Below are 55,893 nucleotides of genomic sequence, written 5' to 3'. Positions count from 1 at the left end.
ATCCTCGTTGTTGTCCTTGATGGTCTGGAGCTTTGCGACCTGGCCGATCGACTTCAGGGTGGTGCCGCCGATCTTGCGGACGCGCTCGGCAAGCTGGTCGGTGGTGGCGAAGATCTGGTCGGACTGCTCGTCGAGCAGCAGATGGTAGTCGCGGAAGTGCCGCCCGCTGATGTGCCAGTGGAAATTCTTGGTCTTCAGATACAGCGCGAAGGCGTCGGCCAGAAGCACATTGAGCGCCTCCGAGACCTTCTTGACCCCGTCGGGCGACAGATCGGTGGGGGTATCGAGATCGGGCGAGACCTTGTTGTTGGTTTTGCTCACGGGAGACCTTCCTGTTAGGACGCGGACATTGACGGCGCGCCGTCGCACCCCTAACGCAAGGCGGACAGCGCCGGTTCCCGATCAGGAACCGTTTGGCCGGGACCTTCGGATACCATGGACGATTGGATCGATTATTACGACTCCACGCATACGATCTATGTCAGCAAGCTGCATCGCGACTTGCACTTCCAGATCATCGCGCGGGACATCATCGGCTACATCTCCTCGCCCGACGCGGTGGTGCTCGACTATGCCTGCGGCGAGGCGCTGTCGGCGAACCAGGTGGCGGCCGCCTGCGGCCAGCTGATCCTGGCCGAGCCCGCGCCAGGGGTGCGCGGCCGGCTGATTGCGCGCTTCGCTCCCAACACCAGGATCCGCGTCCGCTCGCTCGATGATGTCCGCAACATGCAGGACCAGTCGATCGACCTCGTGGTAATGAACTCGGTCACGCAATACATGGCGCCGGACGAGCTCGATGCCGCGCTGCTCACCATCCGCCGGATCCTGAAGCCCTCCGGCAAGCTGGTGCTGGGGGACATCCTGCAGCCCAATGTCGGCATGTTCAGGGACGTCTTGGCGCTGCTCGGCTTCGGCCTCCGCCACGGCTTCCTGAAGGACGCGCTGATCGGGCTGATCAGCACCGCGCTGTCGGACTACCGCCATCTGCGCACGCGCATCGGGCTGCAGCGCTACAGCGAGGACGAGATCACCGCCAAGCTGAGGGGCGCCGGGTTCGCGGTCCAGCGCGCCCACGGCAATATCGGCCATAACCGCTGGCGCATGACCTTCATCGCCCGGCCGCCCCTGGTTGGTTAAGCTTAACAATTAGCCGTTGTAGCTTGTCGCGCTGCAATCGGCCATGATCGCCGCGGCCCGGTGGCGGAAGCGTCTACGCGAGGGCGGTGCAACGCTCTTCATCCTGGTTCAAATCCAGGCCGGGTCTCCACGCTTCGCCCCTGCGGGGCTACGCGTGGCGCAGCCACGCCGGGGGCCCGCAGGGGCGAAGTGTGTCCGGCGTAGCTGGAGCGGAGCGCAAGCGAAGACGGACCTCCCACCGGACCGCGGCCCAGACCCCCTAACCCGTCAAAATTGCCGGTTGATGGGCATTTTTCGGGGTTTCGCCGCCCCGAAAACTGGTCTAAGACCCACCCGCGCGCGAGGGGAGACCACCGCGCTCTCGGCCACAGGGACGCGCAGCAGCGCGCCCTTTTTTTGTGCCCAAATTCCACTTCGGCGAGAGTTGATGCCCAAACGTACAGACATCACCACCATCCTGATCATCGGCGCCGGCCCCATCGTGATCGGCCAGGCCTGCGAGTTCGACTATTCGGGCACCCAGGCGGTGAAGACGCTGAAGGAAGAGGGCTACCGCATCGTCCTCGTCAATTCCAACCCGGCCACGATCATGACCGACCCGGAATTGGCCGATGCGACCTATATCGAGCCGATCACGCCCGAGATCGTCGCCAAGATCATTGAGAAGGAACGTCATGTCATTCCCGGCGGCTTTGCGCTGCTGCCGACGATGGGAGGACAGACCGCGCTGAACTGCGCGCTGTCGCTGCGCCGCCAGGGCACGCTGGACAAGTTCGACGTCGAGATGATCGGCGCGACCGCCGACGCCATCGACAAGGCGGAAGACCGCCAGCTGTTCCGCGAGGCCATGACCAAGATCGGGCTCGAGACGCCGAAGTCGCGGCTCGCCAACGCCTCGGCCTTGAAGAAGTCGTTCCGCGACAAGTACCTCGCCGAGCGCGAAAAGCTCTCCGGTGCCGCGCTCGAGGAGCATGAGCGGCAGTGGACGCTGGGCGAGAGCGATCGCCGCAAGCGCTACCAGGAATACGCGCTCGGACAGGCGATGATGGCGCTGTCCGAGATCGGCCTGCCCGCGATCATCCGTCCCTCCTTCACGATGGGCGGCACCGGCGGCGGCATCGCCTATAACAAGGAAGAATTCCTCGACATCATCGAGCGCGGCCTCGATGCGTCTCCCACCAACGAAGTGCTGATCGAAGAATCCGTGCTCGGCTGGAAGGAGTACGAGATGGAGGTGGTGCGCGACAAGAAGGACAATTGCATCATCGTCTGCTCGATCGAGAACCTCGATCCGATGGGCGTGCACACCGGCGATTCCATCACGGTGGCGCCGGCGCTGACGCTGACCGACAAGGAATACCAGATCATGCGCGACGCCTCGCTGGCGGTGCTGCGCGAGATCGGCGTCGAGACCGGCGGCTCCAACGTGCAGTTCGGCGTCAATCCGGAAGACGGCCGCATGGTCGTCATCGAGATGAATCCGCGCGTGTCGCGCTCTTCCGCTTTGGCTTCGAAGGCCACCGGCTTCCCGATCGCCAAGGTCGCCGCCAAGCTCGCGGTCGGCTACACGCTCGACGAGATCGCCAACGACATCACCGGCGGCGCCACGCCGGCCTCGTTCGAGCCGACCATCGACTACGTCGTCACCAAGGTCCCGCGCTTCGCCTTCGAGAAATTCCCCGGCGCCTCCACCACGCTGACCACGTCGATGAAATCTGTCGGCGAAGTCATGGCGATCGGCCGCACCTTCCAGGAAAGCCTGCAGAAGGCCTTGCGCGGGCTCGAGACCGGCCTCACCGGTCTCGACGAGATCGAGATCGAGGGCCTCGGCCGCGACGACGACAAGAACGCGATCCGCGCTGCGCTCGGCACGCCGACGCCGAACCGCATTCTTCAGGTCGCCCAGGCCATGCGCCTCGGCTGGTCGAACGAGGACATCTTCAAGTCCTGCAAGATCGATCCCTGGTTCCTCGGCGAGATGCGCGGCATCGTCGACATGGAGGAGAAGGTCAGGAAGCACGGCCTGCCCGGCAACGCCTTCGGCATGCGTACGCTCAAGGCCATGGGCTTCTCCGACGCACGGCTCGCGGTGCTCGCCGAGACGACGGAAGCCGAGGTCACCGCGAAGCGCCATGCACTCGGCGTTCGCCCCGTCTACAAGCGCATCGACACCTGCGCGGCCGAATTCGCCTCGCCCACCGCCTACATGTATTCGACATACGAGGCGCCGTTCGCGGGCGCGCCGGCGGACGAAAGCACCCCGTCCGACAAGAAGAAGGTCATCATTCTCGGTGGCGGGCCGAACCGGATCGGCCAGGGCATCGAGTTCGACTATTGTTGCTGTCACGCCTGCTTCGCGCTGCATGATGCCGGCTATGAATCCATCATGGTCAACTGCAATCCGGAGACCGTATCGACCGACTACGACACTGCCGACCGGCTCTATTTCGAGCCGCTGACCGCCGAGGACGTGCTGGAGATCATCGCCAAGGAGCGCAGCAACGGCACGCTGCACGGCGTGATCGTGCAGTTCGGCGGCCAGACGCCGCTGAAGCTGGCACGCGCGCTGGAAGCCGCCGAAGTGCCGATCCTCGGCACCTCGCCCGATGCCATCGACCTGGCCGAGGACCGTGACCGCTTCAAGCGCGTGCTCGACAAGCTTCGCCTCAAGCAGCCGAAGAACGGCATCGCCTATTCGGTCGAGCAGGCCAGGCTCGTCTCCGCCGATCTCGGCCTGCCGCTGGTGGTGCGGCCGTCTTACGTGCTCGGTGGCCGCGCGATGCAGATCATCCGCGAGGAGAACCAGCTCAACGACTACCTGCTCGGCACCCTGCCGGAGCTGGTGCCGGCCGACGTCAAGGCGCGCTATCCGAACGACAAGACCGGGCAGATCAACACCGTGCTCGGCAAGAACCCGCTGCTGTTCGACCGCTATCTGTCTGATGCCACCGAGATCGACGTCGACTGCCTCTGCGACGGCAAGGACACCTTCATCGTCGGCATCATGGAGCACATCGAGGAAGCCGGCATCCATTCCGGCGATAGCGCCTGCTCGCTGCCGCCGCACTCGCTCGGGCCCGAGATGATCGAGGAGCTGGAGCGTCAGACCCGCGAGCTCGCGCTCGGGCTCGACGTGGTCGGCCTGATGAACGTGCAATACGCGATCAAGGACGGCGAGATCTACGTGCTCGAGGTCAATCCGCGCGCCTCCCGCACCGTCCCCTTCGTCGCCAAGGTGGTCGGCACCCCCGTCGCCAAGATCGCCGCGCGCATCATGGCGGGCGAGAAGCTCGCCGATTTCAAGCTGAAGAAGGCGAAGCTCAAGCACGTCGGCGTCAAGGAATCGGTCTTCCCCTTCGCGCGTTTCCCCGGCGTCGACACGGTGCTCGGCCCCGAGATGCGCTCGACCGGCGAGGTCATGGGCATCGACCGCAATTTCGAGGTCGCCTTCGCCAAGAGCCAGCTCGGCGGCGGCACGCGGGTACCGCGCAAGGGCACCGTGTTCGTCTCGGTGCGCGAGAGCGACAAGACGCGGATCGCCGAGGCGGTGCGCGAGCTGCATTCGCTCGGCTTCAAGGTGCTGGCGACCTCCGGCACGCAGCGCTTCCTGACCGACCAGGGCATCCCGACCGAGAAGGTGAACAAGGTGCTGGAAGGACGGCCGCACATCGTCGACGCCATCACCAACGGCGACGTCCAGCTCGTCTTCAACACCACGGAAGGCCCGCAGGCGCTGGCCGACAGCCGTTCGCTGCGGCGCGCGGCCCTCTTGCATAAAGTGCCGTATTACACCACTCTTTCCGGGGCCGTGGCGGCCGCGCAGGGCATCCGGGCCTATCTGGGCGGGGACCTTGAGGTTCGTACCCTGCAGAGCTACTTTTCGGAAACCTGATTGCTAGCGGCGGTGAAACTGCCGCTAAGTGATTGGCAATGAAGCCACAATGGCCGGAGGAACTGTCCGGCCATGTGGGTTGTTCTGTTCCGGCACCAGACCCACATAGCTCCCAGTGGGCGCGGTTCAGCCCCGGGAATACCGACGAATCAAGGTTGCCGCGCCCCCGTCTTTGTGGGGCGCGCAGCTGAAGGACGAGAGAAGAGATGGAAAAGGTTCCGATGACCCAGGCCGGCTTTGTCGCGCTCGGGGAAGAATTGAAGAAGCGCCAGTCGGAAGATCGTCCGCGCATCATCGAGCATATCGCGGAAGCGCGCTCGCACGGAGACCTGTCGGAGAACGCGGAATATCACGCCGCGAAGGAAGAGCAGTCGCATAATGAAGGCCGCATCGCCGAGCTCGAGGACAAGCTTGCGCGCGCCGACATCATCGACATCTCGAAGCTGTCCGGCGACACCATCAAGTTCGGCGCCACCGTGACCTTGGTCGACGAGGACACCGAGAAGAAAACGGTGTGGCAGATCGTCGGCGAGGTCGAGGCCGACGCCAAGAAGGGCCGCATCTCCATCACCTCGCCGTTGGCGCGCGCGCTGATCGGCAAGAAGAAGGGATCGACCGTCGAGGTCAACGCACCCGGCGGCGCCAAGGCGTATGAGATCACTAAGGTGGAGTGGCGGTAGAGATTTGCCGCTGCGCTACTTTACGAAAAGGCCGCGCAATGCGCGGCCTTTTTTGTTTCGGCGTGCGGCTCGGCCCGCGAGGCGCTCAGCTCTCACTACACGTCATTGCGAGCGCAGCGAAGCAATCCAGAATCTTTGCGCGAAACAGTCTGGATTGCTTCGTCGCAAGAGCTCCTCGCAATGACGGCGTTGGTGCAGCGTCGCCCCTCACTCTCGTGTCCCGGACGCGCTGCAACGCGGAGCGTTGCGGCGCAGAGCCGGGACCCAGAAGGCGGCACGGGAAGTCGCCGCGACAGGGGCCCCGGCTCTGCAGCGCACCGCCAAGGGGGGCGTTGCGCTGCGTCCGGGGCACGAGAACGCGCTCCTATCTCCGCCCCTTCACATCCAGCGGCACCGCCGCCTCATATTTTGAATTGTGCAGCACCAGCGAGGTCCGCACGTTGCGGACGTGCGGCGCCGCCGTCAGATGCGTGACGAAATCCTGGAACGTCGCCATGTCGGGGGCGACGCATTTGAGGATGAAATCGACCTCGCCAGACAGCATCCAGCACTCCCGCACCAGCGGCTCGGCGCGGACGAAGTCCTCGAAGGCACGCAAATCCGCCTCGGCCTGGCTGGACAGGTGCACGGCGGCGAACACGGTCACGTCGAAGCCGAGCTTGCGGGCGTCCAACAGGCCGCGGTAGCCGTGGATATAGCCCTCCTCCTCCAGCGCCCGGACGCGGCGCAGGCAGGGCGGCGGCGAGATGCCGACGCGCTTGGCCAGCTCGACATTCGTGATTCGACCGTCGGCCTGAATCTCGGTGAGAATTTTCAGGTCGATCTCGTCTAGGTTCCGCGACACGTGATTGGAACTCCTGGCCTTTACGGCGGTATTGGGTGGCTTGTCGCAATCCTCATAACCAGTCTGCAGCGCCAGCGCAATTTTATTGCGCGTGCATCGCAATCGAGTTTTGTTCCCTGTTGGAAAAATCCGCCGATAGGGAATGCAATTCTTGCATAGCTCACCAGAAGGCTTAGATTAGCTCTGACATTTCAGCGCCCCGCAACGCCTCCCGGCATGTTCCGCGCCCGCGCTGCAAATCCCCCGTGAAAGGCGTCCATCGAAATGTCCGCTCCCGTTCATGCAAAGGTCGTCATTATCGGCTCCGGCCCCGCCGGCTATACGGCGGCGATCTACGCCGCGCGGGCGATGCTCGAGCCGATCCTGATCCAGGGCATCCAGCCCGGCGGCCAGCTCACCATCACCACCGATGTCGAGAACTATCCGGGCTTCGCCGACGTGATCCAGGGCCCCTGGCTGATGGAGCAGATGGAGAAGCAGGCGGTCCACGTCGGCACCCGGATCGTCACCGACCTGGTCACCAAGCTGGAGACGGCGCAGCGGCCGTTCCGCCTCACCTGCGACTCCGGCGACGTCTACCTCGCCGACGCCGTCATTCTCGCCACCGGCGCGCAAGCCCGCTGGCTCGGGCTGCCGTCCGAAGCCAAGTTCCAGGGCGGCGGCGTGTCGGCCTGCGCCACCTGTGACGGCTTCTTTTACCGCAACAAGGACGTCGTCGTGGTCGGCGGCGGCAATACCGCGGTCGAGGAAGCGCTCTACCTCACCAACCACGCCGCGCAGGTCACCATCGTGCATCGCCGCGATCATTTCCGCGCCGAGCGCATCCTGCAGGAGCGCCTGTTCAAGCATCCGAAGATCAAGGTGATCTGGGACTCCGCCGTGGACGAGATCTGCGGCACCGAGAACCCGAACAAGGTCACCCATGTCCGCCTGAAGAACGTCAAGACCGGCGCGCTGACGGACGTGAAGACCGACGGCGTCTTCATCGCCATCGGCCACGCGCCGGCGACCGAGCTCGTGAAAGACCAGATCAAGCTGAAACCGTCGGGCTATGTCGAGGTCGCCCCGAACTCGACCGCCACTTCGGTGCCCGGCCTGTTCGCCGCCGGCGACGTCGCCGACGAGACCTATCGCCAGGCCGTGACGGCCGCAGGCCTCGGCTGCATGGCAGCGCTCGAGGCCGAACGTTTCTTGGCCCTGCGCGCCAGCGAGCGCGCGGCAGCGGAATAACGATCATGCCTCGAACACGCGACGGATTTACGGATATGGACTGGGACAAGCTGAAGGTGTTTCACGCAGCGGCGGAAGCGGGCAGCTTCACGCATGCGGGCGAGCAGCTCGGCCTGTCGCAATCGGCGGTGTCGCGCCAGGTCTCGGCGCTGGAGCAGGAGCTTTCGGTCTCGCTGTTCCACCGCCACGCCCGCGGCCTGATCCTCACCGAGCAGGGCGACCTGCTGTTCCGCACCGCGCATGACGTGTTCATGCAGCTGCAGGCGGCGCGCGCCAAACTCACCGACAGCCGCGAGCGGCCGAGCGGCGACCTCAAGATCACCACCACGCCCGGCGTCGGCATCAACTGGCTGATCCCGCGGCTCGGCGAGTTCACCGCGCTCTATCCCGAGATTCGCATCTCGCTGATCGTCACCGACGAGGAGCTCGATCTGTCGATGCGCGAGGCGGATGTCGCCATCCGCACCCGCAAGCCGACGCAGCCGGATCTGATCCAGCGCAAGCTGTTCGCGATGGGCTTCCACGCTTATTGCTCGCCGGAATACATCAAGCGCTTCGGCACGCCGCGCACGCTGGAGGAGCTCGACTCCCACCGCATCATCACGCTCGCCGACGGCCACTTCGCGCCGCATCTGCAGAACCGCAACTGGTTGGTCGAAGCCGGGCGCAACGGCTCCGGTCCGCGCGAGGCCTATTTCAGGGTGAACAACATCCTCGGTCTGGTGCGCGCCTGTCAGCAGGGCCTCGGCATCGCCGCGCTGCCCGATTACCTCGTCGAGGAACAGAGCAAACTCGTGCAGCTGTTCGGCGAGTCGGATTCGATCCAGCTCGATACCTATTTCGTCTATCCCGAGGAGCTGAAGACGGTGGCGCGCGTGCAGGTGTTCCGCGACTTCGTGGTCAGCAAGGCGCAGCGCTGGCCGTCCTAATTTCCGCATGACTGACATGCGGCCTCGGCTGTTGCTGGAGGCCGCTCGTCAAGCCCATACTGTTTGCACGCTGAGCCTTCGCGTTGCGCATTTGTCCCCCTCCTCCAGTGGCGCGGGAGTTCAGTAATCCCTCTTGGAAGGTGATTGTGTCGGCCTCACGTGGCCAATACCTAAGCCGGGCCTTCGGGTCCGGCTTTTTTTCGTGCAGATCGGCCTTCGCCCTCCGCGTGTATTGACAGTTCCACGCATACCCCGCATCATTTGCCAATGATCACGAAGTCGTGCGCAATCTCGTTCGAGGCCGTCGCCTCGAAAAAAGGCCCCCATCCCGGGGCCTCGGATTTTTGCGCGCACTAGCAAGCTTCGTCATCGCTGCAAATCTTCGAAAACCCCGCCGCCTGGACGGGGTTTTTTCATGTGCCCTCCGTCTCAGGTCTTTTTCCCGAGAAGGAGATGGAAACATGACTGGACTACAGGAACAATTGCACGGGCTGTGGTTGCCGCTGGTGACGCCGTTCCACAACGGCGCCCTCGACGAGCGGTCGCTGCGGCGGCTGACGCGGCACTACAGCGCGCAAGGCATCGACGGCTTCGTCCTGGGCGCGACCTCCGGCGAAGGCATGACGCTGCGCGAGGCCGAGCTCGAACGTCTCGTCGCGGTCGTGAGCGAGGAGATGGCGGCCGGCCGCCACACCTTGCCGGTCTGCCTTGGCCTGTCGGGCGCCGACACCGCGCGGCTGCAGGACCGTCTCGACGAGACCGCGGACTGGCCGATCGACGGTTATCTGATCGCGAGCCCCTATTACGTGCGGCCCTCACAGCGCGGCCTCTTGGCGCATTTCGAGGCGCTGGCCGATCACGCGGCGTGGCCGCTCGCGCTCTACAACATTCCCTATCGCACCTCGGTGAACATCACCAACCAGACCATGCTGCGGCTCGCCGAGCACAGGAACATCGTGGGCCTGAAGGATTGCGGCGCCAGCCGCGAGCAATCCATCGCGCTGCTGCGCGACCGCCCGAAGCAATTCCGCGTGCTCACCGGCGAGGATGCAAACTATTTCGAGGCGCTCACCGACGGCGCCGACGGCGGCATCGTGCTGTCGGCGCATGTCGAGACCGCGACCTTTGCGGCCGTCTATGCCGAGCACAAGCGCGGCAACCACGAGGCGGCGCAGGCGCGCTGGCAGGAGGTTGCCGAGCTGACGCGCCTGCTGTTCACCGAGCCGAGCCCGGCGCCGGCGAAGTACTGGCTGTGGCGATGCGGCCTGATCGACAGCCCCGAAGTGCGCCTGCCGATGGTGGAAGTCAGCAGCGAGCTCGCCGCCGCGATCGATCGCGAGATCGAGCGGAGGGCGAAGATCGCGGCGTAGCGGCTTCGTTCGCCTCTCCCCGCTTGCGGGGAGAGGCCGGAATTTGCGCACGCAAAATCCCGGGTGAGGGGGAGCCTCCGCGAGTCCAACTCTGACCGTGTTTGCCGAGGCAGCCCCTCCCCCCAACCCTCTTCCCGTAAAAAAATGGGGGAGAGGGAGCGATAGCGCGCCTCCCTTGGTTAACCGCGCCCCAACACCCTTCGCGACTGCCGCATGGCGCATCCACGTCTCGTTTACGCATCCGTCCCTATCGTTGCTCGCCAAGAGCTTCTCAGAGGGGGAATGATCATGGGGCATCGCATCCGGCCGACGGCCGCCCGGCAATTCGCGCCGGCCGATCTTTTGCAGGGAATTCTCGTCGTTTCGTCGTTCGGGTTCTGGGCGGTGATGCTCGGCCTGATGCCGGTGCTGCTGTTTCGGATCTGGCTGGCTTGAAGGCGGCAGCGCGCGCGGATGGTTAAACGGCCGTCACAAATGCGTTCAAAATGCGCAGCAGCCTGCAAGCCGGAATCTTAAAACATCCCGGGTATCGTTCACGCCCATAAGCGAAGAAATCGCGGGGGCGTATTGTGAATAGTCAGAATGAAATGGCGTCGCATTTCGACGCCGGATACGGCAAGCTGTCCACCGAGCAGAGCTTCACCACCGAGGACATTCTCTGGGCCGTCGGCATCTGGTCGGTGATCCTCACGCTGTCGCCGGTCATCGTGTTCTACATGCTGATGGTGGCGTAAGCTTCGGCTTGCAGTTCAGCTCTCATTCCTCGTCGTCATGGCCGGGCCTGTCCCGGCCATCCACGGACTTCGACATGACGGCGAGAACGTGGATGCCCGGGACAAGCCCGGGCATGACGGCCCATCATCCAGAAACGCAAAACGCGCGGACACCGCGCGTTTTTCGTCCGGGGAATGATTTATAAAAAATTAGGCTGCCTGCTTGTGCATTGCGCCGGACGCCGACGCCGTGCCGCGAATGGCCTTCACTGAACGCTCGATCGCCGCCCACAGCCTTGCGATTTCCTGGGCCGCACGGCTCTCGGCCTGATACTCCCGCGCGCCCTCGCCGTGGCTCAGCGCCATCAGCAGATCCGAACGGTTGGTGATCTGGCCGCCCCACACCGGCGCACGGAATTTCGCCAGGGCTTCGCGGGCGATGGTGACGATCGGGCTCTCGGCTTCGTCGCGCTTGGCCGGCGCTCCGTTGAGCACGACGGCATAGGGCTTGCGCGCGGCGCGGCACATCTGGATGGTCTCCTGCACCGCGTTGACGTCGAACACGCCGGGACGGGCGGGAATCACCACCATGGTGGCGTTCTTGATCGCGTCGTCGACCACGGCCGAGAGGTTCGGCGGCGTGTCGATCAACACCCATTCATAACCGTCGCGCTTGGCAGCGGAGACGATGCCGCTGACGGAGTTCACGGCCGCCTTGATCGGCGGTTCGTTGGTGCCGCGCAGCTTGTGCCACAGCGTCAGCGAGCCCTGCGGGTCCGCGTCCACGAGCATGACCTGCTTGCTCGCCTTGATCTGTGCGGCAAGATGTGCGGCGAGGGTACTCTTGCCCGAGCCGCCTTTACGCGATGCAAAAACAATAACGTTCATACCTTCGGCCTCCAGATTGACCCCAGGCCGCGAAAATGAATCACCGCGCTGATTCGTGAAAGATAAATTTATCGAGAGTTGCGCTGCGGTCACGAAATAACAAGGCGTGCTGGCTTTTGAGTCACACTGCGACGTGCGAAGCGCGACACGAGCCGCCATCAGACGCTGCGTTGTGTGCGTTTTTTGAGCATTCCTTCGATATCAAAGCGGAATGCAACCTCGCCGCGCATATCCGTCTCCGACTCTTTTCCGTCGCGCCTTTCTCGTCAATGCCGCAAGCCCGCGCCGCCCTGCGCGAACAAAAGGAGTCCGTTACCTTACGAGGTTTCGAAACAGGAACGCGGCCGCTGCGTTAGCTGTCGCTGGTCTTCTTCTTCTTGGCCGCCGGCTTGGCGCTCTTCTTCGCGGTTTTGGGCGCGATGTTGGTCGGCTTGCCGGCACGCTGCTCGCCGGGCTCGGGTCCGGGACGGAAGAACACCCGGCATTGCGGCGAGAGCTGCGTCTTCTTCCTGATCATGCAGGCGGTGATGGCATCGACGTTCGGAACGAACTCGCCGCACAGCCGCATCGCATCCGGCGTGCAGGCCTGCTGCTCCTCCTGGGTGTAGGCGAAGCCGGCGCCGGGCTGGACCAGCACGGCGAGGCCCATGGCGAGGGTTGCAGCAGCCAAGGATGTCTTGAAGCGAAGCGCCGGCATCGAATCCCCCACATGTCGAGTCGCGCGGATAGTGGGTGAACCGCTGTTCGTTGGCAACGGAGGGAGATGCGAAAGCCGCAAGCTGTGCGGTCTCGGCAACAGGCCACCTCCAGCGCTGTTGTCACCCGCGAAGGGCGGGTGACCCAGTATCCAGAGACTCCGGACGTTCCCCGAGAAGCTGCGGCGTACTGGATCCCCCGCCTTCGCGGAGGATGACTGCTGCGCGCGGGGAAAGACGGCCTCCTCCCACAAAAACTGCGAAAACAACCCCATGCACAGTAGCCAAGTCACGGTAATCGCTCGACATTTTTTAGGATTAAGCGAAGCCTTGTTTGACTTGTCGGGCAAAACAGGGGCATCATGGCAGCATCAAGAAGATGCGCGTGGGGTGGCCGGCTTGTCTCCTGCGCCGGTCGAAAAGCGCACGCGAGGAGAAGGTTGCATGGAAGGGAACGAAGCGGAGCTGCCGCTGTCGGGCGTCACGGTGGTCTCGCTGGAGCAGGCGATCGCGGCGCCGCTGGCGAGCCGTCACCTCGCGGATTGGGGTGCGCGGGTGATCAAGATCGAGCGGCCGGGCAGCGGGGATTTCTGCCGGGATTACGACCACGTGATGAACGGCATGTCGAGCCAGTTCGTCTGGACCAACCGCTCCAAGGAAAGCCTTGCCATCGACATCAAGAGCGAGGACGGCCGCAAGGTGCTCGACGCCCTGCTGCCGCAGGCCGACGTGTTCATCCAGAACCTCGCGCCGGGCGCGGCGGAGCGGCTCGGCCTCGACGCGGCATCGCTGCTCCAAAAGTATCCGCGCATCATCGCCTGCGACGTCTCGGGCTATGGCCCCGGCGGCCCCTACAGCGACAAGAAGGCCTATGACCTCCTGGTCCAGTGCGAGGCCGGCGTGCTCGCCATCAACGGCACCGAGGCGGAGCCGGCCAAGGTCGGGCTTTCCGTGGTCGACATCGCCACCGGCATGTACATCCTCAACGGCGTGCTGATGGCGCTGTACCGCCGCGAGCGGACCGGCAAGGGCACGGCGTTCCAGGCCTCGCTGTTCGATTCTATCACGGACTGGATGAGCTATCCCGCCTTCTACACCCACAGCACCGGCCGGCCGCTGCCGCGCACCGGCGCCCGGCACGCCACGATCGCGCCTTACGGCCCGTTCCGGGTCGGCGACGGCGCGACCGTCTTCTTCGGCATCCAGAACGACCGGGAATGGCGCTCGCTGTGCCGCATCGTGCTCGGCGATGCCGATTTCGCCGACGACCTGCGCTTCCTCACCAATCCGCTGCGGATGCAGAACCGCGACGAGCTGCAGGCGCATATCGAGCAGCACTTTGCCGCGATGACCGGCGAGGCAGTACTGCGGCTGCTCGACGAGGCCGGGGTTGCCAACGCGCATCTGAACTCGGTCGAGGCGTTTCTGGCGCACGAGCAGCTTCATGCGCGCTCGCGCGTGCAAAGCGTGGGATCGCCGTGCGGGCCGGTGATGAGCTTCCTGCCCGCGCTGACCATTCCCGGCCTGAAGCCGCGGATGGATCCGGTGCCGGACGTGGGGCAGCACAACGCGGCCATCATCAGTGAACTCGGCCTGGTGAAGGAGCCGTGACGATGGCGCAGCAGCGGCCCACGCGGGCCTATCTCGCCGTCCCCGCGCATCGCGCCCGTCTCGTCGCCAAGGCTGCGGCCTCGATGGCGGATGCGGTGTTCATGGACCTCGAGGACGCGGTGCCGCCGTCCGAGAAGAGCCTTGCGCTTGGCGAGGCCGTGCAAGCCCTCGCCGCGCTCGACTGGGGCAACAAGCGCGTCACGGTCAGGATCAACGCCGTCGACAGCCCGTTCATCGCGGAGGAAATCCGCGCGCTGGCGGCGCTGCCGCGGCTGGATGCCTTGATCGTGCCGAAGGCGGAGCGCGCGAGCGACATCGTTGCGATTGCCGATCGCTTGCGCGCGGCCGCGCCGGATCGCGCCACGCCTGTTACGCTGGAATTGCTGATCGAGACCGCGCTCGGCCTCGTCAATGTCGATGCGCTCGCCGCCTGCCATGACAGCGTCGCCGCGCTGCATCTCGGCGTCGGCGACTTCGCGGCCTCGATCGGCGCCCGCACCTCCGATATCGGCGTGTCGCCGGACGGCTACCGCCACGTCGGATCGGCGCAAAGCGGCTATGCCACGGCGCCGCTCGACCTGTTCGCCTATCCCATGATGCGCCTGCTGGTCGCCGCTCGCGCACGCAGCCTCCTCGCCATCGACGGCCCCTGCGGCGCGTTCCGCGATGAAAGGCTGACCGAAGGCAGCGCGCAAAAGGCAGCAGTGATGGGGTTCGACGGCAAGCAGGTCATCCATCCCGACCAGATCGAGCCGACGCTGCGCGCCTTCGTGCCGTCGGCCGCGGAGCTGGAACAGGCGCGGCGGATCGTCGAGGCCATGGAGCAGGCGGAGGCAAACGGCCAGGGCGCGGTGACGCTGGACGGCAAGATGATCGACTATGCCAATGTGCGCATGGCGCGCCGGATCATCGCGCTAGGATCTTAAACGCACATGGCCACGCTTCTGATCGTCGCGCCGGTGTTTGCGCTGATCGCCGCCGGCTATGCCGCGGTGCTGTTTCGCTTCGTCTCCGACAGCGCGCACAAGGGCATCAGCGAGTTCGCCTTCAGCATCGCGATCCCCGCCCTGCTCTTCCGCACCATCGTCGTCTCGGAATTCCCCGACGTCAGCCCTTACCGGATGTGGAGCGCCTATTACGGCGCGCTCGCCCTGACCTGGATCGCGGCGCTCGCAATCTCCGCGCTGCTGCGCGCGCGGCGCGGCAGCAGCGAAGACGGCGTCGTGTTCGCGATCGGCTCGGTCTACGGCAACATCGTGATGCTCGGCATCCCGCTGGTGCTCTCCGCGCTCGGCAACGAGGCGGCGGGGCCGATGGCGCTGATCCTGTCGGTGAACACGCCGCTGCTCTGGCTCTGCGGCATCCTGCAGATGGAGCTGGTCAGCCGCAAGCGAACGGGCTCGGCGCTGTCGGTGATCTATCCCGTTCTGGCCGACCTTGCCCGCAATCCGCTGATGCTCGCGATCGGCTTCGGCGTGATCTGGCGCTTCACGGGACTCGGCCTCACCCCCGTCGTCGACCGCACCATCGAGCTCTTGGCACAGGCGGGCTCGCCGACCGCACTGATCGCGCTCGGCATCAATTTGTTCCGCTTCGAGGTGAAGGGCGAGAAGCTGAGCATCCTGGTGATGTGCGCGCTCAAGCTGCTCGCCATGCCGGCCGCGGCGTTCGTGCTGGCCAGACTGCTCGACCTGCCACCGATCGCCGCCGGCGTCGTCGTGCTGTTCGCGGCCATGCCGACCGGCGCCAACGCCTACATCTTCGCGGTGCAGTATCAGCGACTGGTGAACCCGGTGTCGGGCGCGGTGGCGCTGGGCACGCTGCTGGCGGCGGCGACGCTGCCGGTGGTGGTGTGGGTGGTGGCGGGAGGGAAGTAGGCGGCCCGTCGTTTGCCGACACCGCTATGCGACAGCCCGGCCGGCGCGCCAAGCCATCTCCCAGAAGTCTGCCTCCAGGCGGGTGGCTTCCTTGAAGATCGCAATCAGCTCGGCCTCGCGGGCCGGCGTGGCGTAGAGATCTGCGAGATGCTCCATATGCGTCCGCGCTTTGGCCGCGACCTCCTGGTACGGCACGCCGGCATATTCGTTGATCCAGACGCGATAGGCATTCGTCGCGGCGTCAGCTTGCGGCCGCGACGCCAGCCGCGTTGCGATCTCCGCGTACCCGATCACGCAAGGCGCAAGCGCGACCTTGAGCGCCAGCAGATCGCCGCGCATTCCCGCGTCCAACACGTAGCGCGTATAGGCCAGCATCTCGGCCGCCGGAGGAGCTTGTTCAAGGTCGCTCGGGGACAGGCCCCATTCGGCACAGAGCTTCACATGCAGGTTCATCTCGACATCAAGGATGGCCGAAAGGCCGGCCGTGGCTTCACGCATGTCGGCAAGCCTGGGCGACTTGTAGACCGCGAGCGCGTACGCGCGAGCAAACTCGATGAGGAACAAATAGTCCTGAACGAGGTAGTGACGAAACGCCGCTTCGGGAAGCGAGCCGTCCGCCAATCCGTTCGTGAAGGGATGCTCCGTATAGGCTCGCCACTCAGTGGACGCGGCCGTCTTGAGACGCTCGAAAAAACTCACGATCTTTTCCGCCTGCTTGCTTGTCCAACACACGTCGTTGGCTCGCTACCGATAGCGCATTGCGAACGGAGGAGCTACGGTGGCGTCGGACAAGCTGGCTTTGAGTATCCCGGTGATGTGCGCGCTCGAGCTGGCGGCCATGCCGGTGGCCGCCTTCGTGCTGGCCAGACTGCTCGACCTGCCACCGATCGCCGCCGGCGTGATCGTGCTGTTCGCGGCCATGCCGACCGGCGCTAATACCTACATCTTCGCGGTGCAGTATCAGCGGCTGGTGAACCCGGTCGCGGGCGCGGTGGCGCTGCTGGCGGCGGTCACGCTGCCGGTGGCGGTCTGGGTGGGGACGCGGTGAGGCGTCGAAGATTTGGCCGGCGACCCTGCACGGCCTCCCCGCGCCCAATCAACAATCAGCGCAGGCCGAAGAACGAGAGCACCGCAGCAATCACGACGATCAGGCCGATGATATAGATAATTCCGTTCATAGCTCAGCTCCCTCAGCTTTGTCAGTCCTGCCGCAGCTACAAACACCCGGGGTCATGAAAGGTTCGCCGGTGCTCCCGTCGTTTTCTGCCGGAAGCGGGAACGAAAGCGAACGGCCAATGCTTCGGCGCGCTGGAGCTCTTACGATCTCGCGATCATTTTGCCTTTGCACGCAAAGGTCGCTAAGCTGCCCCGATACACATTGCAGGGAGGGGCACATGGCAAACCGCGAAGACATGCTTGCATTGATCAGGGCCGGCTACGCCGCGCGTGACGGCGGCGACACCGACAGCCTCGTGTCGGCCTTTCATCCCGAGGGCGCGTTCACCCTGATGGGCAACAAGAGTGCGCTCGAATTGACAGGAACAATGCAGGGCCACCCGACCCTGCGCGAAGCCTTCACTCAATTCACCGCCGGTTTCGGCTTCGAAGGCCGCGAGATCCTGGCCGAGCTCGTCGACGGCGATCGCGTCGCCGTCCACTCCCGCGTCAATGTGCGATACCACCCGACCGGAACGGCGGTCAGCACCGAGATCTTGGATCTGTTCAGATTTGAGGACGGCAAGATCGCGGAGCTGATCGAGTTTGCGGATACGGCGCAGATCAAGGCGATGATTGCGTGAGGGCGCGACGGTGAAACTCGTGCACGGTCCCCTTGATCAGCAGGAAACCAATCAACCTCAGACGTTGCCCGTTCGCAGCCCAAACAGCCGCTCGTCGTGAGGATAGCGCCCGACTTGCAACACGCGGATGCGCACCGCATCCACGTGTCTCGGATTGATGAGATAGTTTTGCGCGAACGGCACGATGACCGACGGCACCGACACCACGGCGGTGCGCACCTCGTCAAACCATGGCCTCAACACGTCACGCGTCACCCTGGGATCGCCGGCCCACTTCGGCGATACTCTCTCAATATCGCTCAAGCTCACCTTTTCGACAGCCAGGTTATCAGGCACGTCAATACCAAGCAGTTGATAGCTGGTCGGCAAGTCTTCTGCATCGATTTCCAGATGCACCATCACTTCGAGCAGCGCCGAAGCCGGATGATCCGCGGCATAGACCACGTGCCGACCGCGATCGTGCCAGCGGCCTTCGGCCTTCAGGCCGCCAATACCGGAAAGATCGTCGAAATTGGAAATCCGCCAGATCCGCACGGCGAATCCTCAGGCAAGAATGCCATGGTCGATCCGATGCAACATCTCCTCGACCACGCGCGCGCCCGCTTCCGTCGCGAGGAATGCGAGCGGCGTCTCCCCGCCCAGGGCCTTCTTCGGCTTGCGCAGCCAGCGATGGCCCTTTGCGGCATCGCCGAACACGTTCGCGGCGAGCCGGTCGACACGCGCCAGCCGAACTGCCTTGTCGGTCTCCTCGACGGTCAGCGGCTCGCCATCCGATAGCCGCCGTGCCAGCGTACGCTTCGGCACCACGAGGGCGTGGATTTCGTCGTCGCTGTAATTCGAGAGGCGCTTGAGCGCGGCGGGCTCGATGCGAAACAGGCTGTTGCCGTCGATCACGACGTCGAACAGTTCGGCCGAGGCCTGCGGTTGATCCGCGATTCCACCGAGCCCGAGCGACGGCGCATCGGTGATTGTAGAGAGCCCCGTGACCGCATCGAAATGCCCGCGCACGACAACGGCGCCGGGTTGCGGTTGATAGGTCTGGTCCGGCTCGGCGGCGGACAGGCGTTCTCGATCCGCAGGCTTCCGCGATGTCTCGGGAGCAGACTTGCGCATTGGCTTCTTGTGGTCGCGCCGCTCTGTAAGGACCGACGCCGCGATCCCCTTCATTCGCTTGCTGGTCAGCGAACCAGAACCACTTGGCTGGTGCGGAGCGGTTGAGCCCACACGTTTGCTACGACGCGCATCCTTTGCCATCGACCCGTCCCGCTCCGTGCCAGATGCCTCAACAGACTGGCCAATTGGCATCTAAGCACATGGACCGGTGCATTCAAGCACCATCCGGCGGATGGATGAGCTCGCGTGTGGATTAGAGCTGGGCGCATTGCTCATCGAAAGACACTCTCCTCGAGATTCGAGGTGAGCTAGAGGCTGATCAAGTCGGCCAATGGGGCTTTGAGCAGGGTGTTGGAATCATTGGTACAGTTGGGTGGGCTCGAACCACCGACCTCCTGTTCCACAGACAGGCGCTCTAACCAACTGAGCTACAACTGCATCCTGGCGAGCCGCCCTCAAGGGGTGCCTGAAAAGGTCGACCTAGGGGGGCTGGACGGGGCGGAAACTAGGTGCAACGGCACGGTTTGGCAAGGCCGCATTGGGGTGAAAGATCGACTGAAATCACGTTCGGTGCGCCGAAATTGGGCCGGATGGCGAGCATCGGAGTGTTGCGCTTCTCTGCCGCTGATGGCGGCACTCCCCGGGCGAAGAGAACCCTCACCCGTCGCCCGACGATGCTTCGCATCGCCTGGCGCCGACCTCTCCCGCGCGCGGGAGAGGCGAAGAAAAGCCCGGGCTTTTGGCCCGGGCTTCGCTAGTTCAACCGGCCTGACCGCTCAGGCGGCGGGCGGCATGTACTTTGAGGCGGAGGCCTTGATCGGCTCGGCGGTCTCGGCGGCGACGCGCTGGGTCAGCTCGACCAGCTCCTTGGCCTGGGACTGCAGGGTCTCGAACTGCTTGCGGGTGTGGCCGGTCCAGAGCTCCAGCGCTTCCGACGGCGACTTGGCGCCGAACAGCTCCTGGGCGAAGTCGAGCTGGGCGTTGCTGTTGGCCTTCATGAACTCGACCAGCTTGGCGGTGTACTCGCTCGCGCCCTTGGAGGCCGAGGTGAACACGGCCTCGACGGTGCCGTTGTGGGTCTCGGCGGCGTCCTTGAACTTGGCGTAGCTTTCGCGGGCCTGCGACACGCCCTTCTCGGCGAACGCACGCATCTGCTCGGGAACCTCGAACGGGATGATCGAGGCAGAAAACGGATCAGTCGCACCTGTCATGGTTGTCCCTCACGCTAATTGAAAAATGGAGTGAGCCTTCTGGCGCGCCCGCCGGCCCCTCATCGGGCCTTCGCATTCAGCGGGTACGAAGACTGGAAACGCGAAACGAATGAGATGGCTCGCCCAGCGCCCAGTACTATGGCTGCCTATCATGTCAATATTGTGCAGCGCAATGCGTCCGACGGGTGCGATGCGATAATTTAATCTCGGGGAGGATGAGGTTCCGGTAAGGGGGAACCGGGGGTTGAGGTGGGAAGTGGCCGCCGCCGTCATTCCCGGGCCCGAGCGAAAGCGAGGGAGCTATGGTGCGCACTTGCGCACTTGAGGATCCATCGGGCCGCGGAGCCGGAGGATTGATGGATTCCGGGTTCGCGCTGCGCGCGCCCCGGATGACGAGGTGTGGGGAGGCTCGCGGCTCGCATTACAACTGATTGCTCTGGAGGCCCTCTCCGCCGAATCCCTTGGATGAACCCGACTGCGGCTTGCGGGGGTGGCGGGATTAAGGTTATCGCGGCTTTGGGATACCGGCGGAGGGGCGAGCCGTGGACCTGCGCGCGGGCGCGGGCGATACTAACCCTTTCTTAAGGCTGTCATTCCCGGCAGCCGCCAGCGTCCAGCGTGAGACTTAAAGCCGGTCGGATGACGAGTTCGGATTTCCAGTTGCGAGGGGTGGGCGATCCGCGGCTGGCCGTGCATGCGACCTCCCCTCTGCCGGCCTGGCTGTGGTCGATCGACGGCGCACGCGTGCTGTGGGCCAATCCGATCGGCGCACGGCTGTTCGGCGCGGCGCATAGCGCGGCACTGGCGGGCAAGGTGTTCGGCCCGGCGGACCCGCACCGCCGCCAGGTCGCCCGGCTCGCGCGCCAGCTGCCGGCAAACGGCAGCGTGCGGCTCGAAAGGCTGCGCGGCTTCGGCGCAAGGCTCGGCACGCTGATGACCTGCGCGTGCAGCCGGCTCGACTTTGCCGACGGCAGCCATGCCGTGCTCGTCACCGCGATGGATCCGAGCCTGCGCAGCATGCCGCTGATCGAGCGGCTGCATCGCCTGGTCGAAGGCGCGCAAATGCCGATGGCGGCGTTCGCGCCCGACGGCCTGTTCGTCGGCGCCAGCGACGCCGCCCGCGCCCTGCTCGGCTTCCGCGATCTCGGCGAGGCCGGCCTCGAGAAGGCGCGCAGCGATGCGCTGCGCGACGGCCGCGCCGAGACGCCGATCGGGATCGGCCAGATGGTGCTGCAACGGGTCGGCCGAGGCGCCGATGTCGGCCTGGTCGCGCTGATCGAGCCGGCTGCCGCCGCGCAGGCCGGGCCTGCCGCGCATATGCCGGCCGAGCCTGTGCCCGAGAGCCCCGCGGATGTGGCGAGCGAGGCGCCGGTTGAATCCGCGCAAGCCGCCGCGACCATGCCGAGCGAGCCGCCATCGCCGCAGGACGTCTCGGCCGGGATCTCCTTATTCGATGCGTTCGCCGAGCCGGCCGAGATGCCCACAACCGGAACGATCGCGCCCGAAGTGCAGGAGACGGTCGAGCGCGCGGTCGAGCAGACCGGCCAAGATCCTGCGCCTGAGGTGGCCGGCCAGGTCGCCGACGTCGCGGCAAAGACTCCGGTTGAAAACCCGCCGGAAGCCATCGTGCCGCCGCAAGCCGCGCCGATCACATCCGGCATGGTCGAGCCGCCGTCGGGCCAACAGCCGCCCGCACCGCGTCAGCATCCGCTGCGCTTTCTCTGGCAGACGGATGCAGAGGGCCGCTTTGTGCTGCTCTCCGACGAATTCATCCGCCTGATCGGCGCGCGCACCGCGAGCGGCTTCGGCCGTCCCTGGCACGAGATCGCCGCGGCGTTCTCGCTCGATCCAGAGGGGCGCATCGCGCAGGCGCTGGCAAGTCACGACACCTGGGCCGGCATCATCGTGAACTGGCCGACCGACGGCGGCGCACAGCTGCCGGTCGAGCTCGCCGGCCTGCCGACCTACGATGCCGCGCGCGATTTCGCCGGCTTCAAGGGCTTTGGCGTCTGCCGCGATCTCGACGCGCTCAACCGGCTCGATGCGCTCAGGCGCTTCGAGCTGCTCAGCGAGCCGCCGGCGCAGCACGGCCCGGCTCCCGATGTGGCCGAGCCCGAGCCCGAGCCGGTGGACGAGCCCGAACCGGTGGCGGAGGTGCCGCCTCCGCCGATCGAGCCGCCGGAGCCTCAGCCCGGGCCCGAGCCGACCGCCGAAGCCGAACGACCCGAACCCAGCAGCGACGCGACTTCACCGCCAAACGATCCGGACACCCCAGTGGAACCGCCCGTCGAAACCCCGCCCAATGTCGTTCCGTTCCGCCCGGTTGGCGATGTCAGATCAATCAGCGATCAGAGATCGCCGACGCTGACGCCGGTCGAGAACAGCGCGTTCAACGAGCTCGCCCGGCAATTGTCCGAACGGCTCGAGCGCGAGCGCGAGACGATCGCGGACGCGTCCGAGCCCGTGACGGAGATCACGACCGAGCCGCCGGCGCCGGAGCCCACGCCGCCGCAGGCTGCGGCCGAATGGCTGACCGAGCCGGCGCCGCCGCCGCGCGGGATGAGCGCGCGCGACCGCGCGCTGCTCGATTTGTTGCCGACGGGCATCCTGATCTATCGGCTCGACCGCCTGCTCTACGCCAATTCTGCATTCCTCGCGCGGATGGGCTATGCCGACATCCATGCGCTGGAGGATGCCGGCGGGCTGGACGCGCTCTATGTCGAGCCCGGCGTGTCCGCGGCGAGCAGCACCTCGCAGGGCGGCACGCCCGTCACGATCAGCGCCACGGTCGCCAACGGCGAGACGCCGCTTCCGACCACGAATGCACATCTGCACACGATCGACTGGGACGGCGAGAGCGCGCATGCGCTGATCTGCGCGCTGCCGCAACCGGCCGCCGCCGTCGCCGAGCCTGTCATCGCAGCGACTGTCGTCGCGGAGACGGTCGTCGCCGAAACCATCGTCCCGGAGCCGTTCGCTTACGCTGCCGAACCCGAACCCGCGGTCGGCGAAGCCGAGGCGGAAGACCTCGCCGCGATCCTCGACACCACGGCGGAGGGCATCGTGATGTTCGATGCCGAAGGCAACATCCACGCCTGCAACCGCAGCGCCGAGGCGCTGTTCGGCTACGACGGCACGGCGCTGCTGGAGCAGAACCTCTTGACGCTGTTCGCGCCCGAGAGCCAGCAGATCGTCGTCGACTATCTCGAAAGCCTCAAGAGCCAGGACATTGCGAGCCTGCTCGACCACGGCCGCGAGGTGCTGGGCCGCGAGAAGAAGGGCGGCGTCATTCCGCTCGCGATGATCATGGGCCGCACGCGGCCCGACGGGCCGAACTTCTTCGCCGTGTTCCGCGACCTCTCCCAGAGCAAGGCGGGCGAGAGCGAGCTGGCGCAGGCCCGCCGCCTCGTCCACAGCGCGGCCAACGCCAAGGCCGACATGCTGGCGCGGATCAGCCACGAGATCCGCACGCCGCTCAACGCCATCATCGGCTTTGCCGAGGTGATGATCTCGGAGCGCTTCGGCGCGCTCGGCAACGAGCGCTACGGCGAGTACATGAAGGACATCCGCGCCTCCGGCGAGCGCGTCATCGCCATCATCGACGATCTCCTGGAGCTGTCGCGGATCGAGACCGGCAAGCTCGACCTCACCTTCGCCGACCTCAACCTCAACGACCTCGTCGAAGCCTGCGTGACGGTGATGCAGCCGCAGGCCAATCGCGAGCGCATCATCATCCGCACCTCGCTCGCGCATGCGCTGCCGCAGGTGACGGCCGATGCGCGCGCGATGCGGCAGATCACCATGAACCTGATCTCGAACTCGATCCGGCTCGCCAGCGCCGGCGGCCAGGTCATCGTTTCCACCGCCACGACCGACCGCGGCGAGATCGCGCTCCGCATCCGCGACACCGGCCACGGCCTGTCCGAGCGCGAGGTCGCCGCGGCGATGGAGCCGTTCCGCACTCCGCCGCCGGGCGATGCCGCGGACAGCGCGGCGCTGAACCTGTCGCTGACCAAGGCCCTGGTCGAAGCCAACCGCGCCCGCTTCAACATCAAGAGCGCGGGCCACGGCACGCTGATCGAGGTGGTGTTCACACCGGTGCCGGCGAAGGCGTGAGGCGCTCACTGGCTTGCGGGCAGACCGCGCGCCAGCACCGCCGCCTGCTGCAGGCTGATGCCATTGGCCAGCGGGTCGGCGTGGCGGTGCGCCAGGTGCCACTCGCTTCCCGCGCGCCGGTAGACGAGCGTCACGCGCAAGGCCCATTCCTGGGCCGGCAGCCCTCCGACCTCGACGCTGTCCCGCTCGATCAGCGCCAGAACGACCATGTCCTGCGAGCCATAAGTCTGGACGACCTCTTGCCTGTGCGTGCCGTTCCTGAAGAACCGGCCCATCCGCTCCCACCTTTCAGGCGTGTACTCAGCAGCCTTTGACGGCACCCCGCCGAACGGCGACATCAGCACGAAATCGTCGGTGATGGCGATCATCTGCCGGTAGGCCGCAACGTCTCCGCGCATCAGCGCCGCGTTTGACTGCTGGGTATGAGCAATCAGCTTTGCGATCACGTCGTCGGCCGTCGCGGCCTCGGCGACGACGAGCGGCATGCACGCCATCCCCGCGAGCGTGTGACGCCTGGACAATGCTGCAGGGGCAGCTGCGCGATGCGGATCTTGACCGTTCTTCATACGAGGCTCCGGTGTTGACGGTTCATGCGGTTGAACAAGACGCTGATGCCGCTTTGACCATGATGAATCCAGTGATAAGATCTCAGCACCATGCTGAATCCTGCTCAGCTTGCGCGGATCGACGTAAGCCTCCTCGTGGTGTTCAGCACCGTGCTGGAGGAGCGCCAGGTCCTGCGCGCGGCCGACAGGCTCAATCTCACGCCGTCGGCAGTGAGCCACGGACTGCGGCGGCTGCGGCGCATCTTCCACGACCCCTTGTTCCTGAAGACGCCCAACGGCGTGAAGCCGACGGAGCGTGCGCTCGCGCTTGCCGGTTCCGTCGCCGAGCTCCTGTCGCGGCTCGACGCGATCGTGTCGGCAGCCGCACCCTTTGACGCAAGAACGGTGAGGCGTTCGTTCACGATCGGCGCACCGGATGCGCTGGCCGCGGTCTTTCTCGGCTCACTTCTCGAGATCCTGGCCCGGGAAGCACCGGGGATCGACATCCGGCTGCTGCAATTGATGCCGCAACGTCACGGCAAGTCGTCGAGTGATGTCTGGCAGGACACGCTGTCGGAGCTCGATTCGCACCGGCTCGACCTCGCCGTGCTTCCGACAGGTCCGCTGCCGTCGCGTTACGCCGAGCGACTATTGTTCGAGGAAGACTTCGTCGTCGCGATGCGCAAGCGTCACCGCATGGCCCGCAAGGTCACGCTCGCCGCCTATCTGGCGGCACCGCATCTGCTGGTTTCAGCGATCGGCGATGCGCTCGGCATCGTCGACGTCAGGCTTGCCGAACGCGGCCATTCCCGCCGCGTGGCGCTGACCGTGCCCAATTTCATGATGGCGCTGGCGCAACTCGCCGAGAGTGATTTCATTGCGACCTTGCCGCGCCATCTGGTCGAACGCCATGCCGCGCGTTTCGACCTCGTGATCCGCCCCGTACCGTTTCCGTGGACGCCTGACCCGGTGCGTGTCGTCGCCTCACAAGCCGCGATCGCGGATGCCGGTGTCGCCTGGCTGTTCGAGACGGTGGCGCGCTGCATAGGTGCAGTGTCGCGCTCAGCGCCCAGGCGTCGCGTCTCCGCCTGACGCCGGATAACAAAAAGGGGCACGGCTTGCGCCCTGCCCCTTTGCGTTTATCAAGGCGTCTCGTCTCAGCTGTAGATCTCGAACAGGCCGGCGCCGCCCTGGCCGCCGCCGATGCACATGGTGACGACGCCCCACTTGGCCTTGCGGCGGGCGCCTTCCTGCAAGAGGTGGCCGGTGAGACGAGCGCCGGTCATGCCGAAGGGATGGCCGATCGCGATCGAGCCGCCGTTGACGTTGTACTTGGCGGGATCGATGCCGAGCTGGTCGCGGCAATACAGGCACTGGCTGGCGAAGGCCTCGTTGAGCTCCCACAGGTCGATGTCGTCGATCTTGAGGCCGGTGCGCTTCAAGAGCTTCGGAATCGCGAACACCGGGCCGATGCCCATCTCGTCGGGCTCGCAGCCGGCGGTGGCCCAGGCGACGAAACGGCCGAGCGGCTTGAGGCCGCGCTTCTCGGCGTCCTTGGCTTCCATCAGCACCACGGCGGCGGCGCCGTCGGAGAGCTGGCTGGCATTGCCGGCGGTGACGAACTTGCCGGGCCCCTTCACCGGCTCCAGCTTGGCGAGACCTTCCATCGTGGTCTCCGGCCGGTTGCACTCGTCGCGGTCGACGACGTAGTCGACGATGCTCTCGGCCTTGGTCTGCTTGTCGACGACTTTCATCTTCGTCTTCATCGGGACGATCTCGTCCTTGAACTTGCCGGCCTGCTGCGCCGAGGCCATGCGGCGCTGCGATTCCAGCGAGAACTCGTCCTGGTATTCGCGGCTGAGCTTGTAGCGCTCGGCGACGATGTCGGCGGTGTCGATCATCGCCATGAAGATATCGGGAGCGACCTTGAGCAGCTCAGGATCGACCGATTCCTTCGGCGTGCCGCCGCCGGGAATCGAGATGCTTTCAACCCCGCCGGCGACGATGCAGTCGGCACCGTCGGAGCGGATCGAATTGGCGGCCATCGCGATGGTCTGCAGTCCCGAGGAGCAGAAGCGGTTGACCGAGACGCCGGCGGTGGTCTTCGGCAGGCCGGCGAGCAGCGCGGCCTGGCGGCCGATGTTCGGCGCGCCATGGGCGCAATTGCCGAGATAGCAATCCTCGACATAGTCCTTGTCGACGCCGGCGCGGTCGACCGCGTGCTTGATGGCGTGGGCCGCCAGCGACATCGGCGGCGTGATGTTGAACCCGCCGCGGCCGGATTTTGCGAGGCCCGTGCGCGCATAGGAAACGATGACGGCTTCACGCATGTGTTTCTCCCTTGTCGAACGATTTTGAACGGAGCGTGGTTACGAGGCGTCCTGGGCGCCATTGGTACACAAAGTTTGACGGGCACGGGAAACAAAAACGCCGCCTCCCGTGATGGAGGCGGCGTTGTTCCGCGGGTCGGAATATGACGGTGACGGGCGTGGTTAGAACTGGCTCTGTCGGCTTGCTCTGTCACCTCTTCCCAGCGGGGAGAGGTCGGATTGCGTAGCAATCCGGGTGAGGGGCCGCAGCATTCGGTGAGAGCGTAAACCCCTCACCCGGATCGCATCTTGCGATGCGATCCGACCTCTCCCTTCGGGAGAGGTGAAGCTCAGAACGTCAGCGCCTTGGCCTGCTTGACCTGCGGCAGCGCCTGCACCTTGGCGAGCAGGTCGGCCGGCACCGCGCCGTCGACCTCGACCAGGGCGATGGCATCGCTGCCGGGCGCGACACGGCCGAGATGGAAGGTGGCGATGTTGAGCTTGGCGTCGCCGAGCAGGCTCGCGAACCGGCCGATGAATCCCGGCTTGTCCTCGTTGGTCACGTAGATCATCGACTTGCCGAACTCGGCGTCGACCCGGATGCCCTTGATGTCGACGAGGCGCGGCTTGCCGTCGGCATAGACGGTGCCCGAGACCGACCGCTCCTGCCGCTCGGTGGTGACGGTGACGGTGATCAGGCTCTCATAGTCGCTCTGGGCGGCGCGCACGATCTCGTCCACCACCATGCCGCGCTCCTTGGCGACAACGGGCGCGGACACGACGTTGACCTCGCCCAGCATCGGGCGCAGCAGACCCGACAGCACGGCCGAGGTGATCGCCTTGATCTTCATCTCGGCGACGTGGCCCTCATAGGTGATCTCGACCTTGAGGATGCCGCTCTCGGTGAGCTGGCCGGCGAACGAGCCGAGCTTCTCGGCGAGCGAGATGAACGGCTTCAGCTTCGGCGCTTCCTCCGCCGTGATCGAGGGGAAGTTGACCGCGTTCGAGATCGCGCCGGTGAGCAGATAATCCGACATCTGCTCGGCGACCTGCAGCGCGACGTTCTCCTGCGCTTCGGTGGTGGAGGCGCCGAGATGCGGCGTGCAGATCACGTTGGGATGGCCGAACAGCACGCTCTTGGTCGCGGGCTCCTCGACGAACACGTCGAAGGCGGCGCCGGCAATGTGCTTGGCATTGAGCGCATCAACCACCGCCTGCTCGTCGACGAGACCGCCGCGCGCGCAGTTGATCAGACGCACGCCCTTCTTCATCTTAGCGATCGCGGCCGCATCGATGATGTTCTTGGTCTTTTCGGTGAGCGGGGTGTGCAGCGTGATGAAGTCGGCGCGCTTGAGCAGGTCGTCGAGCTCGACCTTCTCGACGCCGATGTCCTTGGCGCGCTCCGGCGACAGGAACGGGTCGAACGCGATCACCTTCATGCGCAGGCCGAGCGCGCGGTCGGCGACGATCGAGCCGATATTGCCGCAGCCGACGACGCCCAGCACCTTGCCGGTGATCTCGACGCCCATGAAGCGGTTCTTCTCCCACTTGCCGGCCTGGGTCGAGGCATCGGCCTGCGGAATCTCGCGGGCGAGCGCCAGCATCAGGGTGATGGCGTGCTCGGCGGTCGTGATCGAATTGCCGAACGGCGTGTTCATCACGATGATGCCCTTGGCCGTGGCGGCGGGGATCTCGACGTTGTCGACGCCGATGCCGGCGCGGCCGATCACCTTCAGCTTTGCCGCCTTTTCAAGGATCTTGGCGGTCGCCTTGGTCGCGGAGCGAATCGCAAGGCCGTCGTAATTGCCGATGATCTCGGCGAGCTTGTCCTTGTCCTTGCCGAGGTTGGGCTGGAAGTCGACCTCGACGCCGCGATCCCTGAAGATCTGAACGGCAGCGGGCGAGAGCGCGTCGGAAATGAGAACTTTGGGTTTGGTCATTGGGATGTGTCCTTCACACCCTCCCCTGGAGGGGGAGGGTCGGCGCGAAGCGCCGGAGTGGGGTGAAGCTGCAACAAAGAAAATTGCCGGTGCGCCGTGTGGAGAGATCACCCCACCCCGCCGCACCTGACGGTGCGTCGACCCTCCCCCTCCAGGGGAGGGTAAGAACTCAGGCCGCCTTCGCGAGCGTGGCCTTGGTCTCGGCGAAGGCCCAGTCGATCCACTGCGTCAGCAGTTCGACGTCCCTGGCTTCGACGGTGGCGCCGCACCAGATGCGCAGGCCCGCGGGCGCATCGCGGTAATAAGCGAAGTCGTAGCCGGCGCCTTCCTTCTCGACCAGCGCAACCAGCTTCTTGGAGAAGTCGGCCTGCGCGTCCTCCGAGAGCGAGGTGATCGCGGGATCGGTGAACTTCAGGCACACCGAGGTGTTGGAGCGGATCGAAGCGTCCTTTGCGAGGAAGTCGATCCAGGGCGTCCGCGCCTTCCAGTCGGCCAGCACCTTGGTGTTGGCGTCGGCACGCGCGATCAGCGCCTTGAGGCCGCCGATCGACTTGGCCCAGTTCAGCGCGTCGAGATAATCCTCGACGCAGAGCATCGACGGCGTGTTGATGGTCTCGCCGACGAAGATGCCCTCGTTGATCTTGCCGCCCTTGGTCATGCGGAAGATCTTCGGCAGCGGCCAGGCCGGCTTGTAGGTCTCGAGCCGTTGCACCGCGCGCGGCGACAGGATCAGCATGCCGTGCGCGGCTTCGCCGCCGAGCGCCTTCTGCCAGGAGAAGGTGACGACGTCGAGCTTGGCCCAGTCGAGCGGCTGCGCAAAGGCTGCGGACGTCGCGTCGCAGATGGTCAGACCTTCGCGGCTCGCGCTGATCCAGTCGGCGTTCGGCACGCGTACGCCGGAGGTGGTGCCATTCCAGGTGAAGACGACGTCGCTGTTGGGATCGACCTTGGAGAGATCGGGGATCTCACCATAGGGTGCGTTGAGCTTGGTGACGTCCTTGAGCTTCAATTCCTTGACGATGTCGCTGACCCAGCCTTCGCCGAAGGATTCCCAGGCGAGCGTGGTGACGGGCCGCGCTCCGAGCAGCGACCACAACGCCATCTCGACCGCGCCGGTATCCGAGGCCGGCACGATGCCGATGCGGTAATCGGCGGGCACCTCGAGCACTTCGCGCGTCAGATCAATCGCGAGCTTGAGCTTGGTCTTGCCGACCTTCGCGCGATGCGAGCGGCCGAGCGCTGCGTCCTTGAGATTTTGGGCGTTCCAGCCGGGGCGCTTGGCACAGGGGCCGGAGGAGAAATGCGGCACGTTCGGCCGCGAAGCGGGCTTCGCTACTTTCATCGTCTACCCTTCCAGATAGTAAGCCTCCCGTTGGGGGGAGGTGTCCCGCCGCGGCTGATACGGGAATCGGGCAGAGCAGTCAAGGAAGTTCCGGCGTCTCACGCTGGAGTGAAGGCGCGTCCGGTGCGATATCGGGGGATTCCACGACTGCGAGCGCATTCAGCAGGTCCGTGGCCTCGCTGATCAATTGCGCGGCGCGGCGGCGGCTGCCGACCTTCAAAATGCATTTGTCGTTGGCCTGCACGACATAATCGTTGCCGACCTTGATCATGGAATAGCTTGTCATCGAAATCCCCGAACCGACAGAGCCCGGTTTCTGACGCTGCCTAGCACCGTTCGTTCCTTCATCAACGTGAACGACAGGCTGGTAGTTTACCGGCTCTTAACACGAACGAATGCGCGCTCTGAATTTGCTGATCGTGCAACGCTCGCACGCTGCCGCCTCAAAAGCGGACGGTCATACCGACGTGACTGGCCGTGAATCCAAGCCGCTTGTAGAAGCGCTGCGCGTCGGCTCGCGTCTCGTGCGTCAGCAATTCGACCAGATTGCAGCCGCGTGCCTTGGCTTCCGCCACGGCCCATTGCACCAACTGCTCGCCGATGCCGCGGCTGCGACAATCGGTGGCAACGCGCACGTCCTCGAGCAGGCCGCGACTGCCGCCTTGCGAGCTGATGCCCGGCAGGATCGCGAGTTGCAGGCAGCCGATCACCCTGCCCTCGGCCTCGGCCACCACGAGCGCAAGATTCGGATCGCACTCGACCCGCGCGAACGCGTCGTAATAGGCGGCGGGCAACGGATCCTCGACTCGCTCCCGCGCGCGGCCGAGATGATCGTCGGCCAGCATCGCCACGATCGCGGGAACGTCGTCGCGGCGTGCGCTGCGAATGGAGACGGTGCTCATGTCGACAACTCCAAGCTCAACGCGCCGGCGGAAGACCGAGAAACGCTTCGACGTCGCCGATCCAGCGGCGGACCGAGGCATATCTGCCGAGGTCGAAGCCGCCTTCGTGCGCCACGCGGGTATAGGCGAGCAGCGAGACGTCGGCGAGCGAGACCGCTTCGCCGGCGAAGAATCGGCTGGCCGCCAGATGCCGTTCCATGCGGTCGAGCGCCGCATAGCCGCGCTTGACCTTCTCGGGGTCGAGCTCGGATGCGTCCTTGCCGAGATAGACGAGCAGGAAGCGACACACCGCGATATAGGGCTCGTGGCTGTACTGCTCCCAGAACAGCCATTCGTCCATCTTCGCGGCCGTAAAGGCGTCGCGCGGAACGAGCGCGCTGTCGCGGGCGAGATAGCGGATGATGGCGTTCGACTGCGCCAGCGTGCGGCCGTCGTCGAACGCGACCGTGGGCACCTGGCCGGCGCCGTTCATCTCGAGGAATTGCGGCGTGCGCGTCTCGCCCTTGCTGGTGTCGATCTCGACCCACTGATAGGGCAATGCGAGATAATCGCAGACCCACTTCACCTTCAGACAGTTTCCGGAATTGCTGTCGCCGTAGACCTTCATCACCGCCGCCCCGTTATGAGGCGACAGAGCATCAGGACGGAGCGAAACTGTCAACCGCGGCGCGGCGAACTCGTGTCAGAACTTGTAGCCGAGGCCGGCGCGGACGGAGTGGATGTTCGATTCGATGTCGGACGTCACGCGCTGGTATTCATATTCGGCACGGGCGAACAGTCCGCCGACCAGCATGACATCGACACCGGCGCCGGCGGAGTAACCGTAGACCAGCTTGGTCTTGGTTGCGAACGACGTGGGCGCTGGCGGCAGCGTCGGTACCGGCGATGCCGAGACGGTGCGCTCGACAGTCTGGCTGCCGAGGCCGCCACCGAAGAAAGCGTAGGGCAGGAAGCATCCCCAGGCGTAGCCGGCGCGCATGCGCAACGAACCGAAATCGGAGATGCCGACGACCGCCGATGAATCGGTGGTGGCAAGCAGCGCGCCCGTGACGGGGTCGAATCTCTGGCCGACGGATCTCGACGTCGACTTGAAGCCGCCATGAATGTAGTTCGCCTCGACGCTGAGAACGACATCGTCCCATTGTCCGTTGTAGCCGGCGAAGGCGCCCCAGCCGGCGCTGCTGCTTTGCGCGCTGGCGAGACCCAACCAGGGGTAATTCCCGGTCGGCCTCCAAGTTGCCTGAAGGTCGCTGTTGATGTTCGAGTCGATCTTAGATGTGACCGTGCCGTACTCGCCCTGGCCGCCGATGTAGTAGCCCTGCCAGTTCGCCCGGACATTGGTCAGCCCGTCGGTGAAGCTGCCGCGCAGGATCGGCAGGTCAGGCATATCGGCCGCGTTCGCGGCAGAGACCGTCCCCAACATCGCTGCCGCCAACCAAAGCCCGCGCATCGCAACGCTCCATCGAACCCGAACTGTTGCGATGATCATCGCCCGTTAACCTTAACCAATGGTTGCGCTGGAGGCCTTGGTCGGAGCCCGCCATGAAAAATCCGCAAAGCGAAACGGCGCGGGATGATCCCGCGCCGTTAAGAGAGCTTAACCGATGAGGCTTGTCAGAGAAGGCTTGCGATCAGCCCTTGGTGACGAGCGGCGGCGGCGCGTAGACCGGCGGGCTGTTGAGATCCCAGCGCACACCGAGCTTGACGTCGTGCGAGGTGATGTCCTTGATCTTGATCGAGGTCGGGCCGGAGGCGCTGTTGTCGAACAAGCGATAATTGCCGGGCGCGCCGTCGCCGAGGTTCATGTAGCTGTAGGCCAGTTCGACCGTGAAGCCGGGATTGACCTTGTAGGCCAGACCGGCGTGAGCGGCCCAGGCCAGGTTCCACTTTCCGTGGTCGCCAAAGTAGGCGACGCTGTTGGACAGCACGCCGCCAGAATACGAGACGCCGTCGTCGCGGAAACCGCTGATCTTGTTGTAGGCGCCGCCAACACCGGCGCCGATGAACGGGGTGATGCACCACCAGGTGCCGAGATCGACATAGGCGTTGGCCATGACGACCCACTCGGACTTGCTGCCGCTGTAATTATTGACGCCGACGAAGCCGGGTCCGACGACATTGTCGCTGCCGTGCAGAGTGGCCTTGCCGCGATACTGGCCGATCACGTCGGCGCGGAACCAGCTGTTGAAGCGATAACCTGCGCCGAGACCGAACAGCGGCGAGGAGTCGAAACCGAGGCCTTCCGTCGTCTTCGAATACCCGGCCGGCAGGGCGCTCTCGACGCGCTTGGCGCTCTGGTTGGTCATGCCAATGTCGCCGCGCAGATACCAGCCGCCGAAGTCGGCGGGCGGAGCCGGCGGCGCGTACATGGGAGGGGGCGCCGCGATCGGCATGTCGGCGGCGAAAGCCATCGACGAGATCAGGGTTGCCGCACCCGCGGCAAGGAGAGACTTAACGCTACGCATTGGCTTCGTCCTTTTGGCCGGTGAGGCAAACACGCAGGCCTCACGTTCTGGAAACTCACGGAGCGGACGATGCCAGCAAATGTTTAAGCGCCACTTAACCCTAATTGTTAAGGTTGATTTTTTCTCTACTCTCGCGCGCACGGCGCCTGAGCGTTGCAGGAATGCCGCATCAAGTGCAGCGGCTCGATCGCAATTGCTAACGATCGGTGAAGGTGCGCTGCAGCGGGAGAGGAAGCGTTAACGCGTGTGCCGCGGCAGCTTGGGCAGGAACACCGCAAGCAGGCCGATCGCCGGCAGATAGGCGCAGACCTGGTAGACGAACTCGATCGAGGTGCGATCGGCGAGCTCGCCGAGCACGGCGGCTCCGAGGCCCCCGATGCCGAAGGCGACGCCGAAGAACACGCCGGAGATCATGCCGAAACGATGCGGCACCAGCTCCTGCGCGAACACGATGATCGACGACGTCGTCGAGGAGATGATCAGGCCGATGACGATGCTGAGCACGGCGCTGCCGACGAGCCCGGCATAGGGCAGCGCCAGCGTGAACGGCAGCGCGCCCAGGATCGAAATCCAGATCACGATCTTGCGCCCGAAGCGATCGCCGAGCGGGCCACCGAGAAACGCGCCGACCGCGTTCGCCGCCAGGAAGATGAACAGGTAGATCTGCGCGGCCTGCGTCGACACGCCGAAGCGATCGATCAAATAGAAGATGTAGTAGCTCGACAGGCTCGAGACGTAGAGCTGTTTCGAGAACAGCAGCGCCACCAGCACGAGCAGCGCGACGGCGACGCGGCGCGAGCTCGGCGCGTCGGGATGGGCCTGAACCGCCGCCGTCTTCTTCGCTTTGATCTGCGGCGCGTACCAGCGCCCGATGCGCCACAGGATGAGGATGGCCAGGAACGCGATCGAGGAGAACCAGGCGATGCTGCCCTGCCCGAACGGCACCACGATCAGCGCCGCCAGCACCGGCCCCATCGAGGTGCCGAAGCTGCCGCCGAGCTGGAACACCGATTGCGCAAAGCCGTAGCGGCCGCCGGAGGCGAGCCGCGCGATGCGCGCGGACTCCGGGTGAAACACCGCCGAGCCGAGGCCAACCAGCGCGGCGGCAACGAGGATGACGAGATATTGCTGCGCGGCGCTGAGCAGCAGCAGGCCGAAGAAGGTCGAGGCCATGCCGATCGCCAGCGAGTAAGGCTGCGCCTTCTTGTCGGTGTAGTGCCCGACCACGGGCTGCAGCAGCGAGGCCGTGAACTGGAAGGCCAGCGTGATCATGCCGATCTGCGCGAAATCGAGCGCGTAGGTCTCCTTCAGGATCGGATACACCGAGGCGATCAGCGACTGCATGGTGTCGTTGAGGAAGTGCGAGAAACTGATGCCGGCGAGCACGATATAAGCCGGCCCCGCCGCCTTGGCCGCGGGTGCCACGTCAGCGACGACGACGGGCTCGGTCAGCGTTTCTGAGACGACGACAGGCTTGTTCAATGCAGCGATCCCGGCGCGGCGAACCGCCGCGACTTCGTAGGTACGATGCCGGCGGCGGCCGAACCACCGCCAATCGCAAATGGCTGGAATGCGCCTCTTACCCTCTCCCCTTGTGGGAGAGGGTGGCTCGCCGCGCAGCGGCGAGACGGGTGAGGGGTTTCTCTCCCCGAGTCGACTTGCAAGTTGTGCACGCGGAGACAACCCCTCATCCGGCGCTTCGCGCCACCTTTTCCCACAAGGGGAGAAGGGAAGAGAGTCTACGCCGCGGCCTGGCCCAGCGCGGAGACGATGGTGTCGACGACGTCCTCGACCAGGATGCGGTCCTCGCCCTCGCCCATGACGCGGATCACCGGCTCGGTGCCGGAGGAGCGGATCAGGAGGCGGCCGTGGCCGTTGAGACGCTTCTCGCCGTCGGAGATCGCCGACTTGACGTCGGAATCGTCGAGCGGCTTGCCGCCCTTGTGGCGGACGTTCTTGAGGATCTGCGGCAGCGGATCGAAGCGGTGGCAGACCTCGGACACGGGACGGCGCAGCTTCTGCACCACCGCCAGCACCTGCAAGGCGGCGACGAAGCCATCGCCGGTGGTGGCGTAGTCGGACAGGATGATGTGGCCGGACTGCTCGCCGCCGAGATTGTAGCCGCCGCTCAGCATCTGCTCGAGCACGTAGCGGTCGCCGACCGGAGTGCGCACGAGGTCGATCCCCTGCCCTTGCAGGAAGCGCTCGAGCCCGAGATTGGACATCACGGTGGCGACGATGCCCGGCCGCGACAGCCGGCCGTCCTCCTTCCAGCTCTGCGCGATCACCGCGAGCAGCTGGTCGCCGTCGACGACGTGGCCGCGCTCGTCGACCAGGATGACGCGATCGGCATCGCCGTCGAGCGCAATGCCGATGTCGGCGCGCATCTCGCGCACCTTCTTCGACAGCGCTTCCGGCGAGGTCGAGCCGCAATCCTTGTTGATGTTGAAGCCGTCGGGCTCGACACCGATCGGCACGACATCGGCGCCCAATTCCCACAGCGCTTCCGGCACCACCTTGTAGGCGGCGCCGTTGGCGCAATCGATCACGACGCGCAGGCCGTCGAGCGAGAGGTCGCGCGGCAGCGTCCGCTTGGCGAATTCGATGTAGCGGTCGTGCACGCCGTCGATGCGGCGGGCGCGGCCGAGGCTCGCACTTTGTGCGAGTCGCTTGTCGATGGGCTCGTCGAGCAGCTGCTCGATCTGCCGCTCGACGTCGTCGGAGAGCTTGAAGCCCTGCGGGCCGAACAGCTTGATGCCGTTGTCCTCGAACAGATTGTGCGACGCCGAGATCATGACGCCGAGATCGGCGCGCATCGACTTGGTCAGCATCGCGACCGCCGGGGTCGGCATCGGGCCGACCAGCAGCACGTCCATGCCGACCGAGGTGAAGCCGGCGACCATCGCGTATTCGATCATGTAGCCGGACAGGCGGGTGTCCTTGCCGATCACGACACGGTGGCGGTGGTCACCGCGCTGAAACGCGAGGCCTGCGGCCTGGCCGACCTTGAGGGCGAGCTCCGGCGTGATCAGTCCGTTGGCGCGGCCCCGAATCCCGTCCGTCCCGAAATATTTGCGGCTCATATCGTCCCCCAACGCAACGATCAGGGAGTCCCCTCGACAACCACGGGCTGCCCGAACAGGCCCCGCATCCCTGATTTGCTGGGGTCTTATAAGCCTTGCGCGGCTAACTTGGCTTCAAAAAATATGATGAATCATTACGGAACCAAGCCCGCCGTGATTCCGATAACGTCTTGTTAACGCTCCATTTCCCGCGATCCTGCCGGAATCGGGCGGAACCGGACCTAGCTGCTGCGCTTGACGTGGCCGTCCTGCCGGCTCGGGGCCGGCTGGGTGACGTTGACAGGGTCGGAGCCCGGAAAGGTCTCTTCCAGCCCCTCTTCCAGCGCTTCCTCGAGATCATGCTTTTCCTTGATCTCCTCCGGGGAAGGTCCGGCGTGCGGTTTGGTCATGGCGGCCTCCTGCAAAACCTCGCGCAAACGATTTGGCTGTGCATCCAACCATGCTAGATGACCTCGAAATCTTCCGATGCAAGACGCTTGGGGGCCGGGGAAACGAGCATGAAGCATATCACCTGTATCGACGATCTTCGCGCCCTGCATAAGCGCCGCGTGCCGAAGGCATTCTTCGACTATTGCGACCGCGGCTCCTATGCCGAGGAGACGCTGCGCGCCAACCGCGAGGACATGCAGGCGATCAAGTTCCGCCAGCGCATCCTGGTCGACGTCTCCAGGCGCGACACCTCGACCACGATCCTGGGCGAGCCCTCGACCATGCCGCTGATCCTCGCGCCCGTGGGCCTGCTCGGCATGCAGCACGGCGACGGCGAGATCCACGCCTGCCGCGCCGCGCAGGCCGCCGGTATCCCGTTCACACAGTCGACCATGTCGATCTGCTCGATCGAGGACATCGCCGCCAGCGTCGAGAAGCCGTTCTGGTTTCAGCTCTACGTCATGAAGGACCGCGGCTTCATCAAGGAATTGATCCAGCGCGCGATCGCGGCCAAGTGCAGCGCACTGGTGCTGACCGTGGACCTGCAGGTGATCGGCCAGCGCCACGCCGACATCAAGAACGGCATGACGGTGCCTCCCGAATGGTCGCTGTCGAAGCTGCTGGACTTCGCCAGCAAGCCCAGCTGGGTCTCCGGCGTGCTGCAGGGCAAGCGTCGCACCTTCGGCAACATCGCAGGCCACGTGAAGAACACCGAGGATCTCAACCGCCTGGCCGAATGGACCGCCTCGCAGTTCGACACCTCGCTGAGCTGGAAGGACGTCGAGTGGGTCCGCAGCATCTGGCCGGGCAAGCTGATCATCAAGGGCATCCTCGACGTCGAGGACGCCGAGGAAGCCGCCAAGACCGGCGCGCAGGCCCTCGTCGTGTCCAATCATGGCGGCCGTCAGCTCGACGGCGCGCCGTCCTCGATCGAGGTGCTGCCCGAGATCGCGGATGCGGTCGGCGAGAAGATGGAGATCATGTTCGACGGTGGCATCCGCTCCGGCCAGGACGTGATGCGCGCGCTCGCGCTCGGCGCCAAGTCCTGCATGATCGGCCGCGCCTATGCCTACGGCCTCGGTGCCGGCGGCCAGGCTGGCGTCGCCAAGGCGATCGACATCATCCAGAAGGAGCTGCTCACCACCATGGGCCTGTGCGGCGTCAACCGGATCGACGAGATCGACGATCATATCATCGCGATGTGAGCGCGCAGACGCCGTAGGGTGGGCAAAGCGTAGCGTGCCCACCACCTTTCGCCGAACGAGAAAAGACGTGGGCACGGCGCTGGCGCGCCTTTGCCCACCCTGCGATTGCCCCTCTCACATCGGCGGCGTCAGGCCGTCGCGACCGACGCTGACGCGGTTGGTCTCGAACGAGCCATCCGGCAATTGCTTGATAAAGGCGATGACCTTGGCACCCGGCTTCAACTCGGATTTGTCGCTCGGCACGAAGGTCACGACCGGCGTGTTGTCGGCGACGAACACCTTCTTCTCGCCGTCCTTGTACTTGACCAGCAGCGTATGACCGTCATTGCTGACGACGCTTTCGGCCACCGTGGCATTGGTCATGCTGGAATTCGGCTTGAGGTCCCAGGGCCGCGAGCCTTCGCCGGTGCCGCGCATGCTCTCCGGAAACACGTGAACCTCGACGGCGTTCTGGCTGCCGTCGGGCCCCGGCACGGTGGTCGCGCCGATGAACGAACCCGGCTTGATGTCGGCCAGTGAAATCCTGGTAATCCCCGATACGTTCACGTCGGAAGCAAGGCGGAGCTTCACCTCCTCGCCGCTGCGTGACTTGACCTGCAGGGTGTCGTTGCTGACGCTTTCGATGGTGCCGCGCACGCGCGTCGGCACCGGCGCCCTCTGGGCGAAGGCGCAGTAAGTCGATATGGCCACCATCGCGACGGCGATCAGCGGACGGGTGAAAGTTGCACGTTGCACAGACATGACGGTCTCCGATTGTCCCCACGGAAGGAGAACTCCGAAGCACCTGCGCTATTCTCTCAAGTCTTTGTGAGATCGGCCTCGACCAACGCGCGCAGCTCGGCCGTGACCTCGGGCCGGCGGCCGAACCACAATTCGAAGCCGCGCACCGCCTGATGCAGCAGCATGCCGAGTCCGTCGGCGGTCCTCAGGCCGCGCGCTGCTGCGGCAGCGAGCAGCGGCGTCAGCAGCGGGACATAGACAAGGTCGGCGACGACGGCCGCCTGCGGCAGGCGCGCGACATCGACATCGAGCGACGGCTGGCCGTGCATGCCGAGCGACGTCGTGTTCACGAGAAGTCTTGCGCGCGGCAGGACATCGTTGATGCCATCCCATTTCAGAGCATGCACGTTGGGCCCGAACTGCTCTGACAACGCCTCGGCCCGCGCGACGGTGCGATTGGCAAGATGCACGCGCTTGATGCCGCGTTCGAGCAGCCCAAACACGACCGCACGCGAGGAACCGCCGGCGCCCAGCACCAGCGCCTCCTCGGCCGCGTCCCAACCGGGCGCGCTGGCGTCGAGATTGCCGATGAAGCCTTCGACGTCGGTATTGGTCGCGTGCAGCTCGCCATCGGCAAACCACAGCGTGTTGGCCGCGCCCACGGCCTTGGCGCGGGCGTCGGGCGTCGACAGCGCCAGCACGCTCTCCTTGTGCGGAATGGTGACGTTGGCGCCGACGAAGCCGCGCAGCGACAGCCGCAGCACGAAATCGCGCAAGTCCTCGGGCGGAACCGCCTCGATGACGTAGCCGCCTTCGATGCCCAGCGTGCGCAACCAGTAGCGATGGATCAGCGGCGAGCGCGAATGCGCGGCCGGCCATCCGATCAGACAGGCTGCAGGCGTTCTGGGCGCGGTCATCTTTCCCTCGGGGTCGTGCTTCCGAGGCGATCCATTTCGCGTCGCGCCCGCTCTGTCAAGCGGGCGCCACAGCGCCGGTCAGGCCGGCCGGGCGCGGGAAAGGCGTGCCGTCAGCTCGCGGCAGTCTCCTCGCTTGCGCCACCCTTGATGTCGGCGATCGCGCGCTCGAGGCTCTGGCGATAGCGCGCGCGCGGCGGTGTCACGCCATGGGTGAGCAGCGCGCGGCGGACGGCCGGCGAAGCCCCCGTGATGAACAGCCTTATGCCCTCGCGGTGGGCCTTGGCGGCGACGCGGCCGAGCACATTGGCCGCCGTCGAATCCAGGAACGGCACCGCGGCGAAGTCGACCACGAAGGCCTTGCGCTTGTCGGCGACGGCGTCGAGCACGCTTCCGATGGCCGAGGCCGCGCCGAAGAAGAACGCACCGGTGATGCGATAGACCAGCACGTCGCGATCGACCGCAAGCGCGGGATCGTAGGGAACGCGGTCGCCATTGCCGTCGTCGGGGCGATCGGCGACGGCCAGCGGCGAGCGTTCCTCGATGCCCGCCATCTCCGCCATGCGATGGATGAACAGCACCGCGCCGAGCGCGAAGCCGACCAGGATGCCTTCGGTCAAGTCGCGGAAGATCGTCAGCAGGAAGGTCGCGAGCAGCACCACGGCATCGCCCCATGACGAGCGCAGCAAGGTGCCGAACTCGTGCTTCTCCGCCATGGTCCAGGCCACCACGACCAGCACCGAGGCGAGCGCGGCGAGCGGGATGTAGCTCGCAAGCGGCGCCGCAATCAGCATGAACAGCAGCAGGAAGACCGCATGCAGCATGCCCGCGAGCGGCCCGCGGGCACCGGCGCGGATGTTGGTGGCGGTGCGCGCGATCAGGCCGGTGACGCAGATGCCGCCGAACAGCGCCGAGCCGACATTGGCCGCGCCTTGCGCCACCAGCTCGCAATTGGAGCGGTGACGGCGCCCGGTCATGCCGTCGGCGACCACCGCAGACAGCAGCGATTCGATCGCGGCCAGCAGCGCGAACGCAATCGCGTCCGGCAGCACGGCGGTCGCCTTCGCAAGCGAGAACGCGGGCAAGGCCGGCGAGGGCAATTCGCGCGGAATGCCGCCGAAGCGCGAGCCGATGGTCTCGACCGGCAGCGAGAACACCGCACACGCGACGGCCGCGAACACGACCGCGATCAGGATACCGGGCCAGGACGGCCGCCAGATCCGCAAGGCCGCGATAATGGCGATACTGACGACGGCGACCGCGACCGCGAATGGATTGAGGGTATCGAGGCCGCCGGCGAGCGCGAGCAGCTTGGGCACGAATTCGCTGGGCTCTTTGCCCGCGAGCGTGATGCCCGAGAGATCGCGGAGCTGGCTGGCGAAGATGATCACGGCGATGCCGGCGGTGAAGCCGACCGTCACCGGGTAGGGAATGAACTTGATGTAGGTGCCGATCCGCAACAGCCCCGCGGCGATCAGGAACAGGCCCGCCATCATGGTGGCGAGGATGACGCCGTCGACGCCATGGCGCTCCGCGGTCGCGGCGACCAAGACGATGAACGCGCCAGCGGGCCCGCCGATCTGGAACCGGCTGCCGCCGAGCAGCGAGGCGATGAAGCCGCCGACCACGGCGGTGTAGAGGCCGCGGTCCGGCGTCACGCCCGAGGCGATCGCGATCGCCATCGACAGCGGCAGCGCCACGATCGCAACCGTCAGGCCGGCGAAGACGTCGGCGCGGAGATCCTCGAGGCCGTAGCCTTCACGCCAGACGGTGACGAGCTTCGGCAGATACAGTTCGGTAAAGGTCGGCTGACGCGGCTGGTGCAGCCGGCCCGCGTGATCGCTCGTGATGCTCATCTCGGCAAATTACTCCGCTGCCGCTCGATGCTCCCAGCATCGTGCGTCCCGTGTTGCGGCCGATGCGCCAGCCCATCCTGATCCCGAGCACGATCAACGCGCCCCGATCATGCTCCGACACGGCGTGGCGGTCCGGGCTCCCTCAGGCGAACGCCACGCCCGCCGCCGTCGCTGCGGACCTGCTCGCCGATCAGCTCGACGCCGGCCCGCTCGAACGCCTCGACCACCTTGATCAGGGTCTCGACCACGCCACGCACATTCCCGGTCGAAGCCTCCATCCGCTGGATGGTCGGCAACGACACACCGGCAAGCTCGGCCAGGGTTTTCTGGTCAATGCCGAGCAGCGCGCGGGCTGCCCGCATCTGAAATGACGTGATCACCTTGGCCTCACTTACCAGGACCCATAAATGATATCTATAACATATACAATGATATAAAATACATCATCTCGCGGCGAGCGCAAGTGGCTACCGGTCTGTCTCTTGCGAGGAGCTCTGGTGACGAAGCAATGACGGTGGTTTGGGCGCCGGCGCGGCCTGAAGGACGGGCACGCGCTCGCGGAGGCGGCCCCTCACCACGCGCCCTCCCCGTAGAACGGGTAGAGGCGTGAGCGAGCGGTGCCTCCCTTACTGCGCGCCCCTTACGAGGCAAGAGACAGATTCACGCCGCGTGCTGATGCGCGGCGATGATCTGATCGGCGGCGCGGCCGGTGACTTCGGCCATGTGGTCGAACTGGCGCGTGAAGCTGCCGGCGCCGGCGGTGGCCGAGCGCAGCTCCACGATCAGCTCGCCGATCTCGGCTTCCGGCATCATGGCGCGGACGCAGTCCCAACCGCTCCAGCCCTCGCGGGTGTCGAAGCCGAGGATCTGGCCGCGCCGCGCCGACAGGATCGCGTTGATCCTGGCGGTGGCCTCGGTCGGGCATACGATCTCGACCACGTGGATCGGCTCCAGCAGCACCGGCTGGCATTGCGGCAGGCCTTCGTTCAGCCCGATCCGCGCCGCGGTGCGGAAGGCGAGGTCGGAGCTGTCGACGCTGTGATAGGAGCCGTCGGTCAGCGTCACCTCCACGTCGGTGACGGGGAAGCCGAGCGGACCGCGCGCCAATCCGTCGACGACGCCTTCTTCGACCGCCGGGATGTAGTTGCGCGGCACCGCGCCGCCCACCACCTTCTCGGCGAACTTGAAGCCATCGCCGCGCGGCAGCGGCTTGATGTCGAGCACGACGTCGCCAAACTGGCCATGGCCGCCGGACTGCTTCTTGTGACGCCCGCGCTGGGTGATCGGCTTGCGGATGGTCTCCTGGTAGCCGATCGCGGGCGGATGCGAGGTGACCTTGACGCCGAAGCGGTCGCGCAGCCGCTCGCCGGCGACGCGCAAATGCATCTCGCCCTGCCCCCACAAGACGGTGTCGTGGGTCTGGGCATTCTGCACGACGACCAGGGAGGGATCCTCCTCGTGCAGCCGCGCCATCGCCTGGCCGAGCTTGACGTCGTCCTTGCGATCGGCCGCCGCGATCGAAATCGCGAGCACTGGCGGCGTCGGCTCGATCGTGATCAATGCCGCCGGCGGTGTCTTGCCGTTCGAGACCGTGTCGCCGGTCTTGATCGGATCAAGCTTGGCAAGCGCCACTGTGTCGCCGGCCTCTGCCGCGGCGCGCTTGGTGTCGTAGGCACCGTTGACGGCGAGGATGCCTGAGATCCGCCCCGCACCGCCGGAGGACGATTGCAGCGTCGCGCCGTCGTCGAGGTGGCCGGCGAGCAGCCGCGTCAGCGACAGCTTTCCGCCATGCTGCGAATGCAGCGTCTTGAAGACATAGCCGAGCGCGTCCTTGCTCTCGGGCACGCCGAGGCGTTTTGCGGTCTGTGCGATGCCGGGCGCCTCGTGACGCAGCGCCTTCATCAGGCGCAGCACGCCGTTCTCGCGCGCGGCGGCGCCCAGCAGCACCGGACAGATCAGCCCGTCGCGCAATTCGCGGGCGAGATCGTCGAACACCGCATCGCGCGGCGGCTGGATGTCTTCGAGCAGTTGCTCCATCAGCGCATCGTCGTGATCGGCGAGCTTCTCCAGCATCGAGAAGCGGGCTTCCTTCTCGCGATCGAGATCGCCGCCTTCGAGCGCGACCACCTCGGAGGCTTTGTGCTCGCGATAGATGAAGGCGCGCTCCAGCGCGAGGTCGACGAAGCCCTCGATCAGTTCGTCCTTCCAGATCGGGATCTGGCGCAGTACCAGCGGCACGCGGGAGGCGGGCTGCAGCATCGCCAGCGTCTCGCGGATGCGCTGGCTGGCGCGGTCGATCTTGTTGAGGAACAGGAAACGCGGGATCTTCAGCTCCTCCAGCTCGCGCAGGATGATCTGAAGCTGAGGCAGCTTCTTCTCGTCGGCCTCGCAGACCACGATGGCGGCGTCGACCGCGGGCAGCGCGGCGCGCATGTCGTGGGCGAACTCGACGGAACCGGGGCAATCGAGAAAGGTGTAGCTGTCGCCCATGAAATTCGTGGTGGCGGCAGTCAGCCCGACGGTCATCTTGTGATGACGGGCTTCCGGCGTGGCATCGCCGACGGAGGTGCCGGCATCGACGCTACCGGCGCGCGGGATTGCGCCCGTTCGCGCCAGGATCGCCTCGAGAAGTGTGGTCTTACCGCTTTGGAAAGGGCCCACCAGCGCGATGCACCGTGGACCTCGGGGACTTCTGACGTCTTGTCCCATTTCGCCGCCTCCTTGATGTGGAGCTCGGCCCGTGATTGGGTCGGCAAACGCAGATGCTCTGCCCCTCCCCGAGATTTGGCAAGCATCAAACGTCGCTGCGGTGCGTCGTCAGTTCGATCAAGTCTTATAATTCTACGGGCTGGGCTCGGTGTTCCAACTCTCACCGACGTGGAGAGGTGAAGCAGCAGCGCCCCAGGCGCTCAACGGCCCGGGCGGAGTTCCAGGCTCTCGAGGCCGGCGGCGATGTTGAACCCGACCTGGCCCTGCACGCTGAGCGGCTGGAGCGCGATCGAATTGTTGGAGCCGCCGACCAGCACGTTGCCGCCGAGGCCGACGCCGACCGAGGCGCTGCCCTGCGCGCCCACGTAATTGCCGGAGAGGTCGCCGGGGCCGAGGCGGTCGACCGGTGCGAACACGCCCCACGCGAGCGCAGTCTCCTGGGTGATACCGATGTCGAGGCCGACCTTGCGGATCGTCGCGACATAGCGGTCATCGGGCAAGCCGTCGGCGCGCAGCACGCAGCCGAGATGAGTCACCGATCCCACGATGAAGCCGACGCTGGCACCGCCGCGGCATTCGAGCACGCCGACCCGAGCCATCCGCTGCTGCGCGCTGGTATTTGCGACGGAGGCAACGAGGCCGGCAGCGATGAGGCCGGCGAAGAGAAACGAACGGCGCATGAATATCTCCCGCGATGATGTGATGCGAGCAGAGAGAGCGCCCCACCCGTGTTGCGCGATGGTCTATGCCACAACAACCGCGGCCGTGCCAGATCGCACGCCGCAAATCGGTGCGCGGTCTTGCCTTCTCCCCTTGTGGGAGAAGGTGGCGCGAAGCGCCGGATGAGGGGTTGTCTCCGCGAAACGCTGTCGCGAGAGAATCACACGCCGAGAGAACCCCTCACCCGTCTCGCCGCTTCGCGGCGATCCACCCTCTCCCACAAGGGGAGAGGAGTTCACCTCACTTGCCGCAACAGTCTCAGCGCAGATTGCCGCAGAAGCGCTGGATGCGCTTGCAGGCGTCTTCGAGATCCGAGGTCTTGGTCGCATAGGAGATGCGGAATGCAGGTCCGAGGCCGAAGGCCGAGCCCTGCACCACCGCAACGCCTTCAGTCTCGAGCAGCTCGGTGACGAAGTCCTCGTCATTGCCGATCACCTTGCCCGACGGCGCGGTCTTGCCGATCGTGCCGGCGCAGGACGGATAGACGTAGAAGGCGCCCTCGGGGCGCGGGCACTCGATCCCCTTGGCCTGGTTGAGCATGGAGACGACGAGGTCGCGCCGCTCCTTGAAAACCTTGTTGTTGGCGGGGATGAAGTCCTGCGGACCGTTCAGAGCTTCCACCGCCGCCCACTGCGCAATCGAGGACGGGTTCGAGGTCGATTGCGACTGGATCGTTGCCATCGCCTTGATCAGTTGCGCGGGGCCGCCGGCATAGCCGATGCGCCAGCCGGTCATGCAATAGGCCTTCGACACGCCGTTCACGGTGAGGGTGCGGTCGTAGAGTTTCGGCTCGACCTGCGCGACTGTGGTGAACTGGAAATCGTCATAGACGAGGTGCTCGTACATGTCGTCGGTCATCACCCAGACATGGGGATGCTTCACCAGCACGTCGGTGAGCGCCTTCAGCTCCGAGCGCGTGTAGGCGGCTCCCGTCGGGTTCGACGGCGAGCACAGGATGACCCATTTGGTCTTCGGCGTGATCGCGCGCTCGAGCGCCTCGGCCTGCAGCTTGAAACCGGTCGCGGCGGTACAGACCACCGGCACCGGCTCGCCGCCGGCGAGCGCCACCATTTCAGGGTAGCTGACCCAATACGGCGCGGGAATGATCACCTCGTCGCCCGGATTGATGGTGGCCATCAGCGCATTGTAGAGCACCTGCTTGCCGCCGGTGCCGACGATGATCTGGTTCGGCTTGTAGGTGACGCCGTTCTCGCGCTGAAACTTGGCGATGATCGCCTCCTTCAGCTCGGGAATGCCGTCGACCGCGGTGTACTTGGTCTTGCCGGCTTCGATGGCGCGGATCGCCGCCAGCTTGATGTTGGCGGGCGTGTCGAAGTCGGGCTCGCCGGCCCCCAGGCCGATGACGTTGCGGCCCGCCGCTTTCAGCGCGCGTGCTTTATCCGTGACCGCGATGGTCGCGGACGGCTTCACACGGTCGAGCGCAGCGGCAAGGAAGGACATCGTCATCTCCTGACAAGCGTCGTGAAACCTTTCGCCTCACGACTCCGATTGTGGGAATGCAGCCACCCTAAAACGTGAGCCGCTGCACCGCAAGAAACTTCGGCCCGATCTCGCAAAAGTTTACGATTTGGAGCGGTTCAAGCCGCGATTTCCAGCAATTTTCCGCAACTTTGGCGGCCAAATCGCTCACATCCCGGAAGGCTTGTCCTCGGAGCAATTTTGAGGTTCGCGATGGGGACTCTCCGCCGTCATGGCCGGGCTTGTTTCAAAGCATCACGCCGTCGCTCGACCGTATCACACAATACACGGAGGAATACCTTGGGAGCGTTGACGCAAGCGTGAACTGATTTGCATGGCCACGCGGAAATGATCTTCCGCTGCATTGCAATGCGGTAGGGTTTTCGAGTTTTTCTATTGGCTGACCCTTGCGGCAGATTCGCATCGGCATCATTGTTTAGCCGCGCTCAGGGGCAACAAGCGCCGCGTCTCCCGTCTTCGGAATCGAACTCCAGAATGTACAAGCTCTATTCGATGCAACGATCCGGCAACAGCTACAAGGTCCGCCTTGCGCTGGCGCTGCTCAACCTGCCCTACGAAGCGATCGAGGTGGACATTCTGCGCGGCGAGAGCCGCACGCCGGACTTTCTGAGCAAGAACCCGTCAGGACAGGTGCCGCTGCTCGAGGTCGGCGACGACCGTTATCTCGCCGAGTCCAACGCCATCCTCTGGTACGTCGCTGTCGGCACTCCGCTTGCGCCCGAGAATCGCATCGACCGCGCCGAGGCGCTGCAATGGATGTTCTTCGAGCAGCACGCGCTCGAGCCGAACATCGGCGCCGCCTATTTCTGGCTGTCGCTGGTCAAGGGCGGCCGCGACCTGCAGACCCATTCGCTGGAAGACTGGATGGAGCGCGGCTATGGCGCGCTCCAGGTGATGGAGAATCACCTGAAGACCAACGCCTATTTCGCCGCGCGCCAGCTCACGGTCGCCGACATCGCGCTGTACGGCTACACCCACCTGGCCGACCGCTGCGACTTCGATCTTTCGACCTTTCCGGCAATCCAGGACTGGCTGAAGCGGGTGGAAGCCGCGCCCGGCTTCGTGTCGATGGACTGGCGGCCGGCCGACGTCGACGACCCCGCCAGCATTGCCGCCAGCGCATGACCCCCCGCCCGCTGCCCTCGGGAATAGCGGGTATAACGGTATTATTTGCCGCATTCCGGCCATTTTCAGCAGGATAGCCGCCGCAATATTGCCGGCTCAAGCTGGGAAATTGTGGAAGGTTGCGGGTGATTCGCTCGCGCGTTGAAGGATTTAGACCATGACACGGGCGTCCGGCACGGCCGGCTTTCAGGGCCATCCCGCTACCGTCGCGTCTTCCCGGCTGACCAACGCGGTTGCGGCCTCGCTCGCCGTCGCCGCACTCTCGCTGTGCCTGATCGTCACCCTGACGGTGCTGTCGACCAAGGCGACCATGGCGATGGGCCTGCCGGTCTGATTCCCGTTTCATCCCGGTCCTGACTTCAAGGCGCCGCATGCCCCGCGCCGGCCGGCATCGCGACAGGACCTCGATGAAATCACCTGTGGTAGTCGTTGCAATCACGTTGACTGCGGCCATCCTGGTCGCAGCGTCATTGTTGATCGTCGTCGGTACGCGCAAGGCGCCGGGGACGTCGACGCTGAATGCGCCCGCGCTGCAACAGCCGCTCAAGCACACGCAGCTCAAGCACACGCACTTGGCTTAAAATCATCCGAAAGCCTTAGGCTTGCGAGCAAGCGCGCCCTAAGCACACCGCACGAATCCGCATCGCAGCGGCGCAATGATCAGTCAGACTTGCGGTCTTACCTCCGTCGTGAGGGCGAGACTGTCCATGCGGTTCGGATGGCGTGCGATCTCCGGTCCGGTGCTGACGGCAGCTACCCTGCTGCTGGCGATGCCGTTCGATCGCTTGATCCCCACGCCCACGCCGGCTCCGCTGCTCGTCGGCATCGTGGCGCTCGCCGGCGCATTGTCGGGTCTCGGCTCCGCCGTCACCAGCGCAGCCATCGCGGTGATCGGTGCAACGCTGCTCGTGCTCGGCCGCCACGGCGTATCCGCCTCCATCGCCGATCTGGTCCAGCTCGGCCTCCTGGCCGTCACCGCTGCCGGCACCGCCGGCATCACCGGCCTGATGCGCCAGCGGCTGCTCGGCACGTTCGCGGCCGAGCGCCGCAGCCACGCCACCGCCGTGCGGCTGTCGGCCGCGCTCGACCAGGTCGATATCGGCATCGTGCTGCTCGATGCCGAAACGCGGGCCGAGTTCATCAACCGCGCGTTCCGCGATTATTTCGCCTTGCCGGACCAGATCGCCGACGGCAAGCCGCCCTTCATCGCGCTGATGTATCACGGCCGCGACACCGGTGCGTTCGAGCTGCCAGAAGACGAGCTCGGCACCTTCATCGCGCAGCGCATGGAGATGGTGCGGACCGGCGATGCCACGCCGATCAACATCGCCCTGCGCAGCGGCGACGTGCTGCGCTTCGTCTGCACGGCGCTGCCGGACGGCGGACGGATGCTCAGCTACACCCCGGTGACCGACCTCGTACGTCACACCGATGCACCGTCACGCGCCGACTATTACCGCTCGCTGCGCGATCCCACCGCCCGCGGCCTGATCCGGTATCTGCGCGTCGCGGAGTGATGCAACTGCGCGATTGATCGCCGCACCGATCATCCCGTATGAAAGACGCTTCGTCGATCGCGGGAATCCAGATGTCGCTCACCATTCGCTCCGTCACCAGGCAGGACTACGATCAATGGCTGCCGCTGTGGGACGGCTACAACGCCTTCTACGGCCGCTCCGGCCCGACCGCGCTCGCTCCCGAGATCACGCGCATGACGTGGCAGCGCTTCTTCGATGCCTATGAGCCCGTGCACGGCCTCGTCGCCGAGAGCGACGGCAAGCTGCTCGGCATGACGAACTACCTGTTCCATCGCAGCACCACGGCGATCGAGCCGTCCTGCTATCTGCAGGATCTGTTCACGCTCGAAGCCGCGCGCAGCAAGGGCGTCGCCTCGGCCCTGATCCACGGCGTCTACGACCGCGCAAGGCTGGCGGGATCGCCACGCGTCTATTGGCAGACGCACGAGACCAACCTGACGGCGCAGCGCCTGTACGACAAGGTCGCGGAGCGTTCCGGCTTCATCGTCTATCGCAAGGTCTTCTGATCCCCACCCGCACCCTGTGGATAAGTACCGCTGTCACCCGCGCGTAACATAGCGGGGCTACGGTGCAGCTGCGTCTGATCTGGCCCCCCGTCACCGATCAAGCGCCCCAAAGCGGTCCCCGTCAGTCGCCGCGTCTGACCGGGGCCGCATTTTTTTGTCCGCATGGCAGCAGCGCGGGCGGACTTCTTGCTGGTGCAGCGCACCGCGGCCAGAATGAGCGCCTTCTTCTGACAGGATCATCTCAATGGAAATTCGCAATCTCGGCGCCTCCGGCCTTCGCGTGTCTGCGGTCGGGCTTGGCTGCAACAATTTCGGCCAGCGCACCGATCTGGAGACCTCGCGCAAGGTGATCCATCGCGCCCTCGATCTCGGCATCACGCTGTTTGACACCGCCGACATCTATGCCGGCATGGGCGGCTCGGAGACGGTGCTCGGCACCGTGCTCGGCGACCGCCGCAAGGACATCGTGCTCGCCACCAAATATGCCAAGCCGATGGCGACCGACGGCACCAGGCAGGGCGCCTCGCGCCGCTACATCATGGAGGCCGTGGAAGCGAGCCTGAAACGGCTGAAGACCGACTACATCGACCTCTACCAGCAGCACGATTACGATCCGCTGACGCCGATGGAGGAGACGTTGCGCGCGCTCGACGATTTGATCCGGCAGGGCAAGGTCCGCTACATCGGCAATTCCAACTTCCCGGCTTGGCGGATCGCGGAAGCCGAGTTCACCGCGCGCGCGATGAATGTCAGCCGCTTCGTCTCGTGCCAGGACGAATACAGCCTCCTGGTGCGCGACATCGAGAAGGACCTGCTGCCGGCGGCACAGGAGTACAGGCTTGGCCTATTGCCGTTCTTCCCGCTCGCCAGCGGCCTGCTCACCGGCAAGTACCAGCGCGGCGCCGCGGCCCCCGCCGACACGCGCTTTGCCAAGGCACCGGCACTGCGCGACCGCTACGTCACGCCGCGCAACGAGGACATGGTCGAGAAGCTCCAGGCCTTCGCCAAGGCGCGCGGCCGCAGCATGCTCGAGCTCGCCTTCTCCTGGCTCGCCGCGCGCCCGCAGGTGTCGAGCGTGATCGCCGGCGCGACCCGCGTCGAGCAGATCGAGGAGAACGTCAAGGCGATCGCCTGGAAGCTCGGCGCGGACGAGATGGCCGAGATCGACAGGATCACGCTGGGTTGAAACCCGCGACCTATTACTTCGCGCCGCCCACCGTCTGTATCACCTCGAAGCCCTCGAACTGGGGATGACCGAGGTAGGCCGGCTTGGTGTCGCCGGCCCGCGCATGCGCGGCGCGGAACGCCTCCGACTTGGTCCAGGCCTCGAACGCCGCGTGGTTCGCCCAGACCGTGTGCGAAGCGTAGAGCGTATGGTCCTCGGCTTCCGGCCCGCGCAGGAGATGGAATTCGACGAAGCCCGGCACCTTGTCCAGATGCGTGTCGCGCGAAAGCCAGACCTGCTCGAAGGCGGCCTCGGAGCCCTTGGCGACGCGGAAGCGGTTCATGGCGATGTACATGGGTGTGGTTCTCCTGATGCTCGGCCCATCATGTCGTCATTCCGGGAGGCGCCGCAAGGCGCGGGCTCCGGAATGACGGCGGCTGCTATGACGCCACCAATCCCTTCATCGGATTCGCGCTCGCGCTGTCCGGGAACACCGTGTCCGCCAGCACGCGATCGGACAGGCCGAACTGTCCTTGCAGCACGCCCTTGATCACCGAGCGCAGATCCGTGGTCGGCTTGAGGTCGCGGCCGTCGTGGAGGTTCGCAAGCTTGAGGCCCGGCCAGTCCGCGACGACGCGGCCGCCCTTCACGGCACCGCCGGCGAGCAGCGCGATCGTGCCGGTGCCGTGATCGGTGCCGTCGGTGCCGTTGATGCGCGCGGTGCGGCCGAATTCGGTAGCGACGACGACGACGCTGTCGCGCCAGCGCTCTCCTAGGCCGCTTTCGAATTCGGCGAGCGCGCCGTCGAGCCCGCCGAGCAGGAAGGCGAGGCGGCCGACCGGGCCGCCTTCATTGGCATGGGTGTCCCAGCCGTCGAAGGCGAGCGCTGCGATGCGCGGGCCGTCGTCCGCCGCCATCAGCTTGGCCGCGCCGCGCGCGACCTGGCGCATCTGCGCCACCGCATTGCCGGGCCTGCGTTTCATGTCGTCGCCGCTCGCGGCCTTGTCGAGCTGGAGGCCCTGCGACAGTGCCGTCGCCAGCGCGGGATCGCGGTGACGGTAGAGATCGACGAGCCGCATCGCGGTGTCGTCATCCGCCTGCGGCAGCGCCACCGGCGCCCATCCGACGGTCGGCGCGTTGCCACGCAGCACCAGCGGCGTGGTGGGTCCGACCGCAAGACCGCTCGATACGCGCTCGCCGCGCGGCAGCGCCTCCAGCGCGCGGTTGAGCCAGCCGGACTGCACGCGACCCGGCCCGGCGTAGCCGCTTTCGAGCACGTCCTGTCCGTCGAAATGCGAGCGGTCGCGATAGGGCGTCGCCACCGCATGGATCACCGCCGCGTGCTTGTCGCGATACATGCGCGAAAATTCCGGCATGGCCGGATGTAGCGCGAAGAAGGAATCGAGCGGAATCGCGGGATGCGCGCCGTCCGCCGCGAGCGCGATCGAGCCGTGCAGGCCGGCATAATCGGGATCGCCGATCGGCGCGACGGTCGAAAGTCCGTCGAGCGCCCCGCGCAGGATCACCACGATCAGCCGGGGATCGCGCCCGTCGGCCGCGCGTGCGAATTTCGGCAGGTAAGCCCAGGCCGCGAACGCGGCGCCGCCGAGCAAAAGACCGCGGCGCGAGGTGAGGAGCCGGTTCTCGACGCAGTCGATCATGATCATCTCCTCTGCATTTCCGGCGACATCAGCAGCAGCGCCAGCGCCTGCTGCCGCGACTCCGCCCGTTCGACGGTTCTGCGCGTTTCGATCGAGGCCGCATCGGCCGCCGCGAACTCGAGAAGGTCGAGCGGGTCGATATTGTTGCCGAGCCGCGCGCCGATCTGCGCGGCGATATCCAGCCTGAGCTTGATGCCTTCAGGCGCGGTCCAAGCGGCATTGGTGTCGGGAAAGCCGTTGGGGCCGGGCGGCGACCATAGCGGCTGACCGAGCAGGTTGAGGCCGTTGAGATAGCGGCCCGGGTCCTCCGGCACCCGCGCGAGCAGCCGGCCGCTCGCGACCAGGAAATCGTAAGGCGAGCGCATCTTGGTCAGCGGCGCCCTCCACGCTTCATCGGAATCGACAAGCGCCATGGCAAGTGCCTTGAGATCGCCGTCGGTCTTGACGAAGACGTCGCGCAGCCGCGCGACCAGCGCCGGCGGCGGATCGTCGGCAACGAAGTGACGAGCGAATTTGCCGGCGATGAAGTTCGCGGTCGAGGGATGCCGCGCGATGTCGGCGAGCGCGGCCTCGCCCTGCGCGAGCCCCGCCGCCTCGTAGGTCTTGCCGAGCAGCATCTGCGGCCCCGGCTGGTGCGCATTGGCGTTGAACACGAAGGCGCCGGGGGGCCCGAGCTGGCCCTTTCGTCCGGCGAAAGTCCAGCCGGTGATGATGCGGGCGAGCGAGGTGACGTCGTCCTGCGTATAGCCGCCGCCGACGCCGAGCGTATGCAGCTCCATGATCTCGCGCGCGAGATTTTCGTTCAGGCCGCGCTTGCGATTCTGGCCGGCGCGCGAGTCCGGGCCGAGCGATTGCTGGTTGTCGAGGAAGAACAGCATCGCCGGATGCTGTTCCACCGCCCTCAGCATGTCGGCGAAGCGCCCGAGCACGTGCGGCCTGATCGCCTCGCGCTCGAACGCACCGGCCCAGATCCGCGCCAGCTCGCCCTTGCTCGCGGAGATGCAGAAATGGTTGGACCAGAACACGACGAGCCGTTCGGTGAGGCCGCACTCTGCCAGCGTCGCGCGCTGCAACCGTGCCAGCGCTTCAGCGCGGAAGGTCTTTTGAATGACGTTGAGCGGCTGCGGCGCAGGCTTCTGTTCGGCCGGCGCCGGCATGTCGGCGGGCGCGGCCGTCCTTGCCGCCTCGCGCGCCTGCTTGACCTGATCCTGATAGGCGAAGACGGCCTGCCCCAGCTGCTGCGTCGATTGCAGACCGGGCGCCTCCAGCAGCACGCCGCTCGGCCGCGCGAGCTCCGCCTTCACGAAGCCGCGCGGATCCGAGCTTGCGTTGATCAGATCGCCCGAGGCGCCACCGCGGGCACCGAAGCCGAAACGGTTGAGCGCAACGAGCGCGGCTTGCGAATCGCGGGCCATCGATTTGTCCTTCGCGTGCCGGGAGCCGCTTTCCGAGTCCGCGCGCGACGCCTAATATACCGCAACGACGCATGAACCCGACATGAAAATCACGGCGAAGCTTCGGCGCAAAACATGACAAATCCGAAAGAATCCTCACCGCCGAAACCGCGCCGCCTCGCCTGCGCGCGCTGCGGCACGGAGTTTGGTTGCGATCTGTCGGGCACATGCTGGTGCGCGGAAGAGATTGCGAAACTACCGATGCCGGTCGCTGGCGAGGATTGCCTGTGCCGCGAGTGCTTGCGCAAGGCGGCGGCGGAGGCAGTACAGTAGGGTGGGCAAAGCGCAGCGTGCCCACGCAGTTTTTTGATCGAGAGAGGTGGTGGGCACGGCGCTTTGCGCCTTTGCCCACCCTACGAAGTCTACACTTGATGTCCCGGCGATGTCCGCGCCATGCCGTCGAACGCGCCGAGCAGTTTTTCGCGCCAGGCATGGATCGGATCGTCCGCCTCCAGCAGCTTGAACGGGCTGACCACGCGCGCCCATTGGAAGCCGCCGAACACGATGTAGTCGGCATAGTTCGGCGCGCCGCCGCCGATGAAGGGCTGCTTCTTCAGCGTCTGGCGCATCACCTCGAGCGATTTGCGGAAGGCGACCACGCCGGTGTCGCGGCTCGACATGACCTCTTCCAGGCTCTTGCCGCCGAAGCGCGCCTCGCGCGATTGGCGGAAATAGGCGGCGTCGGTCTCGCCGAGATTGTTCGGAATGTCGGCGACGATCAGCGGGAAGATGCCGCCGACGATGGCGATATCGCCCCATGCATTGATCATGCGCGCCATGGCGCGGCCGCCCTCGCCGCCGAACAGCGACGGACGGTCCGGAAACTTGTCCTCGAGATAGGTCGCGATGGTCCAGGAATCGACGATCGGCCTGTCATCGTGCAGCAGCACCGGCACCTTCTCCGAGCCGTGGGGCACAAGCGTGCTCTTTTCGGTGAAGCGCCAGGGCAGCGATTCCGCCGCCAATCCCTTGTGCGCCAGCGCCATCCGCGTGCGCCAGCAATACGGGCTGAACGGGCGCGAGGGGTCGGTGCCGACGAGTTCGTAGAGCTTGAGTGACAAAGGCGCCTCCACTGGCTCCGTCATTGCGAGGAGCTCTTGCGACGACGCAATCCAGGCTGCCGCCGCGGAAGCATTCTGGATTGCTTCGCTGGCGCTCGCAATGACGATGTGGAGACAGATCTGCGTATCACCGCCCGTTCGCGCGCAGCAGCCTCTCGCCATCCTCCGTCACCGCGATGATCAGCCCCATTCCGGGCAGCGTCTCGCGCGCGACATAGCCGCGCTCAGCGGCGTCTTCCCAGATGGTGAGGCGCGGGCACGAGGTCTTCCAGGTCGAAATCACCTCGGCATAGGCGCGCGGCTCGCGCGCGACCCATTCGACGAAGTCCAGCACCAGCGGATCGGCGATCTCGCTCATTGCAAACCTCCCTTGTCGAAGGCGGCCAGCACCGGCGCGCGAAGCAACAGCCAGCCGCCATAGGCGATGTAATAGCAGGCAATGGTGGTGATCAGCTTGTTCGACCAGGCGATGAACTGCTGATCGGTCATGGCCTCCAGGATGCGCCGCGCCAGCGTGGTGCCGAGCATCGAGGCTGCGATCGCGACGCCCGCGAGCACGGGGTCGAGGCTTGCGGCCTGATCGATGATGCCGCCGAAATAGATCAGCTTGGTGAAATGGCTGACGACCTGACACATCGC

General features: G+C 65.6%; 56 protein-coding genes and 2 tRNA genes (2 of these 58 only partly in view). 24 read left to right on the top strand and 34 right to left on the bottom strand.

Annotated features, from left to right (window positions below):
- A protein-coding gene (locus tag DCM79_RS23575) for a Dps family protein (RefSeq protein ID WP_257176571.1) crosses the window boundary here: on the bottom strand, nt 1–321 show its 5' portion. It extends 204 nt beyond the left edge of the window; the window shows 321 of its 525 coding nt (coding positions 1–321); its start codon is at nt 319–321; the stop codon falls past the left edge of the window.
- Nucleotides 322–435: 114 nt separating this feature from the next.
- On the opposite strand from DCM79_RS23575, the gene DCM79_RS23570 reads away from it, so the two are divergent.
- The 4 genes from DCM79_RS23570 to greA all read left to right on the top strand — a co-directional run bounded on the left by DCM79_RS23570 (nt 436) and on the right by greA (nt 5,709).
- Nucleotides 436–1,137: a class I SAM-dependent methyltransferase gene (locus DCM79_RS23570; protein ID WP_257176570.1), complete on the top strand. Its 702-nt coding sequence runs from the start codon at nt 436–438 to the stop codon at nt 1,135–1,137.
- A gap of 54 nt (nt 1,138–1,191) precedes the next feature.
- Nucleotides 1,192–1,267, top strand: a tRNA-OTHER gene (locus tag DCM79_RS23565).
- Nucleotides 1,268–1,564: 297 nt separating this feature from the next.
- Nucleotides 1,565–5,029, top strand: a complete 3,465-nt coding sequence (gene carB / locus DCM79_RS23560) for a carbamoyl-phosphate synthase large subunit (RefSeq protein ID WP_257176569.1) — start codon at nt 1,565–1,567, stop codon at nt 5,027–5,029.
- Nucleotides 5,030–5,235: 206 nt separating this feature from the next.
- Complete coding sequence (greA, locus tag DCM79_RS23555; protein WP_018643807.1) at nt 5,236–5,709, top strand: transcription elongation factor GreA; 474 nt, start codon at nt 5,236–5,238, stop codon at nt 5,707–5,709.
- Between the two features lie 364 nt (nt 5,710–6,073).
- On the opposite strand, the gene DCM79_RS23550 is transcribed toward greA, so the two are convergent.
- Nucleotides 6,074–6,553, bottom strand: coding sequence for an Lrp/AsnC family transcriptional regulator (locus tag DCM79_RS23550; protein WP_028178740.1), 480 nt, complete (start codon nt 6,551–6,553; stop codon nt 6,074–6,076).
- A gap of 264 nt (nt 6,554–6,817) precedes the next feature.
- On the opposite strand from DCM79_RS23550, the gene trxB reads away from it, so the two are divergent.
- The 5 genes from trxB to DCM79_RS23525 all read left to right on the top strand — a co-directional run bounded on the left by trxB (nt 6,818) and on the right by DCM79_RS23525 (nt 10,816).
- On the top strand, nt 6,818–7,783 hold the full coding sequence (trxB, locus tag DCM79_RS23545; RefSeq protein WP_028134466.1) for a thioredoxin-disulfide reductase: 966 nt from the start codon (nt 6,818–6,820) through the stop codon (nt 7,781–7,783).
- 5 nt (nt 7,784–7,788) lie between these two features.
- On the top strand, nt 7,789–8,712 hold the full coding sequence (locus DCM79_RS23540) for a LysR family transcriptional regulator (RefSeq protein WP_028134465.1): 924 nt from the start codon (nt 7,789–7,791) through the stop codon (nt 8,710–8,712).
- 461 nt (nt 8,713–9,173) lie between these two features.
- Nucleotides 9,174–10,082, top strand: a complete 909-nt coding sequence (dapA, locus tag DCM79_RS23535) for a 4-hydroxy-tetrahydrodipicolinate synthase (RefSeq protein WP_257176568.1) — start codon at nt 9,174–9,176, stop codon at nt 10,080–10,082.
- A 288-nt stretch (nt 10,083–10,370) separates the two neighbouring features.
- Nucleotides 10,371–10,517, top strand: coding sequence for a hypothetical protein (locus DCM79_RS23530; RefSeq protein ID WP_257176567.1), 147 nt, complete (start codon nt 10,371–10,373; stop codon nt 10,515–10,517).
- A 152-nt stretch (nt 10,518–10,669) separates the two neighbouring features.
- Nucleotides 10,670–10,816 carry a hypothetical protein gene (locus DCM79_RS23525; RefSeq protein WP_155253294.1) on the top strand — a complete coding sequence of 49 codons (147 nt, stop codon included), beginning with the start codon at nt 10,670–10,672 and terminating at the stop codon, nt 10,814–10,816.
- A gap of 189 nt (nt 10,817–11,005) precedes the next feature.
- On the opposite strand, the gene DCM79_RS23520 is transcribed toward DCM79_RS23525, so the two are convergent.
- Together DCM79_RS23520 and DCM79_RS23515 are read right to left on the bottom strand one after the other, a co-directional pair.
- On the bottom strand, nt 11,006–11,683 hold the full coding sequence (locus DCM79_RS23520; RefSeq protein WP_025032179.1) for a ParA family protein: 678 nt from the start codon (nt 11,681–11,683) through the stop codon (nt 11,006–11,008).
- A 352-nt stretch (nt 11,684–12,035) separates the two neighbouring features.
- Complete coding sequence (locus DCM79_RS23515) at nt 12,036–12,380, bottom strand: hypothetical protein (protein WP_257176566.1); 345 nt, start codon at nt 12,378–12,380, stop codon at nt 12,036–12,038.
- A 442-nt stretch (nt 12,381–12,822) separates the two neighbouring features.
- On the opposite strand from DCM79_RS23515, the gene DCM79_RS23510 reads away from it, so the two are divergent.
- The 3 genes from DCM79_RS23510 to DCM79_RS23500 are packed head-to-tail and all read left to right on the top strand — an operon-like array spanning nt 12,823 to nt 15,866.
- Nucleotides 12,823–13,989, top strand: a complete 1,167-nt coding sequence (locus tag DCM79_RS23510) for a CaiB/BaiF CoA-transferase family protein (RefSeq protein WP_257176565.1) — start codon at nt 12,823–12,825, stop codon at nt 13,987–13,989.
- 2 nt (nt 13,990–13,991) lie between these two features.
- Nucleotides 13,992–14,915 (top strand): CoA ester lyase, encoded by a 924-nt coding sequence (locus DCM79_RS23505; RefSeq protein ID WP_257176564.1) that lies wholly within the window; start codon nt 13,992–13,994, stop codon nt 14,913–14,915.
- A 6-nt stretch (nt 14,916–14,921) separates the two neighbouring features.
- Entirely contained in the window at nt 14,922–15,866 is a 945-nt protein-coding gene (locus DCM79_RS23500; protein ID WP_257176563.1) for an AEC family transporter, read from the top strand.
- A 24-nt stretch (nt 15,867–15,890) separates the two neighbouring features.
- Here the strand turns inward: DCM79_RS23500 and tenA are convergent, their stop codons facing one another.
- Nucleotides 15,891–16,565 (bottom strand): thiaminase II, encoded by a 675-nt coding sequence (gene tenA / locus DCM79_RS23495; RefSeq protein ID WP_257176562.1) that lies wholly within the window; start codon nt 16,563–16,565, stop codon nt 15,891–15,893.
- 79 nt (nt 16,566–16,644) lie between these two features.
- Here tenA and DCM79_RS23490 point away from each other — a divergent pair, with 79 nt between their 5' ends.
- The gene (locus DCM79_RS23490; RefSeq protein ID WP_257176561.1) at nt 16,645–16,914 is read left to right on the top strand and encodes a hypothetical protein; all 270 of its coding nucleotides are present in this window, start codon (nt 16,645–16,647) and stop codon (nt 16,912–16,914) included.
- Between the two features lie 346 nt (nt 16,915–17,260).
- A complete protein-coding gene (locus DCM79_RS23485) occupies nt 17,261–17,665 on the top strand; it encodes a nuclear transport factor 2 family protein (protein ID WP_257176560.1) in 405 nt (134 codons plus the stop codon).
- Nucleotides 17,666–17,722: 57 nt separating this feature from the next.
- On the opposite strand, the gene DCM79_RS23480 is transcribed toward DCM79_RS23485, so the two are convergent.
- From DCM79_RS23480 to DCM79_RS23465, 4 genes are all read right to left on the bottom strand, one after another.
- Nucleotides 17,723–18,199 (bottom strand): RES family NAD+ phosphorylase, encoded by a 477-nt coding sequence (locus DCM79_RS23480; protein ID WP_257176559.1) that lies wholly within the window; start codon nt 18,197–18,199, stop codon nt 17,723–17,725.
- A gap of 9 nt (nt 18,200–18,208) precedes the next feature.
- Nucleotides 18,209–18,919, bottom strand: a complete 711-nt coding sequence (locus DCM79_RS23475) for an antitoxin Xre/MbcA/ParS toxin-binding domain-containing protein (protein WP_257176558.1) — start codon at nt 18,917–18,919, stop codon at nt 18,209–18,211.
- A gap of 220 nt (nt 18,920–19,139) precedes the next feature.
- Nucleotides 19,140–19,216 (bottom strand) — tRNA-His (locus tag DCM79_RS23470).
- Between the two features lie 338 nt (nt 19,217–19,554).
- On the bottom strand, nt 19,555–19,989 hold the full coding sequence (locus DCM79_RS23465) for a phasin (RefSeq protein WP_257176557.1): 435 nt from the start codon (nt 19,987–19,989) through the stop codon (nt 19,555–19,557).
- A 639-nt stretch (nt 19,990–20,628) separates the two neighbouring features.
- On the opposite strand from DCM79_RS23465, the gene DCM79_RS23460 reads away from it, so the two are divergent.
- Nucleotides 20,629–24,105, top strand: a complete 3,477-nt coding sequence (locus DCM79_RS23460; protein ID WP_257176556.1) for a PAS domain-containing sensor histidine kinase — start codon at nt 20,629–20,631, stop codon at nt 24,103–24,105.
- Nucleotides 24,106–24,110: 5 nt separating this feature from the next.
- Here the strand turns inward: DCM79_RS23460 and DCM79_RS23455 are convergent, their stop codons facing one another.
- Nucleotides 24,111–24,590, bottom strand: a complete 480-nt coding sequence (locus DCM79_RS23455; RefSeq protein ID WP_257176555.1) for a nuclear transport factor 2 family protein — start codon at nt 24,588–24,590, stop codon at nt 24,111–24,113.
- A 171-nt stretch (nt 24,591–24,761) separates the two neighbouring features.
- On the opposite strand from DCM79_RS23455, the gene DCM79_RS23450 reads away from it, so the two are divergent.
- Nucleotides 24,762–25,742: a LysR family transcriptional regulator gene (locus DCM79_RS23450; RefSeq protein WP_257176554.1), complete on the top strand. Its 981-nt coding sequence runs from the start codon at nt 24,762–24,764 to the stop codon at nt 25,740–25,742.
- Nucleotides 25,743–25,807: 65 nt separating this feature from the next.
- On the opposite strand, the gene DCM79_RS23445 is transcribed toward DCM79_RS23450, so the two are convergent.
- From DCM79_RS23445 to DCM79_RS23395, 11 genes are all read right to left on the bottom strand, one after another.
- Nucleotides 25,808–26,980, bottom strand: coding sequence for a thiolase family protein (locus DCM79_RS23445; protein ID WP_257176553.1), 1,173 nt, complete (start codon nt 26,978–26,980; stop codon nt 25,808–25,810).
- 329 nt (nt 26,981–27,309) lie between these two features.
- Nucleotides 27,310–28,899, bottom strand: coding sequence for a phosphoglycerate dehydrogenase (gene serA, locus DCM79_RS23440; protein WP_257176552.1), 1,590 nt, complete (start codon nt 28,897–28,899; stop codon nt 27,310–27,312).
- A gap of 169 nt (nt 28,900–29,068) precedes the next feature.
- The gene (locus DCM79_RS23435) at nt 29,069–30,241 is read right to left on the bottom strand and encodes a phosphoserine transaminase (RefSeq protein ID WP_257176551.1); all 1,173 of its coding nucleotides are present in this window, start codon (nt 30,239–30,241) and stop codon (nt 29,069–29,071) included.
- A gap of 79 nt (nt 30,242–30,320) precedes the next feature.
- Complete coding sequence (locus DCM79_RS23430) at nt 30,321–30,512, bottom strand: hypothetical protein (RefSeq protein ID WP_257176550.1); 192 nt, start codon at nt 30,510–30,512, stop codon at nt 30,321–30,323.
- Between the two features lie 172 nt (nt 30,513–30,684).
- On the bottom strand, nt 30,685–31,143 hold the full coding sequence (locus tag DCM79_RS23425; RefSeq protein WP_257176549.1) for a GNAT family N-acetyltransferase: 459 nt from the start codon (nt 31,141–31,143) through the stop codon (nt 30,685–30,687).
- A 16-nt stretch (nt 31,144–31,159) separates the two neighbouring features.
- Nucleotides 31,160–31,750 carry a glutathione S-transferase family protein gene (locus DCM79_RS23420; RefSeq protein WP_257176548.1) on the bottom strand — a complete coding sequence of 197 codons (591 nt, stop codon included), beginning with the start codon at nt 31,748–31,750 and terminating at the stop codon, nt 31,160–31,162.
- Between the two features lie 75 nt (nt 31,751–31,825).
- On the bottom strand, nt 31,826–32,593 hold the full coding sequence (locus DCM79_RS23415; protein ID WP_257176547.1) for an outer membrane protein: 768 nt from the start codon (nt 32,591–32,593) through the stop codon (nt 31,826–31,828).
- A 181-nt stretch (nt 32,594–32,774) separates the two neighbouring features.
- Nucleotides 32,775–33,608, bottom strand: coding sequence for an outer membrane protein (locus DCM79_RS23410; RefSeq protein WP_257176546.1), 834 nt, complete (start codon nt 33,606–33,608; stop codon nt 32,775–32,777).
- Between the two features lie 237 nt (nt 33,609–33,845).
- Entirely contained in the window at nt 33,846–35,090 is a 1,245-nt protein-coding gene (locus DCM79_RS23405) for an MFS transporter (protein ID WP_257176545.1), read from the bottom strand.
- Between the two features lie 257 nt (nt 35,091–35,347).
- The gene (glmM, locus tag DCM79_RS23400) at nt 35,348–36,691 is read right to left on the bottom strand and encodes a phosphoglucosamine mutase (protein WP_257176544.1); all 1,344 of its coding nucleotides are present in this window, start codon (nt 36,689–36,691) and stop codon (nt 35,348–35,350) included.
- Nucleotides 36,692–36,912: 221 nt separating this feature from the next.
- Complete coding sequence (locus DCM79_RS23395) at nt 36,913–37,080, bottom strand: hypothetical protein (RefSeq protein WP_196236000.1); 168 nt, start codon at nt 37,078–37,080, stop codon at nt 36,913–36,915.
- 108 nt (nt 37,081–37,188) lie between these two features.
- Between DCM79_RS23395 and DCM79_RS23390 the strand changes: the two genes are divergently transcribed.
- Nucleotides 37,189–38,325: an alpha-hydroxy acid oxidase gene (locus DCM79_RS23390; RefSeq protein ID WP_257176543.1), complete on the top strand. Its 1,137-nt coding sequence runs from the start codon at nt 37,189–37,191 to the stop codon at nt 38,323–38,325.
- Between the two features lie 114 nt (nt 38,326–38,439).
- Here DCM79_RS23390 and DCM79_RS23385 read toward each other — a convergent pair whose 3' ends face one another.
- The 7 genes from DCM79_RS23385 to DCM79_RS23355 form a co-directional block, all read right to left on the bottom strand.
- Nucleotides 38,440–39,066 carry a hypothetical protein gene (locus DCM79_RS23385; RefSeq protein WP_257176542.1) on the bottom strand — a complete coding sequence of 209 codons (627 nt, stop codon included), beginning with the start codon at nt 39,064–39,066 and terminating at the stop codon, nt 38,440–38,442.
- A gap of 56 nt (nt 39,067–39,122) precedes the next feature.
- Nucleotides 39,123–39,962, bottom strand: a complete 840-nt coding sequence (locus tag DCM79_RS23380; RefSeq protein WP_257176541.1) for a shikimate dehydrogenase — start codon at nt 39,960–39,962, stop codon at nt 39,123–39,125.
- 110 nt (nt 39,963–40,072) lie between these two features.
- Nucleotides 40,073–41,815 carry a SulP family inorganic anion transporter gene (locus DCM79_RS23375; protein ID WP_257176540.1) on the bottom strand — a complete coding sequence of 581 codons (1,743 nt, stop codon included), beginning with the start codon at nt 41,813–41,815 and terminating at the stop codon, nt 40,073–40,075.
- A 107-nt stretch (nt 41,816–41,922) separates the two neighbouring features.
- Nucleotides 41,923–42,195 carry a helix-turn-helix domain-containing protein gene (locus DCM79_RS23370; protein ID WP_028134433.1) on the bottom strand — a complete coding sequence of 91 codons (273 nt, stop codon included), beginning with the start codon at nt 42,193–42,195 and terminating at the stop codon, nt 41,923–41,925.
- A gap of 280 nt (nt 42,196–42,475) precedes the next feature.
- A complete protein-coding gene (locus DCM79_RS23365) occupies nt 42,476–44,524 on the bottom strand; it encodes an elongation factor G (protein WP_257176539.1) in 2,049 nt (682 codons plus the stop codon).
- 200 nt (nt 44,525–44,724) lie between these two features.
- Nucleotides 44,725–45,204, bottom strand: coding sequence for a DUF992 domain-containing protein (locus DCM79_RS23360; protein ID WP_257176538.1), 480 nt, complete (start codon nt 45,202–45,204; stop codon nt 44,725–44,727).
- A 298-nt stretch (nt 45,205–45,502) separates the two neighbouring features.
- Nucleotides 45,503–46,705, bottom strand: coding sequence for a pyridoxal phosphate-dependent aminotransferase (locus DCM79_RS23355; protein WP_257176537.1), 1,203 nt, complete (start codon nt 46,703–46,705; stop codon nt 45,503–45,505).
- Between the two features lie 513 nt (nt 46,706–47,218).
- Here DCM79_RS23355 and DCM79_RS23350 point away from each other — a divergent pair.
- From DCM79_RS23350 to DCM79_RS23325, 6 genes are all read left to right on the top strand, one after another.
- Nucleotides 47,219–47,869 (top strand): glutathione S-transferase family protein, encoded by a 651-nt coding sequence (locus DCM79_RS23350; protein ID WP_257176536.1) that lies wholly within the window; start codon nt 47,219–47,221, stop codon nt 47,867–47,869.
- 157 nt (nt 47,870–48,026) lie between these two features.
- The gene (locus DCM79_RS23345; protein WP_164718788.1) at nt 48,027–48,203 is read left to right on the top strand and encodes a hypothetical protein; all 177 of its coding nucleotides are present in this window, start codon (nt 48,027–48,029) and stop codon (nt 48,201–48,203) included.
- Nucleotides 48,204–48,288: 85 nt separating this feature from the next.
- A complete protein-coding gene (locus DCM79_RS23340) occupies nt 48,289–48,450 on the top strand; it encodes a hypothetical protein (RefSeq protein WP_257180935.1) in 162 nt (53 codons plus the stop codon).
- Nucleotides 48,451–48,576: 126 nt separating this feature from the next.
- Nucleotides 48,577–49,386 carry a PAS-domain containing protein gene (locus DCM79_RS23335; protein ID WP_257176535.1) on the top strand — a complete coding sequence of 270 codons (810 nt, stop codon included), beginning with the start codon at nt 48,577–48,579 and terminating at the stop codon, nt 49,384–49,386.
- Nucleotides 49,387–49,457: 71 nt separating this feature from the next.
- On the top strand, nt 49,458–49,913 hold the full coding sequence (locus DCM79_RS23330) for a GNAT family N-acetyltransferase (protein ID WP_257180829.1): 456 nt from the start codon (nt 49,458–49,460) through the stop codon (nt 49,911–49,913).
- Between the two features lie 244 nt (nt 49,914–50,157).
- Nucleotides 50,158–51,099: an aldo/keto reductase gene (locus tag DCM79_RS23325; RefSeq protein WP_028134426.1), complete on the top strand. Its 942-nt coding sequence runs from the start codon at nt 50,158–50,160 to the stop codon at nt 51,097–51,099.
- Nucleotides 51,100–51,112: 13 nt separating this feature from the next.
- Here the strand turns inward: DCM79_RS23325 and DCM79_RS23320 are convergent, their stop codons facing one another.
- The 3 genes from DCM79_RS23320 to DCM79_RS23310 form a co-directional block, all read right to left on the bottom strand.
- Entirely contained in the window at nt 51,113–51,433 is a 321-nt protein-coding gene (locus DCM79_RS23320) for an antibiotic biosynthesis monooxygenase (protein ID WP_028134425.1), read from the bottom strand.
- Between the two features lie 85 nt (nt 51,434–51,518).
- Nucleotides 51,519–52,739: a DUF1501 domain-containing protein gene (locus DCM79_RS23315; protein ID WP_257176534.1), complete on the bottom strand. Its 1,221-nt coding sequence runs from the start codon at nt 52,737–52,739 to the stop codon at nt 51,519–51,521.
- Between the two features lie 2 nt (nt 52,740–52,741).
- Nucleotides 52,742–54,154, bottom strand: a complete 1,413-nt coding sequence (locus DCM79_RS23310; protein WP_257176533.1) for a DUF1800 family protein — start codon at nt 54,152–54,154, stop codon at nt 52,742–52,744.
- Between the two features lie 114 nt (nt 54,155–54,268).
- Between DCM79_RS23310 and DCM79_RS23305 the strand changes: the two genes are divergently transcribed.
- Nucleotides 54,269–54,466 (top strand): hypothetical protein, encoded by a 198-nt coding sequence (locus DCM79_RS23305; protein ID WP_257176532.1) that lies wholly within the window; start codon nt 54,269–54,271, stop codon nt 54,464–54,466.
- Between the two features lie 89 nt (nt 54,467–54,555).
- Here DCM79_RS23305 and DCM79_RS23300 read toward each other — a convergent pair whose 3' ends face one another.
- The 3 genes from DCM79_RS23300 to DCM79_RS23290 all read right to left on the bottom strand — a co-directional run.
- Complete coding sequence (locus DCM79_RS23300) at nt 54,556–55,254, bottom strand: glutathione S-transferase family protein (RefSeq protein WP_257180828.1); 699 nt, start codon at nt 55,252–55,254, stop codon at nt 54,556–54,558.
- A gap of 127 nt (nt 55,255–55,381) precedes the next feature.
- On the bottom strand, nt 55,382–55,612 hold the full coding sequence (locus DCM79_RS23295) for a hypothetical protein (protein ID WP_257176531.1): 231 nt from the start codon (nt 55,610–55,612) through the stop codon (nt 55,382–55,384).
- Nucleotides 55,609–55,893 carry the 3' portion of a sulfite exporter TauE/SafE family protein gene (locus DCM79_RS23290; protein ID WP_257176530.1) on the bottom strand. The gene runs 495 nt beyond the window's last position, so only the last 285 of its 780 coding nucleotides appear in the window; the start codon falls outside the window, past its right edge; its stop codon occupies nt 55,609–55,611. The genes DCM79_RS23295 and DCM79_RS23290 overlap by 4 nt, the downstream gene beginning before the upstream one ends.

The sequence above is a fragment of the Bradyrhizobium sp. WBOS07 genome (assembly GCF_024585165.1).
GTDB lineage: Bacteria > Pseudomonadota > Alphaproteobacteria > Rhizobiales > Xanthobacteraceae > Bradyrhizobium > Bradyrhizobium japonicum_B.
Note: the sequence above shows the minus strand (reverse complement) of the source record. Positions and strands in the feature narration are given on the sequence as shown.

Bases quoted from the DNA above. Each gene is read 5' to 3' on its own strand.
- DCM79_RS23350 (WP_257176536.1), top strand. From the start codon at position 47,219: ATGTACAAGCTCTATTCGATGCAACGATCCGGCAACAGCTACAAGGTC.
- glmM (WP_257176544.1), bottom strand. From the start codon at position 36,691: ATGAGCCGCAAATATTTCGGGACGGACGGGATTCGGGGCCGCGCCAAC.
- trxB (WP_028134466.1), top strand. From the start codon at position 6,818: ATGTCCGCTCCCGTTCATGCAAAGGTCGTCATTATCGGCTCCGGCCCC.
- DCM79_RS23435 (WP_257176551.1), bottom strand. From the start codon at position 30,241: ATGAAAGTAGCGAAGCCCGCTTCGCGGCCGAACGTGCCGCATTTCTCC.
- DCM79_RS23375 (WP_257176540.1), bottom strand. From the start codon at position 41,815: ATGAGCATCACGAGCGATCACGCGGGCCGGCTGCACCAGCCGCGTCAG.
- DCM79_RS23530 (WP_257176567.1), top strand. From the start codon at position 10,371: ATGGGGCATCGCATCCGGCCGACGGCCGCCCGGCAATTCGCGCCGGCC.
- DCM79_RS23430 (WP_257176550.1), bottom strand. From the start codon at position 30,512: ATGATCAAGGTCGGCAACGATTATGTCGTGCAGGCCAACGACAAATGC.
- dapA (WP_257176568.1), top strand. From the start codon at position 9,174: ATGACTGGACTACAGGAACAATTGCACGGGCTGTGGTTGCCGCTGGTG.
- DCM79_RS23450 (WP_257176554.1), top strand. From the start codon at position 24,762: ATGCTGAATCCTGCTCAGCTTGCGCGGATCGACGTAAGCCTCCTCGTG.
- DCM79_RS23395 (WP_196236000.1), bottom strand. From the start codon at position 37,080: ATGACCAAACCGCACGCCGGACCTTCCCCGGAGGAGATCAAGGAAAAG.
- DCM79_RS23420 (WP_257176548.1), bottom strand. From the start codon at position 31,750: ATGAAGGTCTACGGCGACAGCAATTCCGGAAACTGTCTGAAGGTGAAG.
- DCM79_RS23540 (WP_028134465.1), top strand. From the start codon at position 7,789: ATGCCTCGAACACGCGACGGATTTACGGATATGGACTGGGACAAGCTG.
- DCM79_RS23525 (WP_155253294.1), top strand. From the start codon at position 10,670: ATGGCGTCGCATTTCGACGCCGGATACGGCAAGCTGTCCACCGAGCAG.
- DCM79_RS23465 (WP_257176557.1), bottom strand. From the start codon at position 19,989: ATGACAGGTGCGACTGATCCGTTTTCTGCCTCGATCATCCCGTTCGAG.
- DCM79_RS23520 (WP_025032179.1), bottom strand. From the start codon at position 11,683: ATGAACGTTATTGTTTTTGCATCGCGTAAAGGCGGCTCGGGCAAGAGT.
- DCM79_RS23390 (WP_257176543.1), top strand. From the start codon at position 37,189: ATGAAGCATATCACCTGTATCGACGATCTTCGCGCCCTGCATAAGCGC.
- DCM79_RS23330 (WP_257180829.1), top strand. From the start codon at position 49,458: ATGTCGCTCACCATTCGCTCCGTCACCAGGCAGGACTACGATCAATGG.
- DCM79_RS23445 (WP_257176553.1), bottom strand. From the start codon at position 26,980: ATGCGTGAAGCCGTCATCGTTTCCTATGCGCGCACGGGCCTCGCAAAA.
- DCM79_RS23380 (WP_257176541.1), bottom strand. From the start codon at position 39,962: ATGACCGCGCCCAGAACGCCTGCAGCCTGTCTGATCGGATGGCCGGCC.
- DCM79_RS23365 (WP_257176539.1), bottom strand. From the start codon at position 44,524: ATGGGACAAGACGTCAGAAGTCCCCGAGGTCCACGGTGCATCGCGCTG.
- DCM79_RS23305 (WP_257176532.1), top strand. From the start codon at position 54,269: ATGACAAATCCGAAAGAATCCTCACCGCCGAAACCGCGCCGCCTCGCC.
- DCM79_RS23505 (WP_257176564.1), top strand. From the start codon at position 13,992: ATGGCGCAGCAGCGGCCCACGCGGGCCTATCTCGCCGTCCCCGCGCAT.
- DCM79_RS23355 (WP_257176537.1), bottom strand. From the start codon at position 46,705: ATGTCCTTCCTTGCCGCTGCGCTCGACCGTGTGAAGCCGTCCGCGACC.
- DCM79_RS23455 (WP_257176555.1), bottom strand. From the start codon at position 24,590: ATGCCGCTCGTCGTCGCCGAGGCCGCGACGGCCGACGACGTGATCGCA.
- DCM79_RS23360 (WP_257176538.1), bottom strand. From the start codon at position 45,204: ATGCGCCGTTCGTTTCTCTTCGCCGGCCTCATCGCTGCCGGCCTCGTT.
- DCM79_RS23510 (WP_257176565.1), top strand. From the start codon at position 12,823: ATGGAAGGGAACGAAGCGGAGCTGCCGCTGTCGGGCGTCACGGTGGTC.
- DCM79_RS23570 (WP_257176570.1), top strand. From the start codon at position 436: ATGGACGATTGGATCGATTATTACGACTCCACGCATACGATCTATGTC.
- DCM79_RS23315 (WP_257176534.1), bottom strand. From the start codon at position 52,739: ATGATCGACTGCGTCGAGAACCGGCTCCTCACCTCGCGCCGCGGTCTT.
- DCM79_RS23500 (WP_257176563.1), top strand. From the start codon at position 14,922: ATGGCCACGCTTCTGATCGTCGCGCCGGTGTTTGCGCTGATCGCCGCC.
- DCM79_RS23515 (WP_257176566.1), bottom strand. From the start codon at position 12,380: ATGCCGGCGCTTCGCTTCAAGACATCCTTGGCTGCTGCAACCCTCGCC.
- DCM79_RS23475 (WP_257176558.1), bottom strand. From the start codon at position 18,919: ATGGCAAAGGATGCGCGTCGTAGCAAACGTGTGGGCTCAACCGCTCCG.
- DCM79_RS23460 (WP_257176556.1), top strand. From the start codon at position 20,629: ATGACGAGTTCGGATTTCCAGTTGCGAGGGGTGGGCGATCCGCGGCTG.
- DCM79_RS23425 (WP_257176549.1), bottom strand. From the start codon at position 31,143: ATGAGCACCGTCTCCATTCGCAGCGCACGCCGCGACGACGTTCCCGCG.
- DCM79_RS23295 (WP_257176531.1), bottom strand. From the start codon at position 55,612: ATGAGCGAGATCGCCGATCCGCTGGTGCTGGACTTCGTCGAATGGGTC.
- greA (WP_018643807.1), top strand. From the start codon at position 5,236: ATGGAAAAGGTTCCGATGACCCAGGCCGGCTTTGTCGCGCTCGGGGAA.
- carB (WP_257176569.1), top strand. From the start codon at position 1,565: ATGCCCAAACGTACAGACATCACCACCATCCTGATCATCGGCGCCGGC.
- DCM79_RS23415 (WP_257176547.1), bottom strand. From the start codon at position 32,593: ATGCGCGGGCTTTGGTTGGCGGCAGCGATGTTGGGGACGGTCTCTGCC.
- DCM79_RS23320 (WP_028134425.1), bottom strand. From the start codon at position 51,433: ATGTACATCGCCATGAACCGCTTCCGCGTCGCCAAGGGCTCCGAGGCC.
- DCM79_RS23385 (WP_257176542.1), bottom strand. From the start codon at position 39,066: ATGTCTGTGCAACGTGCAACTTTCACCCGTCCGCTGATCGCCGTCGCG.
- DCM79_RS23410 (WP_257176546.1), bottom strand. From the start codon at position 33,608: ATGCGTAGCGTTAAGTCTCTCCTTGCCGCGGGTGCGGCAACCCTGATC.
- DCM79_RS23345 (WP_164718788.1), top strand. From the start codon at position 48,027: ATGACACGGGCGTCCGGCACGGCCGGCTTTCAGGGCCATCCCGCTACC.
- DCM79_RS23335 (WP_257176535.1), top strand. From the start codon at position 48,577: ATGCGGTTCGGATGGCGTGCGATCTCCGGTCCGGTGCTGACGGCAGCT.
- serA (WP_257176552.1), bottom strand. From the start codon at position 28,899: ATGACCAAACCCAAAGTTCTCATTTCCGACGCGCTCTCGCCCGCTGCC.
- DCM79_RS23485 (WP_257176560.1), top strand. From the start codon at position 17,261: ATGGCAAACCGCGAAGACATGCTTGCATTGATCAGGGCCGGCTACGCC.
- DCM79_RS23310 (WP_257176533.1), bottom strand. From the start codon at position 54,154: ATGGCCCGCGATTCGCAAGCCGCGCTCGTTGCGCTCAACCGTTTCGGC.
- DCM79_RS23325 (WP_028134426.1), top strand. From the start codon at position 50,158: ATGGAAATTCGCAATCTCGGCGCCTCCGGCCTTCGCGTGTCTGCGGTC.